Source organism: Stenotrophomonas sp. GD04024, assembly GCF_029837545.1.
Taxonomy (GTDB): domain Bacteria; phylum Pseudomonadota; class Gammaproteobacteria; order Xanthomonadales; family Xanthomonadaceae; genus Stenotrophomonas; species Stenotrophomonas forensis.
In genome coordinates, this window is the sequence record NZ_JAOEDV010000005.1 from 51,578 (window position 1) to 103,858 (window position 52,281).

A 52,281-nucleotide genomic window follows, 5' to 3' on the forward strand; every position below is an offset into this window, starting at 1 on the left:
GCTGGTGAAGCTCGGCCGCATGCCCGAGCGGGTGTCGGCGGCCAGGGTGAACTGGCTGACCAGCAACAGGCCGCCGCCGGTGTCACGCAGCGACCGGTTCATCTTCCCGGCCTCGTCGGCGAACACCCGGTAGCCCAGCAGGCGCTCGGCCATCCGCTGCAGCTGGGCCTCGGTATCGCCGGGCTCCATGCCGACCAGCGCCAGCAGGCCGGGGCCGATCTGCCCGACCGCTTCGTCGTCGACATGCACGGCGGCCTGGCTGACACGTTGGATCAGGACGAGCATCGCGGGCTTCCGAATGAACAGGGCCGGCCACGATAGCAGCGCCCTTGGCTAAACTGGCGCCGATGAATCCGCAACGCAAAGCCCGGCTGGTCTACCGCGCCACCACCCTGTTCGCCCGCCTGCCCTGGCCGCTGCTGCGGGGTGCCGCGCGCGCCCTGGCGTGGGCGTGGATCAGTCTCAACGCCCGTGAGAGCCGCGTCACCCGGCGCAACCTGGAACTGGCCTACCCCGAACTGGATGCCGCCGCGCGCGACCACCTGCACCGCGAGCTGCTGCGCTCCACCGCGCTGCAGGCCATCGAGACCCTGCGCCTGTGGAGCCAGAAGCCGGCCGACAACCTGCGCCTGCACCTGAAGCAACGCCATGGCGAAGCGCTGTACGACGCGGCGCTGGCCAGCGGCAAGGGCGTGATCGTGGCTGCGCCGCACTTCGGCAACTGGGAGCTGCTCAACCAGTGGCTGGCCTCGCGCGGGCAGATCGCCATCGTCTACAAGCCGCCGGAGGACGAGGCCAGCGACGCTTTCCTGCAGATCGTGCGCGGCGGCCAGAACGTGCAGCAGGTGCGCGCCGAGGGCCCGGCCGTGCGGCAGCTGTTCAAGGTGCTCAAGGACGGCGGTGCCACCGGCATCCTGCCCGACCAGCAGCCCAAGGCCGGCGACGGTGTGTTCGTGCCGTTCTTCGGCGTGCAGGCGCTGACCATGACCCTGGTCAACCGCCTGGCCGAGCGCACCGGTGCCACCGTGCTGTACGGCTGGTGCGAGCGCATCGGGCCGGACATGGAATTCGCCCTGCACATCGAGCCGACCGACCCGGCGGTGGCCGACCCGGACCCGCAGGTGGCCGCCACCGCGCTCAATGCCGGTATCGAACGCATCGCCCGCCGCGACCCCGCGCAGTACCAGTGGACGTACAAGCGCTATACGCTGCGACCGGCGGGCAGTGGCGAGGAAGATCCCTACGCTACCGAAGAGCATCCCCACTAGCGGCCAGCCCACTGAGTCCGACCGGTCCCTGCGACCGGCGGCCGCACCACGTTGAATACGACGCCGGCGCCCCCATAGAGACTGCGATGTCCGCCTCCCCCGGTCCTGCCATGCCTGCTTCTTCCCTGTTCGGCGATCCGGCCGCGATCCGCTGCGAACGCGCGGTGGCCGAACTGCGCGCCGGTCGCCCGGTCCTGCTGCACGATGGCCAGGGCCAACGCCTGGCAGTGATCGCGCTGGACAGTGCCACCGCCAGCAGCTTTGCCGCCTTCGCCAGCGCCGCGCGCGAGCGCCACTACCTGTTCCTGACCGCCACCCGCGCCCGCGTACTCGGCGTGGACGCTCCGGAAGGCGCACGCCTGCCACTGGCCGGCATCGCCTTCGATGCCCTGCCCTCGCTGGGCTACCTGCGCGAGCCCGGCCCGATGCCGGAGGGCTGGAGCGCCGGTGACGCCTTCGATGCCGGCGCGGTTGAACTGGCCCGCCTCGGCCTGCTGCTGCCGGCAATGGTGGCCGTGCGCCTGGACGCGGGTGACGCCACCTTCGACGGTGCCGCCGAAGTCGCCCTGTGCGACCTCGCCGAGGGCGCGGCCCATGCGGCCCACGATTACGAACTGGTGGCCCGCTCGCCGGTCCCGCTGCGCGACGTTGGCATGACCACCTTCGCGGTGTTCCGCGGCGGCGTGGCGCAGCGCGACCAGGTCGCGATCATCGTCGGCGAGCCGGACCTGTCGGCAGTGGTGCCGGTGCGCGTGCATTCCTCGTGCCTGACCGGCGACCTGTTCGGTTCACTCAAGTGCGACTGCGGCGACCAGCTGCGGCGCGGCCTGCGCAAGCTGAAGGAACTGGGTGGCGGCGTGCTGCTGTACCTGGACCAGGAAGGTCGTGGCACCGGGATCGCGGCCAAGATGCGCGCGTATGGCTACCAGCACGACGGCCTGGACACCATCGATGCCGATGCGCAGCTGGGCTTCGGCGCCGACGAACGCCGCTACGGCAGCGCAGTGGCGATGCTGCGCGGCCTGGGCATCTCGCGCGTGGCCCTGCTCAGCAACAACCCGACCAAGGCGCAGCGCCTGCGCAATGCCGGCATCGAGGTGCTGGACTGCATTCCGGTCACCGGCGAGATCACCGCCGAGAACGAGCACTACCTGCGCACCAAGGCCGACCGTGCGGGTCACATGCTGGACGTGGACGCGCTGATCCAGGCTGCCCAGTAACGCGGCCGACCTGCTACCGTCTGCGCGGTGCGGCCACGGCCGCCACCGCCCGCCCTGCTGCCTGACGGAGCCCGCGTGACCGACGCCTCGATTCCTGCACCACCCGCCTCCGACTGGCAGGTACTACCGCAACGCGCGGCCCGCCTGGCCGCACTGGAAGGCGCCTTCGGCGGCCTGTTCGTGCCGGGCCTGCCCTTGGCGGCGGCGGCGTGGTTCTTCGATCTGCCCGGCGGGCTGTGGACTGCGGCCCTTGGGCTGCTGATCGGCATCGCCTTCGGTGCGTGGCTGGGCCATCGTCGCCTGGTCCGCACGCGCTGGCGGCTGGATGCACAGGGCCTGGGCCTGCGCCGCGACCTGATGTGGCAGCTGGAAACCCGCATTCCCATTTCGCGCGTGCAGCACCTGGACCTGCGCCGGGGGCCGCTGGAGCGCCGCGCCGGCCTGGCCACGCTGATCGTGCACACTGCCGGCACGCGCATGAGCGCGGTGACCGTCAGCGGCCTGGACGAGGCCGACGCCGAACGCCTGCGCGACACCCTTTCGCACCAGCTCGACCAGGACGCCGACGCCCTGTGAGCCTGCCGCCGCCCCTGCCCGCATCGCTGCCCGACGGTGGCGAAGACCATCGCCTGCATCCGTGGTCGTGGCTGTTCGTGCTGCTGATGCAGCTGCGCCACTACTTCCTGCCGCTGATCGCGCTGCTGGTATTCGGCCAGCGCGGCGATCGCGATCCGATGTGGGCCCAGCTGATCCCGTTGTCGGCCATTGCTGTCCTGGTGCTGGTGTCGGTGCTGCAGTACCTGAGCTACCGCTACCGCATCGGCAACGATGCAATCACCGTGCGCAGCGGCCTGCTTGCGCGCAACCGCCGCGAGATCCCGTTTGCCCGCATCCACAACGTGGAAGTGCGGCAGAACCCGCTGCACCGCCTGTTCGGCGTGGCCGAGCTACGCCTGGAGTCGGCCGGTGGCGCGCGCCCGGAGGCGGAAATGCGGGTGCTGAAGCTGGACCAGGCCTTGGCCCTGGAGCGGCTGGTGCGCCAGCGCGGGCAAGCGCCGCAGGCCAGCGAAGCGGTTGCCGTGGCCGACATCGCCGACACCGGCAATGAACACGTGCTGCTGCGCCTGTCCAGCTGGGACGTGGTGCGCATGGGCCTGCTATCCAACCGGGGCTGGGCGCTGGCGATCGCCGCCGTCGGCGTGCTGTTCCAGACCGTGCCACGGCCGGTGATGGATGACGCCCTCCAGCGCGGCGGCCGCGAGGCGTTCGGCTACGCCAGTCACCTGCACCCGGGCGTGGCCGGCGCGTTCCTTCTGGCGGGCACTGCGCTCCTGCTGGGCTGGCTGGCGCTGCGCGTGCTGTCGGTGGTGCTGACCCTGCTGCGCTACCACGGCTTCACGCTCAGCGAGCAGGAGCGCCGCCTGACCGTCTCGGCCGGCCTGCTCAGCCGCACCCGCAGCAGCGTGGCGCGTCGCCGCATCCAGGCCTGGACCCTGCGCGAAAGCACCCTGCATCGCTGGTTCGGGCTGCGCCAGCTGCGCATCGACAGCGCCGCCGGCGGGCCTTCGCGCGATGAGGACCGTGCCCTGCGCGAACTGGCGCCGCTGGCATCACGCACGCGTTGCGAGCAGCTGGTGCAGCACCTGCTGCCGCAGCTGCAGTGGCCGCCGGCACACTGGCAGTCGATTCCACAGCGCGGTTGGTGGCGGCTGTGCCTGGGTGCACTGCTGCTGGCGCCGTTGCTGGCGGCCGCCGCGTACTGGCGGTGGGGATCATGGGGATTGGTGGTGCTGGCCTGGATGCCGATCGCACTGCTGATCGCGCATCGGCAGATGGCACGCATGGGCTGGTACCTGGACGATCACTTCGTGGCGGTGCGCGGCGGCTGGTGGAAGCGCTGGTGGCGCTGGGCCGAGCTGGACAAGGTGCAGGGCCTGCGCCTGCAGCGCTCGCCGCTGGACAAGCTGCTCGGCACCAGCAGCCTGCAGCTGGATACCGCTGGTGCGCATGGTGATGTGGCACTGACCCTGCATTACCTGCCACACGAACAGGCACAACGGGTGATGGAACAGCTGGCGGCGGCGCTGGCACGGCGCAAACTGCGCTGGTGAGCACTACCGCGAGCGGGGTCAGCGAGGCATCACCGCTGCGACGGGCCCCAGTAGCCCAGGTCCTTGCGGATCTGCAGGTCGCGCAGCCAGGTGCCGAACGGCTTGCGCCGCAGCGCGCCCATTTCGCCGGACAGGAAATCCTCGGTCGCGGCGATCACCCGCTCGCTGGAGCGGCCATCGCGGTACGGATGGATGGCATCGGCGTAGCGCACGATCTCCGCCTGCAGCGCGGCGTCCGGATGCAGCGCACGCTGCAGCATCGCCGGCAGCTGTGCCGGGTCGTCGAAACCGATCATGTGCGGCTTGGGCACGCGGTTGCGGAAGGTCACCACCGGCTTGTGCTGGACGATGAACTCCGAAACGATCGACGAGGTGTCCGACACCAGCACGTCGGCGGCGCGCTGCGCGGCCATCACCTGTTCCGGCTCGATGAAGCGGGCATTGGCACCGGCCAGCGCGCGGTAACGCTCGAACAGTTCCAGCGCGCACTTCGGGTGCAGCGTCAGCAGCCAGTAACGGTCGCCGGCGGCGATGTCGGCGGCGATCTGCGCGTGCAGGTGCGGGGCCGCGCTCAAGCGCTCGGTGAAGGTCGAACCGAACAGGATCACCGGGCGACCAGCGGCCGGCGCGCGCAGCGCGGCACTCTCGCCGCCATCATCGCGGAACAGTGGGTCCAGCTTCGGCCAACCGGTCTCGGCCACCGCGAAGTGGCCCTGCTGGGCGGCGATCTGCCGGAACGGGGCCGTGGTGGCCGGGCCCTGCGTGCAGTACAGGTCGAACATGCCGCGCACCCGGAAGTGGCCGCGGGCGCTGTCGCGCTTCTCCACGTTGAAGCCATGGAACAGCTGCACCTTGGCCCCGGACAGGAAGGTCGGCACCCAGTTGGCGGCGCTGAACACCGCGCGCGGGCGCATCGCCAGGGCCTGCTTCAGGCCGATGTTGGGCACCCCGGGCAGGTGGCTGCCGGCCGCGCCGCCCTCGAACCAGGCGGCCACGTCCTGCCCCGACGCGTGCAAGGCCTGCGCCAACGGGGCGAGAATAGGCAGCGCATAGCGCTCCGTCGCAAACAACAGGTACCCGGCCATCATGTCCTCCACGACCGCTCCCATCGAACGGCCTCGCATCTCGGCGTGCATTATCGCGTTCAACGAGGCCGGGCGCATCGGCGACTGCCTGGCCTCGCTGGCCTTCTGCGATGAAATCGTGGTGGTGGATTCGCAGTCCACCGATGCCACCGTGGCCCTTGCCGAGGCCGCCGGCGCCCGCGTGCTGCAGCGTCGGTTCGAGGGGTTCCGCAGCCAGAAGGCGTTCTGCGTCGAGCAGGCCAGCCATGACTGGGTGCTGTGCCTGGATGCCGACGAGCGCATCAGTCCGGAACTGCGCGCGGCCATCGAACAGGCCCGCGACGGCGGCTTCGCCGGCCACGCTGGGTACCGCTTCGCGCGCCTGTCGGAGTACTTCGGCAGGTTCCTGCGCCATGGCAACGCCTACCCGGATCGGGTGATGCGCCTGTTCGACCGCCGCCGCGGTGGCTGGCGCGGCAAGCGCGAGATCCACGAGGCGGCCAGCGTTGACGGCAGCGTCGGCACCCTGCACGGGGACCTGATCCACTACCCGTACCGCTCGCTGCAGCAGCAGCTGGCGAAGACCGAGAAGTACGCCCGGATGATGGCCGAGCACGAGTTTGCACGCGGCAAGCGCGCCACGCTCGGCAAGCTGGTGCTGGCTCCGGCCTGGCGATTCTGGCGTGGCTTCCTGTTCCGCGGTGGCTTCCGCGACGGCTGGCACGGCCTGGTCTACGCCTATGTGCGTGCCAACTACGTGCGGCAGAAGACCATCATGCTGTGGATGCTGGGCAACGGCCAGGCGGTGGCCGATCCGGCGGCGCCTGCGGAACGGTCCTGAACGGCCTGTGTCACACTGGCCGCGCGTTGCCCGAAGGTCCCCCCCCATGAAAATCCTGTACACCAACTTCCACTATGGCGACGGTGGCGGCCATACGACGTACATCGTTTCCCTTGCGCGGGCCCTGCATGGCCGGCACGCGCTCCACGTTGCAGCCCCAGCCGACAGCCGCCTGCTGCGTACCGTGGCCGATGAAGGCATTGCCAGCACGTTGCCGGTCGACTTCGGCAGCGGCCTGCCGACCCTGCCGCAACAGCTGGCCGAGCAGCGCGCGCTGCGCCGCCTGGTCCACGAACAGAACATCGACCTGGTCCACGTCAACGGCGCACGCGACCATCGCGTGGTGATGCAGGCGCTGTTCGGCCTGCGCCGCCCCCCGATCCTGCTGACCAAGCACAACAGCAAACGTACCGATACCCTTGGAAACGCGCTGCGCGCACGTTGGGCCACCGATCGCCTGATCGCGGTCTCGGCCGATACCAAGCGCCTGCTGGAACAGGGTCCGTACCGGCGCTGCCCGATCGATGTGGTGCGCAACGGCGTCGACCTGGAGCGCTACTCGCCGCTACCGGCCGGGGCCGGCCACGCACTGCGCCAGCAATGGACCCAGGACCCAGAGGCACTGGTGCTGGTCAGCAATGCCGGCACCGACGACTACAAGGGCTGGATCGATCTGGCCCGGGCCATCGCACGGCTGCCCGATGCGATCCGCCCCCGCGTTCACATGGCCGTGGCGGGCCACCTACCCAGCGCGCAGCAGCACGAACAGGTGCAGGGGCTGGGAGACGTCGCAGCGCAGGTGCACTTCACCGGCCTGCTGGCCGATACCCGCGTGCTGATCGCGGCCGGCGATATCGGCTTCGTGCTGTCCCACGACATCGAGACCATCTCCTTCGCCTGCCGCGAGATGATGGCCAGCGGCAAGCCGATGCTGGTCAGCGACTTCGCCGGCCTGCCCGAGAACATCGAACAAGGAGTCGACGGCTGGGTGGTCGCCACCCGCGACATCGACGCCATCGCCGCACAGGTGGCGGCACTGTACGCGCAACGCGATGCACTGCCCGGGCATGGCCATGCCGCCCGCCGCCACGCGCAGCGGGAGTTCGGCCTGCAGACATTCGCCGATGCCACGCTGGCCAGCTATGAGGCAGCACTGGGCGGCCGCTGAGGGCCGGCCTTCAATCCGCTACGCCGGGCCCCTGCAGCCGGCGTTCGTGCTCAAGCTCCGCTGCCGTCGGCCTGCAGGTGCCGGCCACCGCATCAGCGGGCACCAGCCACCAGCGGCGGCGATTGGAAACACCGGCCATTTCCGCGCGTGATCGATCGATGCAGGCCTGCAGGGCGTCCTCGTTCACCAGCAGCCAGCGTCGTTGCGGAAACAGCCGCTGCCAGCGTACGGCCGCCTGCAGCTGCTCGTGCCAGCGGTCTTCGAAACCGAAGGTTGCCGCAGGCCGATCGGCCATCAGCAGGTTCTGCTCCTTCCATGCCACCAGCCCCAGCTCGGCCTGCGGGCCGATGCGCGCGCCGACCTCACGCATCAGGCCACGGGCCGAACTGGAATCGTTCAGCAGCGGATAGGCGAGCACGCCATACAGCACCCAGATTCCCGCAAGTGTCGAGATCACGGCCAGATGGCGGCGACCGCGCCCGCTTGCCCACAGGCTCAGGCCGCCCCAGATCCCCATCGCCAGCGCCGTCCATGCCAGCGCGTCGGTAGCGCCAGGCGCCAGGCCGCGACCATGGGTGAGGCGTATTTCGAAACCGGGGTCGCCCAGCAGCGCCAATGCCCCGATCAGCGTCAATCCTGCGGCCAGCAACGCGGCGAAGGCGCCCAGCACGCCCTGCACGTCGCGCCGCTTCAGCAGCCCCGGCAACAACGGTGCCAGCGCCAGGCAGAACATCGGCAGGGCCGGCAGGATGTAGACATCGCGCTTGCCGTGGGGAATGGAAAAGAACAGCACGACCAGCAGCCACCAGGCCAGCGGCAACAGGTAACGCGGGTCGCGGCGGCGCAGCCGGCGGCACCACGCAGGCAACGCCCAGGGCAGCAGCAGGAAGGCGGGAATCCACATCGATGGCATGATCGCCAGGAAGTACCACCACGGCTGGTGATGGTCCCAGGACTGCATGTAGCGCCGCGCGGTCTGCCGGAACAGGATGTCGTCCATATAGGCCCGGTAGGGGTCCAGGCCGGTGGCCAGCGCGGCCATGATCATCGGTGCCAGCCACAGCGACACCGCCAGCAGAAACCACAGCGGCGCCAGCCAGAAGCGGACATCACCTGCATGCAGGCGTACGCGTGGCCAGTGCAGGGCCGCTGCCAGGGCGGCCGGTACGATCATCAGCAGGGCCAGCATGCCCACACCCTTGGTGATCACCCCGATGCCGGCAAAGAACCAGCCCAGCCACCACCAGCGCCAGGCAGGGCCCAGCAACAGGTGGCGCAGCAGGCCGTAGTTGGCCAGCGTGATGAACAGCACCAGCAGCGGGTCGATCTGTGCCTTCTTCGCCTGGAAGGTGAAGTGCAGCGCGAACAGCAGCGCCCAGCCCGCGTACAGCCCGACCCGCCGTGTCCACAGGCGCCGGCCAAGATCCACCACGCACCACAGCGTGCCCAGCGCGGCCAGCAGCGAAGGCAGCAGGAAGGCCACGCGCCAGTGGCCGACCAGGCCGTACAGCGTGGCCTGCCACCACATCAGCATCGGCGGCTTGTCCGAGTAGAGTTCCAGCCCACGGTGCGGGAACAACCAGTAGCCGCTGTCGACCATCTGCCTGGCCACCAGCGCGAAGCGTGGCTCGTCCGACGGCCATGGATCACGAAGGCCGAGACCGGCCCCCAGCACCAGCAGGGCCATCACCACCAACAGCCACGTCTGTCGCGACGCGTGGGTTTTCAGCATGGGACTCGAAACGGCAGCGGGGATCAGCCTGCTTTTATCAGACGCGCGTAGAAGAAACCGTCAGCATCGTTGTCACCAGGCAGACGCTGGCGCGCCACGCCTTCGCAATCCACGCCGAATGCGTCGCCCAGCGGCTGCGCCTCGGCATCCGGATGCCACTTGAGAAACGCGCGCACCTGGTCGATGTTCTCGGCACGCAGGATCGAGCAGGTCGCATACAGCAGCACGCCGCCCGGGCGCAGCATCGACCAGCAGGCTTCCAGTAGGCGCGCCTGCACTCCCACCAGCGCGTCGATGTCCTCGGCGCGGCGGTGGAACATGACATCCGGCTGGCGACGGATCACGCCGGTGGCCGAACACGGCGCATCCAGCAGGATCGCGTCGAACGGCACGCCATCCCACCAGGCACCGGGATCGCTGGCATCGGCGGCCAGGGTCTGCGCGTGTTCGCCCACGCCGGTACGGGCATAGGTGTCACGGGCGCGCGCCAGGCGCCGGGCGTCGATATCCAGCGCCAGCAGGCGCAGGCTCGGGTCGCGTTCCAGCAGGTGCGCCGATTTGCCACCGGGCGCTGCGCAGGCATCCAGCACGCGCGAGCCGGCAGCGGGGGCCAGTGCATCCGCCGCGCACTGCGCCGACAGGTCCTGCACCGACAGCGCGCCCTCGGCGAAGCCGGGCAGCTGATTCACCGCCACCGGGGCCGCCAGGCGCAACGCATCGGGACTGAGCGCACTGGGTTCAGCGGCAATGCCGGCTTCGGCCAGCGCTGCCAGGGCTTTGTCGCGGCCGCCGTGCTGGCGGTTGGCGCGCAGCCACAGCGGCGCAGGCTGCAGGCTTTCGTTGAACACCGCTTCGGCCTGCGCCGGCCAATCCCGTTCGATCGCCTCGGCCAGCCATTCCGGGAAGGCATCGCGCGCGGGCTGCTCCGGGAACCCTTCGCGCTGCGCGCGGCGCAGGATCGCGTTGACCAGGCCAGCCTGCCGTTCGCGGCCCAGTGCACGGGCAGCATCGACCGTGGCCGACAGTGCGGCATGCGCCGGCAGTTCCAGCACATCCAGCTGCGCAAAACCGACCATCAGCAGCGTGCGCAGGTCGGCATCACGCGCCGACAGCGGCTTCTGCATCCAGCCCTGCAATGCCGCGTCATAGGTGCTGCGGCGACGCAGCACGGCAAAGCACAGTGCCTCCAGCAGCGCGCGGTCGCGGCTGTCGGCCAGCTTCGGCAGCGCCCAGGCCAGTTCGGCCTTCAGCGAACGGCCACGGGTGAACACCTGCGCCAGCACGCGTGCGGCCAGCATGCGCGTGGCCGCGCCCGGCGCTGCCTTGGCAATGGAGAAATCGTTCTGCTTCGACACCGCTTATGCCCCCACGCGCAGGTCGCGGCGAGCATTGAGGTAGTCGGCGGCGGTGATCGCCTTGCCGCCTTCGCGCTGCAGTACGCGCAGGCGCAGCACGCCCTGGCCACAGGCGATGTCGATGCCGTCGCGGCTGGCCGCCAGCACCGTGCCCGGCGCCTGGCCGTGGGCCTCATCCAGCGCCACCGCGCCATGGATGCGCACGCGCTCGCCGGCCAGCGTCGCCTCGGCGATCGGCCACGGATTGAACGCGCGCACGGTGCGCGCCAGCGCGCCGGCATCCTGCGCCCAGTCCAGCTTCGCTTCGGCCTTGTCCAGCTTGTGCGCATAAGTCACGCCCTGCTCCGGCTGCGGCCGTGCGATCGGCTTGATGCCGGCACGCAGCAGGCCCAGGCCATCGGACAGCACCTGCGCGCCCAGTTCGGCCAGCTTGTCGTGCAGCTGCCCACCGGTATCGGTGGCGGCAATCGGCAGCTCCTGGTGCAGCAGCACCGGGCCGGTATCGAGGCCGGCCTCCATCTGCATCAGACACACGCCGGTGGTTGCGTCGCCGGCCTGGATCGCACGCTGGATCGGCGCGGCACCGCGCCAGCGCGGCAGCAGCGAGGCGTGCACGTTCCAGCAGCCATGGGTCGGAATGGCCAGCACCGCCTTGGGCAGGATCAGGCCGTAGGCCACCACCACCATCAGGTCCGGCTGCAGATCGCGCAGCTGCTGCTGGGCCGCTTCGTCCTTCAGCGATTCGGGCTGGTAGACCGGGATGCCACGGGCGACGGCTTCAAGCTTGACCGGCGACGGCGCCAGGCCACGGCCACGACCGGCCGGGCGATCAGGCTGGGTGTAGACCGCCACGACCTCATGGTGGCGCGCAGCCGCGCGCAGCGACGACACCGCAAATTCCGGCGTACCGGCAAAGACAATCCTCATGGCTACCCCACTTGCAGGATGGATTCGTGCAGGAAAGAAAACGGCGCCGTCGGCCGGCGCCGTACAGCCCGCGCGCATCGCGCAGGCAGGGGCCACCCGAAGGGTGGCCCGGATCGGCGATCACGCCACGTGCTTGCGCTGCTTGGCCAGCTTCTTGCGCACCATCTCGCGCTTGAGCGGCGACAGATAGTCGATGAACAGCTTGCCATCCAGGTGATCCATCTCGTGCTGGATGCAGGTCGCCAGCACTTCGCCGGCCTCCAGCTGCTGCTCCTGGCCGTTGCGGTCCAGGTACTTCACGGTGATGGTATCGGCGCGGGTCACGTCGGCGAAGATGCCCGGGACCGACAGGCAGCCCTCCTGGTACACCCGGCCCCCGTCCTTGGCGACGATTTCCGGGTTGATGAACACATGCGGTTCATTCTTTTCTTCGCTGACGTCGATGACCATGAAGCGCTTGTGCACGTCAACCTGGGTGGCGGCCAGGCCGATGCCCGGCGCGTCGTACATGGTCAGGAACATGTTGTCGATCAGTTCCTGGAAGGCCGGCGTGGTGACTTCGGCGGCTTCGATCAACGCAGCCTTGGTACGCAGGCGCGGATCGGGGAACTCGAGAATGGGGAGAAGGGCCATGGCTGTTTCCGGATAGGGGGCCGGCACGCCGGCATACGTCGCAGATTCTAGCTCCAACGCTTGCCTTGCGCCCCGGTTTCTGGACTATAGTGCGCGGACCTGTTGGGGAATCAGGGCTTCACACCTATGTTGCTTCGTTTTCGTACGGTCGTCGCCGCGGCGATGCTGACCGTGGCTGCCTATGCTACCGCCGTGGAAGTGAATGGCGGGCACCCGGACACCTATGTGGTCCGAAAAGGGGATACGTTGTGGGATATCGCCGCACGTTTCCTGCAGAAGCCGTGGCTGTGGCCGGAGATCTGGCAGGCCAATCCGCAGATCGCCAATCCGCACCTGATCTATCCCGGTGACGTGCTCAGCCTGGCCTATCTGGACCGGGTGACCGTGACAGCCCAGCCGGGCCCGCGCCAGGAGGCCCCGATCGACGCCATTCCGCTGGCCCAGGTCGAGCCGTTCCTGAAGCAGCTGAGCGTGGTCGACAGCATCGAGCAGCTGCCCCAGGTGGTCGGCCTGGAGGACAACCGACTGCGCGTGTCTGGTGGCGATGCCGCCTACGTGAACCTGGCCGATGCCCAGCTGGGACAGCGCTGGGCCGTGGTCCGCCCGACCGTGCGCTACGCCCAGCCCAAGCCGAGCGAAGACCTGAACGCCAACGGCGACGTCACCCCGGGCAGCGGCAACCTGTGGAAAGCCTACAACGCACCCAACGCGCGCCGCGGCGTGCTGGGCTATGAACTGGCCCAGCTCGCCACCGGCACCATCACCCGGGTTGCCGACGGCAAGGCCGGGGCCTCCACGCTGGCGCTGGACAAGAGCACGGGTGGCCGTGAAGTCCGTGTCGGCGACCGCCTGGTGCCGGTCGAGGCCCGCCCCTATGACCTGCAGTTCGTGCCGCATGTGCCGGCCGCAGGCGTGGAAGGCGTGGACGTGCGCGTGCTCGCGGTGACCGACATGTTCACCGCCGGCGGCCCGCGCGACGTGATCGCGATTTCGGCCGGCCGCGCCCAGGGCGTCGACAATGGCACCGTGTTCTCGCTGTGGCGGCAGGGCCGCCATGTGGCCAACCGCCTGAAGTACCCGACGTCGTCGCGCATGGACGATGCGCTCAGCGGCAGCGTGGGCCGGGTTGCGCTGCCGGAGGAATATGCGGCGCACGCGATGGTGTTCCGCACCTTCGACAACGTCAGCTACGCGCTGGTGATGCAGGGCGTGAAGCCGGTGCGGGTGGGCTACAACGCGCTGCACCCGGACGCGAAGTAACGGTTGCCGGGCTGCCCCGGCCACCTCAGGTAGTGCCGGCCGCTGGCCGGCAGACACCTCCGGCAAATCCTGACACGTACATGCGAAGGCGCCCGAGGGCGCCTTTGTTGCGTGCGGTCGATAGTGGGGAATGACCAAGCAAGCTGATGAGGCGCTGCTGCGCCTGGTGATGGCAGGGGGCGCACTGGCGCCGCGACGGGCATTGCTGCAGAGCGCGGGCAACGCGGCCGCAGCCATCGCGCAGGGCACTGCGAACTGGCGCGCACACGGCTGCACACCGGAGCAGTGCGCCGCACTGGAACGCCCTGATGCGCGGGCGTGGACAGCCACGCAGCGCTGGCTGGAAGACGACCATCACCACCTCCTGGCCTTCACCGACCCGGCCTTTCCTCCCCCCTTGCTGGAAGTACCCAACCCACCGCTGGCGCTGTTCGTGGCCGGTGACCCCAGCCTGGCCTGGCGCCCCTCCGTGGCCCTGGTCGGCAGCCGCTCGCCGACGCCGGGTGGTCGCGCGCTGGCGGCCCGTTTTGCCAGCGGCTTCGTCGAGGCCGGGTTGGCGGTAACCAGCGGGCTGGCTGCCGGCATCGATGCCGCCGCCCACCAGGCAACCCTGGACGCCGGCGGCTGCACCGTCGCCGTGATCGGTACCGGCCCCGACCGCGCCTACCCGGACAGCCATGCCCGGCTGCAGGCCCGCATCGCCACCGAGGGGGCCGTGCTCAGCGAGTACCTTCCAGGCACCGCGGCCCGCCCCGGGCACTTCCCGGCCCGCAACCGGCTGGTGGCCGGGCTGGCCCTGGCCACGGTGGTGGTCGAGGCCGCCCAGCGCTCGGGAGCGCTGATCACCGCGCGCCTGGCCGCCGAGGCCGGTCGCGAGGTCTGCGCCCTGCCCGGTTCGGTGCTCAATCCACGCGCGGCGGGCTGCCACCGGCTGATCCGTGAAGGCGCCGCGCTGGTCGAGCGCCCGGAGGAGGTGCTGGAGCTGCTGGCCCCTGCGCTGCGCCAACAGCTGCCGGGCTTGCAATCGCGGCTGGCCACCCCCACTGAACAGGCACCGCCGGCACCCCTGCCGGCGCGCTGGGCCGACGACCCTGACTACCAGTGCTTGTGGCGGGCCCTGGACCACAACCCAAGCAGTATGGATTCACTGATCACGCGCTGTGGATTGACGGCGCCCCAGGTGTCCTCCATGCTGCTGGCCATGGAACTGGCGGGAATCGTGGTGTGCGTACACGGCCGCTACTGTCGAACTCCCTAGTTTCTTCACCTCCACAGCGTCGCGCGACGCAGGCCGAGGGGCAATGAAAGAGAGCATCCTGGACGTACTGCTGTACCTGTTTGAACACTATTTCAGCGAAGATGCGGACCTGATCCGTGACCGCGATTCGCTTCAGAACGGCCTGATCCAGGCCGGTTTCAGCCCAACCGAGATCAACAAGGCATTCGACTGGCTCGATGCCCTGGCCGCACAGCGGCCGAGCATGTCCCAGGCCCGGGTCGATGGCCCCGTGCGCGTCTACCACGGCCCCGAGCTGGACAAGCTGGACGTGGAATGCCGCGGTTTCCTGCTGTATCTGGAACAGCACGGCATCCTTGATGCCGACCAGCGCGAGCTGGTGCTGGACCGGGCGATGGCCCTGGACCAGGACGAACTGGACCTGGACGACCTGAAGTGGGTCGTGCTGATGGTGCTGTTCAACCAGCCCGGCTCCGAAGCGGCCTATGCCTGGATGGAGACGCAGATGTTCATGGACGAGCCAGAACCCCTGCACTGACCGTACACTTGGGGGCATAGCGCATTCAGGAGCGTCCCCGTGAGCGAGTGGTTCCACGCAGAAGGCAACCGGCAGCAAGGCCCGCTGCCGGCGGAACAGTTGGTTGAGTTGTTCCGCAACAACCAGATCTCCCTGGACACCCTGGTGTGGCGCGACGGCCTGCCGCAATGGCAGCCGTTGCGTAGCGTCGTCGACGAACTCGGCCTGATCGTGCCGGCACTGGACGCTTCTGCGCCGATCGTCGACGCCGAGCCGGAGCCGGTTGCACCGCCTCCGCCGCAGCCACCGGTGCTGCCGCCCTCCACCCCGTACGCCACCAGCACACCGGCCGGCGTCGTGCCGGCGCCGAAGAAGCAGCTGTCCGGCTGCGCCCTCACTGCGATCATCGCAGGCGCTCTGCTGCTGGTGCTGGTGCCGATCGTGGCCATCCTTGCCGCCATCGCCCTGCCGGCCTACAACGATTACACCGTGCGCGCCAAGGTCGCCGCTGCGGCCGATGCCCTGCACCCGCTGCAGGACCAGGTGCAGCATTTCGCCGATGAGGAAGGTCGCTGCCCGGGCGCCAACGATGCCGGCTTCCCCGCCCCTGGCGATTTCACCCGGTCCGGCCTGTCGGCGGTGAACATCGGCCGCTTCAACAACGGCCACTGCGGTATCGAGGCAACACTGTCGATGCCGGGCAAGAGCATCGACGGCGATCTGCTGTGGCTGGAATATGACCGCGACAGCGGCCGCTGGGACTGCAGCGGCGCAAGCGACGACAAGTACCTGCCGCCGGCGTGCCGCGGCTGAGCCGCGCGCGTACCGGTACCTCCAAGGACGATCCAACAGGGAACATGCAATGACTGAGTGGTATTACGCCGAAGGACAGCAACGCCAGGGCCCGCTGCCGGTCCAGGAGATCCGCCAGCGCTTCCAGCGCGGCCAACTGAACCTGGACACGCTGGTCTGGCGCGAAGGCATGGCGCAGTGGGCGGCGCTGCGCCAGGTGGTCGACGAGCTTGAACTGCAGACGCTGGCCGATGCCACGGCGGCCGCCGGCAGCGGCGGCTTCGACCTGCGCGGCGACTATGCCGCCATCGACAACGGCACCGCGCCGCTGCCCGGTACCGGCGCCCTCGGCAGCTCGCCATACAGCGCGCCTGCCGCCGCAGGCGCCGCTGGCCATGCGCAGCCGGTCATGGGCGGCGAAGTGGTCTACGCGGGCTTCTGGAAGCGCGTGGCCGCCTACATGATCGACTACTTCGTGCTGTTCATCCCCGGCAGCATCATCGGCGCCATCCTCGGTGTGGTGCTCGGCGCCAGCATGGGCGCGGTGGGCAGTGGTGAATCGGCCATCGAGGTGGTCGCGCAGCTGTCCAGCGCACTGATCAACTTCGCCATCGGCATGGCGTACTACACCTGGTTCCATGCCTCCAAGGGCGGCGCCACGCTGGGCAAGATGGCGGTCGGCATCAAGGTCGTGCGCAGCAATGGCGAACGCCTGACCAAGGCGCGCGCGTTCGGTCGCTACTGGGCCATGCTGCTGAGCAGCTTCATCCTCGGCATCGGCTTCCTGATGGCGGCCTTCACCGAGCGCAAGCAGGGCCTGCACGACATGATCTGCGACACCCTGGTGGTCGACCGCTGGGCCTTCACCGACCAGCCGCAGCTGCAGCGCCGCGAGCTGGGCACGGTCACCGTGCTGGTGCTGGTGCTGACCGGCCTGCTGTCGCTGGTGGGCTTGGCCCTGCTGGTCTTCGCGGTCGGCTTCATCGCCAAGATGGCGTCCTGAACGGCCATCGTCACGCCTGGCTGCTTGACATGGGCTGGCCGGGCGTGATTCCTCTAATAAGGTGAAACCTGAACGCCCGGCACATTACCGGGCGTTCAGTTTATGGATTTGCGCGTGGCCGCTTCACTAATGCGGCCGTTTGCTCCACCCTAGCGGCCCCTTCCCCACGGTTCGCCCCACAGACCCTGCTGCCATGCCCAAGCACCTGCTCATCGTCGAATCGCCGGCCAAGGCCAAGACGATCAACAAATACCTCGGCAAGGACTACACGGTCCTGGCCTCGTATGGGCATGTGCGTGACCTGATTCCGAAGGAAGGCGCGGTCGACCCGGACAACGGGTTCGCCATGCACTACGACGTGATCGACAAGAACGAAAAGCACGTCGATGCGATCGCCAAGGCCGCCAAGGGCGCCGACGACATCCTGCTGGCGACCGACCCGGATCGCGAGGGTGAGGCGATCAGCTGGCACATCGCCGAGATCCTGAAGGAACGCGGGCTGGTCAAGGACAAGCCGATGCAGCGCGTGGTGTTCACCGAGATCACCCCGCGCGCGATCAAGGAGGCGATCAGCCAGCCGCGCGAGATCGCCAGTGACCTGGTCGATGCCCAGCAGGCGCGCCGCGCGCTGGACTACCTGGTCGGTTTCAACCTGTCGCCGGTGCTGTGGCGCAAGGTCCAGCGCGGCCTGTCCGCCGGCCGCGTGCAGAGCCCGGCGCTGCGCATGATCGTCGAGCGCGAGGAAGAGATCGAAGCCTTCATCGCCCGCGAATACTGGTCGATCGCCGCCGAGTGCGCGCATCCCTCGCAGCACTTCAACGCCAAGCTGATCAAGCTGGACGGGCAGAAGTTCGAGCAGTTCACCATCACCGATGGCGACACCGCCGAAGCCGCCCGCATGCGCATCCAGCAGGCGGCGCAGGGCTCGCTGCATGTCACCGACGTGGCCAGCAAGGAGCGCAAGCGCCGCCCGGCGCCGCCGTTCACCACCTCCACCCTGCAGCAGGAAGCCTCGCGCAAGCTCGGTTTCACCACCCGCAAGACCATGCAGGTCGCGCAGAAGCTGTACGAAGGCGTGGCGATCGGTGACGAAGGCACCGTCGGCCTGATCTCGTACATGCGTACCGACTCGGTGAACCTGTCGCAGGATGCGCTGGCCGAGATCCGCGACGTGATCGCCCGCGATTACGGCATCGCCTCGCTGCCGGACCAGCCGAACACCTACCAGACCAAGTCGAAGAACGCCCAGGAAGCGCACGAAGCCGTACGCCCGACCTCGGCGCTGCGTACCCCGGCCCAGGTCGCGCGGTTCCTGACCGACGACGAGCGCCGCCTGTACGAGCTGATCTGGAAGCGTGCGGTGGCCTGCCAGATGATTCCGGCCACGCTCAACACGGTCAGCGTCGATCTGTCGGCCGGCAGCGAGCACGTGTTCCGCGCCAGCGGCACCACCGTGGTCGTGCCCGGCTTCCTGGCCGTGTACGAGGAAGGCAAGGACAGCAAGAGCGCCGAGGACGAAGACGAAGGCCGCAAGCTGCCGGCGATGAAGCCCGGCGACCGCGTGCCGCTGGAGCGCATCCAGGCCGAGCAGCATTTCACCCAGCCGCCGCCGCGCTACACCGAAGCGGCGCTGGTGAAGGCGCTGGAAGAGTACGGCATCGGCCGTCCCTCGACCTACGCCTCGATCATCCAGACCCTGCTGTTCCGCAAGTACGTGGAAATGGAAGGCCGCAGCTTCCGCCCGTCCGACGTCGGCCGTGCGGTGTCCAAGTTCCTGTCCAGCCACTTCACCCGCTACGTGGACTACGACTTCACCGCCAAGCTCGAGGACGAGCTCGACGCCGTCTCGCGTGGCGAGGAAGAGTGGATCCCGCTGATGGCCCGCTTCTGGGAGCCGTTCAAGGAGCTGGTGGAGGACAAGAAGGAATCGGTCGACCGTGCCGAGGCCAGTGGCGCCCGCGAACTCGGCACCGACCCGAAGACCGGCAAGCCGGTCAGCGTGCGGCTGGGCCGCTTCGGGCCGTACGCGGCCATCGGCAGCACCGCCGAGGACGCCGAGGAAAAGCCCAAGTTCGCCTCGCTGCGGCCTGGCCAGTCGATGCACACCATCTCCCTGGAAGACGCGCTGGAACTGTTCCTGATGCCGCGTGCGCTGGGTGAGGACAACGGCGAACCGGTCAGTGTCGGCATCGGCCGTTTCGGTCCGTTCGCCAAGCGTGGCAGCACCTATGCCTCGCTGAAGAAGGAAGACGACCCGTACACCATCGACCTGGCCCGCGCCGTGTTCCTGATCGAAGAGAAGGAAGAGATCGCGCGCAACCGGATCATCAAGGAGTTCGAGGGCAGCGACATCCAGGTGCTGAACGGCCGCTTCGGCCCGTACATCAGCGACGGCAAGATGAACGGCAAGATCCCCAAGGATCGCGAGCCGGCCTCGCTGACCCTGGCCGAAGTGCAGCAGCTGATGGAAGAAACCGGCAAGCCGGTGCGCAAGGGCTTCGGTGCCAAGAAGGCCGCTGCGAAGAAGGCGCCGGCCAAGAAGGCGGCGGTGAAGAAGGAGGCGGCGCCGAAGAAGGCCGCCGCCAAGAAGGCTCCGGCCAAGAAAGCGGTGAAGAAGGCTGCCGCGAAGAAGGCGCCGGCCAAGAAGGCCGTAAAGAAGGCCGTAAAGAAGGCGGCCAAGTAGATCCACGCCATGCGTGGGTGAGGGGTGTGCGGACCCACGGTCCGCACCCACCAACGATGCCGGCCAGCGGCCGGCAGCACCGAGCGGCACCGTTCCACCCCTTCTGCACGCAGCAGGGGGATAATGAAGCCCCACGCCGGGCCGGTCGCCGCCATGAAAGAACTCACCCTGGACTCTGCTGTCGCCACGCTCCGCGCGGGCGGCGTGATCGCCTATCCGACCGAAGCGGTCTGGGGCCTGGGCTGCGATCCTTCGCACGAGGCAGCGGTGCACATGGTGCTGCGGCTGAAACAGCGCCCGATCGAGAAAGGCATGATCCTGGTCGCTGCCGATCTGGCCCAGCTGGAAGGCTGGGTGCGGCTGCAGGCACTGCCCGACGCGCGCCAGCGCGCGGTGCTGGCCAGCTGGCCCGGTGCCAACACCTGGATCCTGCCAGCCGGCCCGCGTGCGCAGCCCTGGGTCACCGGCGAGCACAGCGGCATCGCAGTGCGCATCAGCGCCCACCCGCTGGTGGCCGCACTCTGCCGTGCCTGGGGAGGCCCGCTCGTCTCCACCAGCGCCAACCTGGCCGGGGAACCACCGGCGCGCAGCCGCGAAGAGCTGGACCCACGCCTGCTGCGCCTGCTCGACGGTATCCTCGATGGACAGACCGGCGGCCTGGCCCAGCCCACCCCGATCCGCGATGCACTCAGCGGCAACGTGCTGCGCTCCTGAGCCGACGATTGCGCTGCCGCGGACAATCACGCACCCTGCCGCCATGACCCTGCTGCGCGCCGCCCTGAGCCTGAGCCTGCTGCTGCCGTGGACGGCGAGCGCCGCCGAGGCCGAGGACGTGCGCGTGTACCGCTGCGTGGCCAGCAACGGCGCCGTCGCCCTGCAGGACCGGCCGTGCAACAGCGGCCGCCAGGAAGTACGCGACCTGCAGCGTCCGCGTGACCCCGCCCCCCGCGTGGTACGCAGCGATGCCGCACCGCCGCTGCCCAGCGAGACGCCGGCCATCCGCGAGCGCGAAGTCCGCCACGTCTACATCCAGCCACCGCAGCCGATGTACGAATGCGTGAGTGACGATGGCCGGCGCTATACCAGCGATAACAACGAAGGCAATCCGCGCTGGGTCCCGCTGTGGACCAGTGTCTGGCTTCCGCGTGGGCATCACGGCCCGGTCTATCCCGGACCACGACCGGCCATCGGCACGCCGGTTGGTACGCCCATTGGCGAAGGCGCGGGGTATCGCCCGCCTGCGGTGGGGGTAGGCGCGCAGGTCCCGGCCGGCAACGTGCTGGTCCGCGACAGCTGCCACGCGCTGCCGCCGCAGGAAGTCTGCGCGCGCCTGCGCGACCGCCGCTGGGAACTGGACCGGCGCTACAACAGCGCGCTGCAGAGCGAACGTACCGCCATCAGCAACGAGCAACGCGGCATCGATGCGCGCCTGTCGCGTGATTGCCAGCGCTGAGCGCGGCGTCCCATCACAGCCTGTACGCTGTACGCATGAACAGATTGATCTGGCTGGCCCTGGCCCTGCTGCCCGGCCCTGCATTGGCTGACGAGGGCGTGATCTACCGCTGTACGTCCAGCAGCAGTGACATCCCCATCCTGCAGCGCACGCCCTGTCCGGCCGGCAGCACGCAGCAGGTCGTGCGCGTGCCGGCGCCCTCCAGCCCGCAACCCGCCGTGGTTGAACGCCCACAGGCGCTGGCTCCGGTTCCGCCACCGGTTCCCCAGGCCAGCGAACCCGCTGCAGCGCCTGCAACGCCCGCGGCGCCACGGCGCGCGGACCAGGGGCGCACGATCATGGAAGCAGGCATGGTTGAACGCGAAGGCGGCGACCAGATTCTCGACAGCGCGACGCTGCAACGCGAAGCCGAGGCCCGCGCCGCATCCGGCGACGGGCCACCGAAACCGCCGTTGCCACCGATCTTCCAGTGCACCGACAGCCAGGGCGGTGGCTACCTGCACGAGTACGAGGCCGCCCCCGGGCGCTGCGAACTGATGACCGTGCAGGGGCTGGGCGGCGCCACGCCGGTGAATGCAGCAGGCTGCGAAGTGGTGCGTGACCGCTGCGAGGCGCTGCCCGAGGCGCAACGCTGCGGCAGCTGGCAGCAACGCTTCCGCGATGCACGCGGCCGCGAGCGCTTCGCCGCACCGGAGAACCGCGATACCGCGCGCGGTGAACGCGAACGGCTGCAGGGCGTGCTGGAGGCCAGCAACTGCCCGGTGCCGGGGTGACAGCCACCGGTAGTGCCGGCCGCTGGCCGGCAACTGCAATCATCTGAAGATCCTGAGGTTGCCGGCCAGCGGCCGGCGCTACCCTCGAACGATCAGAACCCGTAGCGCAGGAAACCGCCATCCACCGCGATGCACTCGCCGGTGACATAGCTGGCTGCCGGCAGGCACAGGAAGCCCACGGCTGCGGCCACTTCATCGGGCTCGCCAATGCGGCGCATCGGCGTGCGGTTGATCACTTCCTCGTAGTAATCCGGGTCCGACAGCGGACCGGACGTGCGCCGCGTACGGATGTACCACGGCGCCACCGCATTGACCCGGATGCCATCCTCGGCCCACTCGACGGCCAGGTTGCGGGTCATCTGGTGCATCGCCGCCTTGCTCATGCCGTACACCACGCCACTGCGCACATGGGTCAGGCCGGACACGCTGCCGACATTGACGATCGACGACGACGCGTGCCGGGCCAGCAGCGGATGCGCGTAGCGCGACAGCTCGAACGCAGAGAACAGGTTGGTCTCGAAAATCTGGCGCCATTCGTCCTCGGAGTATTCCGTGGCCGCCTTGGTAACGTTGCCACCGGCATTGTTGACCAGGATATGCAGGCCATCGCTGTGATCTTCCACCCAGTCCAGGATCTGGCGGCGGTCCTCGTCATCGGAGACATCGGCAGCCAGCGCGTGCACCTGGTGCTGCGGATACACGTCCAGCAGTTCGTCGCGTGCCGTCTCCAGCATGTCGATATCGCGGCCGACGATCATCAGGTCGGCACCGAGGCCGGCCAGTTCATGCGCGATCGCCAGGCCGATACCGGCGCTGGCGCCGGTGATCAGGGCGGTCTGGCCATCCAGGCGCCACCGTTGCTGGGTCATGTGTCCTCCGGGGCCGCGCCCGCTGTGTTTCGATGCCGCAAGGATACGCGCTCACGGCGGCTGCCTGCCGGGGGTGCGACACTGCCCGCACGCCCACCGCGGAGAGCCGCCATGCGCATGTTGATCCTGTCCTCGCCCCTGCTGGCCACCGTGCTGCTGGCGGGCTGCCAGCGCCCACCGGCGCCGAACCCGGAAAAGCCACCGGTACCCCGGGCGATGTCGCGCGCAATCGACCAGCCGCTGGACCGCGCCAAGGGCGTGCAGAAAACCGTGGACGATGCCGCTGCGCGTGAACGCACGGCCGAAGCCGAGGCGACGCAGTAACCCCGCAAACGAAAACGCCCGGCCGAAGCCGGGCGTTTCCAGTAGATCCACGCCATGCGTGGCCGTACCAGTAGATCCACGCCATGCGTGGATGGGCGCTCCGATCAGAACCCGCAGAAGCAGTACGCCAGCGCCTTCACCGGCGCACCGTTGCCCTTCTCGCGGGCCGCGTTCTCGACGAAGCGCAACTGCGTGTCCACTTCCGGCATCGTGCGGGCCAGCATCATCCGCGCCATGCCCGAGTCGGACAGCATCCACGCACCGGCGCGGCTGCCGGCGAAACCGCTGACGAACTGCGCGAACGGCGTCGCCGCCTTCTCGATGTAGCGCACGCGGTAGGCATCGGCCTTGCCCAGCTTGGCGCGGCTGGCGGCGTCGGCCACGGCATCCTTCAGGCCACCGAAGGCATCGACCAGGCCACGTTCCTTGGCCTGCGCACCGCTCCACACGCGGCCACGGGCCACTTCGTCGACGGCCTCGACCGGCTTCTTGCGCGCATCGGCGACGCGGCCGGTGAAGTCGGCATAGCCCTTGTTGATCACCGTCTGCATGACCTGGCCGACGGCCGGGTCCATCGGACGGGTGACGTCGAAGGCACCGGCAAAGCGGGTGGTGCCGACGCCGTCGGTGTGCACGCCGATCTTGTCCAGCGCGCGGCTGAAGTTCGGCACCATGCCGAAGATGCCGATCGAACCGGTGATGGTCGACGGATCAGCGTAGATGCGGTCGGCATTCATGCTGATCCAGTAACCACCGGACGCCGCCAGATCGCCCATCGACACCACTACCGGCTTGCCGGCCGCCTGCAGGGCCACCACTTCGCGGCGGATCTGCTCGGAGGCGAACACTTCACCGCCCGGCGAATCGACGCGCAGCACCACGGCCTTGACGTTCTCATCGTCGCGCGCGGCGCGCAGCAGCGCGGAGGTCGACTCGCCGCCGATACGGCCGGCCGGCAGGTCGCCACCGCTGATCTCGCCTTCGGCCACTACCACCGCCACCTGCGGACGCGAGTCCACCGGGTTGCGGCGAGCGTCGAGCAGCGCCAGGTAGCGCCCGAAGTCGACGTTGCGGAAACCGCCGTCGGCATCGTCATCGGCCACGCCACGCTCGATCATCAGATCCTCGAATTCCTCGCGGGTCTTCAGCGCGGTTACCAGCTTCTGCTGCAGGGCGAACTTGGCCAGGTCGCCACCGGCGGCGGCGATGCCCTCCGGCAAGGTGTCGATGCCGGCGGCCAGCTGGGCCGGATCCAGGCGGCGGGCCTTGGCGATGTCGGCCAGGTAGCGCTGCCACACGTCGTTCATCCAGAACAGGTCGGCTTCCTTGGAGGCCGGCGAGGCGGCGTCGAGCACGTACGGCTCGGCGGCGGACTTGTACTCGCCCACCTTGAACAGATGCACGTCCACGCCCAGCTTGTCCTGCAGGCCGGTGCGGAAGTACTGGCGGTAGCGGCCCAGGCCCTCAAGCACCACCGACCCCATCGGGTCCAGGTAGACCTCGTCGGCCTGTGCGGCCAGCAGGTACTGCGACTGGCCCATGCTCTCGCTGTAGGCCACCAGCTGCTTGCCGGACGCGCGCAGGTCCTGCAGCGCCGACGCCACTTCGCGCAGCGAGGCGAAGCCCGACGGCTGCAGCTTGTCCAGCTCCAGCACCACGCGCTCGATCTTCTTATCTTCCTTGGCCGACTCGATCACCCGCAGCAGGTCGCGCAGCTGGATCTCCTCGGCACCGTTGTCGCCCACCGCCTTGGCCAGCGCGCGGCTGACCGGATCGGCGCTGAACTGCTCGACCAGGCGTCCTTCCGGCGCGATCACCAGGGTGGTGCGGTCCTGCAGCGATTTGCTGGCACCGGCGCCCATGCCGGCAGCAATGACGAACATCACCAGCAGCAGGAACAGCAGGCCGAAGAACACCAGGTTGAGGATCAACCGGCGGGTGAAATTCATGACGTCCCACAGCCCGATGAAGAAGCTGGCGACGGGATTGCGACGCGCCGGGGGCAGCGGGGGCACGGGTTGATTCATGGAACGCTCCGGATGGCTTCTTGCCGTGGTACCAGCATAGCCGGTGCCGTGTGATGCGGCATCGGACACAAGTCAGGGGATCGCCCGCCATGGGTCAGCATGGCGGGCAGGAAGGATCAGGACAGGGTGGACTGGCCGATGCGCAGGCTGCTGCGGCGCAGGCGCCAGCCCATCAGGATGGCGGCCGCGGTCAGGCCCACGATCAGGCCGATCCACATGCCCTGCGGGCCCATGCCCAGGCCCAGGCCGAGCCCGGCGCCAAGCGGCATGCCCAGGCCCCAGTACGCGAACATGGCGATGAACATCGGTACGCGGGTGTCCTTCAGCCCGCGCAGCGCGCCGGCCGACAGCACCTGGATGCCATCCGGGAACTGGAAGGTGGCCGCGTACAGCAGCAGGGTCGAAGCCAGGCCGGCCACCGCCAGATCGTTGGTGTACACCCCGACGATGGCATCGTGGCCGAACAGCAGCACCGCCGCCGACAACGTCTGCGTGCCCATGATGATCGCGTAACCGGCCCACGCCGCACGCCGCACACCGAAGCCATCACCACGGCCGACGGCATGGCCGACGCGCACGGTAGTGGCCTCGGCCACGCCCATCGGAATCATGAAGCACAGCTGCGCGACGTTGATCGCGATCTGGTGCGCGGCCGCCTCGTTGGCGCCCAGGCGGCCTATCAGCAGCGCGGTGACGATGAACAGGCCACCTTCCATCAGCACGGTGATACCGATCGGCAGGCCGGTGCGCAGCAGTTCCCAGATCGCCTTCCAGCGCGGCCCTTCGAAGTGCGAGAACAGCTGCAGGTGGGCGAAGCGCTTGGTGAACCACAGGTAGGTAGCGAAGGCGATCGCCTGCAGCCACATCATCACCGCCGAAGCGATGCCCAGGCCTTCGGCACCCATTTCCGGGAAACCGAGCTTGCCGTTGGCCAGCACATAGCCCATCGGCGCCAGCACCAGCAGGCCGCCGAAGCCAAGCAGCATGGTCGGCAGTGTCCAGTGCATGCCCTCGCTCAGGTAGCGCATGCAGAAGTACAGGGTCAGCGCCGGGCCGCCCCAGCGCACCGCATGCAGGAACGCGGTCGCGCCCGGCACGATGTCCGGTGCGATGCCGAAGGCCGGCAGCAGCGGCGGCACCACGGTGAGGAAGGTGAACATGATCAGGCCCAGGCCCAGTGCCAGCCACAGTGCCTGGCGGAACAGTGGGCCGATCTCGCGCTCGCGGCCAGCGCCGTGCAGCTGCGATACCGAGGCGGTGAGAGAGATCAGCGTGCCGATCGGGATCAGCATCGGCAGCCACAGCAGGGCGGTGCCGATGGTCACCGCGGCCAGGGTCGCGGTGGCGTGGTGGCCGGCAATCACGTTGTCGACGAAGGAGATCAGGCCGGTGGAGACATGGCCCAGCACAAGCGGCAGGGCGAGCAGACCGGTGGCGCCGACTTCCTTGCTGAAGCGCGGCGTGGAGGTTGCAGTAGACATAAGGTGCTTGACGCGAACTACGGTTGCGCGCGAAGGGCACAGGCACCGGGTTTGCGGCCGGTCATCTTACGCGCGCAGCGCGCGCATTCCCATGACACGGTGTGAATGCTGGGTTCCAGCCACAAAAAGGGGACGGAGGGGATTAAGTCGTTTCAGACCCAATTGTTCCGAATACGACTTAATCCCCTCCGTCCCTTTTTTACTGTCCGGCCTGGCGCTTGAGCCAGGTGTCACGCTCGGCGGCGGGCACCGCCAGGAAGGCGCTGCGCACCGCGTCGCGTTCCTGCGGCGGCGTGCGCTGTGCGACCAGGGTCAGCTGTGCCAGCTGGGCCGGGCTGAGCTGGCGCAGCACGGCCAGCGCGGCCTCGCGCTGTTGCGGCGGCACATAGCCGAACAGGCCATGCAGCTTGGGGAATACCAGGCCCAGCTGCGGGCCCAGTCGCCAGCCTTCGCGGAAGGCCTGGTCCTGCGCCTGGAACTGCTGGCGCAGGCGCTGCTGCTGGTCGGCCGGCAACGCGTTGAATCGCGCTGCGGCCTGGCGGATGCGCTCACGCTCGCCTTCCGGAAGTGCCCGCCACGCGGCGTAGTCGGCACGTCGCTGGCGCTGCTGTGCTGCATCCAGCTGCGCGAAGGCCGACGGCGCGGCGGCCGGGGCCGGTGCTGTCGCCTCAACGCCGGGCGCCGGCGCAGGCAGGGGCACATTCAAGGTCTGCGGTGCGGCGGACAGCGACAGCGGCAGGGCCAGCAGCGCGCTGGCGAACAGGGTCTTATTCATCGGCAGCGGTGGTTTCCAGCGTGGCACTGGCCGGCTCGGGCCGGTTCGGCCTGGATTGCGATTCGTCCACCGGCAACGGACCGCCTGCGGCGGTCCACGCATACAGATCGGCATCGGCCAGCAGCGGGTAGTCGCGGTCGGCCAGCATCGTGGCGTCGTCTGCGGCCTGGGAAGGCGTCGTATCCGGCGCGGCGTTGACCGTGCTCGGCGGCAACGCCTCCACCGTGACCGGGCCGGCCTCGCCGACCACGCCTTCCGGCAACGGTGCCGCGGCACCGAACGAACGGCCCTGCAGGTAGCGCCAGCCCAGCGCCGCCGCCAGCAGCACCACTACGGTCAGCAGCAGGATCAGCGGGCCGCGCCAGCGCGGCTTGGCAGTCGGGCGGCGGCGCTTGCCATTGGCGGCCGCACGCTCATCGCGCTGCGGTGCGCGCCAGCTGGAGGTCGGGGCATCGCTGGCGGCGGCCGGTGCGGCCGGCTGCTGCAGCTGCTGCAGGCGCTTGGCCGGCAGGTCGCGGATGCGCAGCTGCACCTGTTCGGCCAGTTGGCGCCAGGCCGACGCGTCGGGCTGGCCGTGCGCATCGCGCGGGCAGGCATTGGCCAGCAGGTGCTGGTAGCCCGCTTCGTCCTGGTCGAGCACGCGCATGGCGATGCCTTCGTCCAGGCTGCCGCCCACCCGCAGCAACAAGGCCAGGCGCGGCAGCGGGTCCATCCCGCCCAATGCGGCCAACGGCGGCGCCCACTGGCCGCCCACCGGCTCGCGCAGTGCCTGGCGCTGGCCCAGCAGGGTCCAGAAGCGGGTCGGCCACTGTGCCATCGGCAGGTCGCTGGCCACCGCGGCAAACGCGCGCATCACCGCCACCAGGGTCTGCTCGGCGCGGGCAGCATCGCCGCACTGCAGTTCAGCCACCACCAGGGCACGGCGTTCAACACCACGCAGGAACGCCGACAGCGCACCGGCCGCGGTCGAGGAAACAGGGGCGGGCACAGCCGTCATCGGTCACTCCAAAGGTCTGCCGGCATGATAGCGGCAGGCCATCGACGCCCGTAGGACTTGCGCCCGCTGGCACTTCGTGCTGCAGGTTGTGCACAGCACCACGCCCCCCTCGGGCAAAACTGGGGCATCCAGCTGAATCCACTCTGTTTCAGCAATGTTTCACACTCAACTTGTTGATTTATATCGCTTTTCTCATGTGGCGATTTTTTGACCAACCCAAGCGTGAGGCCGTCGCCATCGGCCTCCTGCGCGCCCGTCGACCGGTAACGCACAACGTTATCCACAGAACATGTGGATAAGACTGAATCTCCAATGGACACCGATATTTAGGTGACATTTATGATTCAACCGGCGGCGCTCGAGTGCCCCAGGTCCCGCCATCCGTGCGCGCATGGCCCGTTACACTGGCCCGATGCTTTCACCGATTCCGACCCTGCAGGTCGCCCTGCCCGTCCCGCTGCCGCGCCTGTTCGACTACCTGTCGCCGGAGGGCGATGCCCCTGCGGTGATGCTCGGCTGCCGCGTGAAGGTGCCCTTCGGCAACCGCGAGCTGGTCGGCGTGGTGGTCGGCCACGGCCAGGCCGACGACGGCCAGGGACTGCGCCAGGCGCTGGCCTGGTGTGACCCGCAACCGCTGCTACTGGGCGAGCTGTGGCAGAGCCTGCAGTGGTTGGCGCGTTACACCCACGCACCGCTGGGCGAGGTCCTCAGCACCGCCCTGCCCGGCCCGCTGCGCCATGGCGAGGCCCTGCCCGAGACCCATCACTGGGGTTGGCAACTGACCCACGAAGGCCGCGCCCAGCGTGAAAAACTGCGCGCCGGCAGCCGCCCCCGCCAGTTGGCCGAACTGCTGGCCGAGGCCGTGGTGGATGAAGACGTACTGGGCGAGCGCATGGACGACTGGCGCACCGCCGCACGCAGCCTGGCCAAGCGCGAGCTGGCCGAGCGCGTTGCGCTGAGCGTGGCCCCGCAGCACGCGCAGCCGCTGCCCGGCCCCACGCTCAATCCGGACCAGGCCGAGGCCGTGGCCGCGATCAACGCCGCCGACGGCTTCCAGCCGTTCCTGCTGGATGGCGTGACCGGCAGTGGCAAGACCGAGGTCTACCTGCAGGCGATCATCCATTGCCTGGCACAGGGCCGGCAGGCGCTGGTGCTGGTACCGGAAATCGGCTTGACCCCGCAGACCCTGGCGCGGTTCCGCGGCCGCCTCGGCATTGCCGTGCACGCACTGCATTCGGGTTTGAACGACAACGAACGTGCGCGCGTCTGGGCCGCCGCTTCGCGCGGCGAGGCACGGGTCATCGTCGGCACGCGTTCGGCGGTGTTCACGCCACTGCCGCAGGCCGGCCTGCTGATCGTCGACGAGGAACACGACGGCAGCTACAAGCAGCAGGACGGCATCCGCTACCATGCGCGCGATTTCGCCCTGGTGCGGGCCAAGGCACTGGGCATTCCGGTCTTGCTGGGCAGCGCCACGCCCTCGCTGGAAACGCTGCACAACGCCTATGCCGGGCGCTACACCCACCTGCGCCTGAAGCAGCGCGCCGGCGATGCGCGGCCACCGCGCGTGCGCATCCTCGATGTACGCAAGCGGCCACTACATGACGGTCTCTCCGCCGATGTGCTGGCCGGCATCGGCGAGCACCTGCAGCGTGGCCAGCAGGTGCTGGTGTTCAAGAACCGCCGCGGCTATGCGCCGGTGCTGCTGTGCCACGACTGTGGCTGGACCGCGCCGTGCAACCGCTGCGATGCACCGATGACCGTGCATGGCGGTGGCCGGCGCCTGCAGTGCCATCACTGCGGTGCAAGGCAGCCGGCACCGTTGGCATGCCCGGCCTGCGGCAGCCTGGCGCTGCAACCGCAGGGTATCGGCACCGAACGCCTGGAAGAACATCTCACTGCGGCCTTCGCCGATTTCCCGGTGATGCGCATCGACCGTGGCACCACCTCGCGCCGCGATGCGTTGGAACAGCAGCTGGCGAAGCTGGGCGACCGGCCCGGCATCCTGGTCGGCACGCAGATCCTGGCCAAGGGCCACGACCTGCCCAAGCTGACCCTGGTGGTGGTGGTGGGCATCGATGAGGGCCTGTTCTCGGCCGACTTCCGTGCCAGCGAGAAACTGGCGCAGCAGTTGATCCAGGTGGCCGGCCGCGCCGGCCGCGCACGCGACCCGGGCGAGGTCTGGCTGCAGACCCATCATCCCGGGCATCCGTTGCTGGAGACCCTGGTGAACGGTGGCTACCACCCGTTCGCGCAGGCCGAATTGAACCAGCGCCAGGCCGCCGGGTTCCCGCCCTTCGCGCACCTGGCGTTGATGCGCGCGGAAGCGCAGCAGGTCGAGCACGCCAACGCCTTCCTGCTGGCGGCGCGGCAGCTGCTGGGCGAGCAGAACGTGGTGGAGGCCTACGGGCCGATGCCGGCACCGATGCCGCGCCGTGCCGGTTACCAGCGCACGCAGCTGCTGCTGTCGGCACTGCAGCGGCCGCCACTGCACAGCGTGCTGGCGCAGCTGGTGCCGCAGCTGTATGCGCTACCGGAAGCGCGCAAGGTGCGCTGGTCGCTGGATGTGGATCCGACCGATCTGTATTGAGGTCTGGCAACCGGTACTGCGTAGCGTCGAGCTTGCTCGGCTGCCGTGCGCCAGAAGCAGTCGAGCAAGCTCGACGCTACGCCGAACGCCACCGCTTACGTCAGCGGCGACATCACGCCGCGCTGGTAGGCCGGGCGTTCGCGCAGGCGCGCATACCAGTCGGCCAGGTGCGGCAGTTCCGGGCGCTGGATCGGCAGTTCGAACCAGGCATAGATCAACGAGCCCAGCGGGATGTCGCCCATCGCGAACGTATCGCCGGACAGCCACGGCTGCCGGGCCAGGGTCGCGTCGGCCATCGCCAGGTAGTCACCGGCACGCACGATGGCCGCGTTGATCCGCGCTTCGTCACGGTCGGCCGGCGCGGTGCGCATGATGCCCCAGATCAGGTCACTGTAGATCGGCGCCATCCGCGAGGTGCTCCAGTCCATCCACTTCTCGGCCTGGGCGCGCTGCATCGGGTCTTCGGCGTACAGCGTGCCCAGCGCGTAGCGCGCGCTCAGGTAGCGCACGATCGCGTTGGATTCCCACAGCGGCAGGCCATGGTCTTCGATCACCGGCACCAGGCTGTTGGGGTTCATCGCCAGGTACTCCGGCGTCTGCGTGCCACCGTGGCTGCCGCCGACTTCGATGGATTCATACGGCAGGCCGATTTCTTCGGCACACCACAGCACCTTGCGGACGTTGCTTGAATTGCGACGGCCCCAGATCTTCAACATGCGGGTATTCCCTGCTGGCAATGCGAGCGGCAACGATACGCCTGATTGGTGTGGGTGTGTGCATGCCGGATGCGGGATCTGGCTTCTGGGCGCTGCCGGCCAGCGGCCGGCACTACCGGTTCTTTTTGGGCAGTGCGCGTACGTAGGAGGATTTGCCGTCCTTCTTCAGTTCGAACAGGCCGATCGCCGCCAACAGATCGCTCAGCTTTCCGTAGCCATAGTTGCGCGGATCGAACGAGGCCTGGTTGCCGATCTGGCTGCCGACCGGGCCAAGATGCGACCAGCCATCCTCGCCCTCGGCCGCCGACACCGCACGGCGCAGCATCTTCACCAGCCGGGTATCACTGCGCATTTCCGCACCGCTCTTGCGCGGCCGTGCATCGTCGTTGGTCGCCGGTTCGTTCGAGGCCTGTTCGCTGGAGGCCTGCTCGGCATCCGGAACGCTGGCATGGGTCTGGCCCAGCGCCTCCAGATAAGTGAATTTCGAGCACGCGTTGACGAACGGTTCGGGCGTCTTCTTCTCGCCGAAGCCATACACCTTCACGCCATCGGTCAGCAGCCGCATCACCATCGGGGTGAAATCGGCATCGCTGGAGACGATGGCGAATCCATCGAGGTTGCGCGCGTACAGCAGGTCCATGGCATCGATCACCATCGCCATGTCCGACGCGTTCTTGCCCTTGCTGTAGGCGAACTGCTGGATCGGGCGGATCGCATATTCGTGCAGCACCGCTTCCCAGCCCTTCAACCGCGGGCTCTTCCAGTTGCCGTAGGCGCGGCGCACGTTGGCCACGCCGTAGCGGGCCACTTCGGCCAGCACCTCGTCGATCTTCGAGGCCGGCGCGTTGTCGGCGTCGATCAACAGGGCGATGCGCTTTTCCGGTTCGCTCATGGGCTCCTCACGGGCGGTTGCCTGAACCCGAGTATCGCCGATCCACGCGGGCGCTGACGTGACAGGCGGCCGCCGTGCGAAGATGCCAGGCGCTTCCCCCAATGCCCCCACTGGAGTGAGTCGATGAGTCGCGAGCGCGTTCCCCACCTGGTCGTTGTCGGCGGTGGTTTTGCCGGTCTCTGGGCGACCCGCGCCCTGGCCCGCGAGCGCATACGCATCACCCTGGTCGACCGCCGCAACCATCACCTGTTCCAGCCGCTGCTGTACCAGGTGGCCACCGCCGGCCTGTCCGCGCCGGACATCGCGGCACCGCTGCGCCATATCCTCGGCCACCAGCGCAATGTGGAAGTCCGCCTCGGCGAAGTGGTGGCCATCGACAAGCAGGCCCGGCAGATCCGCATGGCCGATGGCAGCATGCTGGACTACGACAGCCTGCTGCTGGCCACCGGCGCCACCCACGCCTACTTCGGCAACGACCAATGGGCCGATGATGCGCCCGGCCTGAAAACCCTGGACGATGCCATCGCCCTGCGCCGCAAACTGCTGTTGGCGTTCGAGCGTGCCGAGGCCGAACCGGACTCGGCAAAAAAGGCCGCCTGGCTGAGTTTCGCCATCGTCGGCGGTGGCCCCACAGGCGTCGAACTGGCCGGCACGCTGGCCGAGATTGCTCGGCATACGCTGCGCAACGAATTCCGCCATATCGACCCAGCCAGCGCCAAGGTGCGGTTGGTCGAGGCCGGCCCACGCGTGCTGTCCTCGTTCCCCGAAGTACTTTCGCTGAAGGCGCGCCGGCAGCTGGAAAAGCTGGGCGTGGAAGTACTGACCGGCACCCCGGTGAGCGACATCGACAGCCAGGGCTTCAAGCTGGGCGAGCAGTTCGTGCCAGCCCGCACCGTGGTATGGGCTGCGGGCGTGGCCGCCTCGCCGCTGGCGCGCACGCTGGACGTGCCGCTGGACCGCGCCGGGCGCGTGCAGGTGCAGCCGGACCTGACCCTGCCCGATCATCCGGAACTGTTCGTGGCCGGTGACCTGGCCGCACTGAACCAGGCCAATGGCAAGCCGGTGCCCGGCGTGGCCCCTGCGGCCAAGCAGATGGGCAAGTACGTGGCCGAGGTGATCCGCGCGCGCTTGCACGGCAAGCCCGCGCCCGGCCCGTTCAAGTACGCCGACTACGGCAACCTCGCCACCATCGGCCGCATGGCAGCGATCGTGCATCTGGGCCGCCTGCAGCTGTCGGGCATCCTGGCCTGGTGGTTCTGGCTGGCTGCGCACGTGTTCTTCCTGATCGGCTTCCGCAACCGCGTCGTGGTGCTGCTGAACTGGGCGGTGGCGTACTGGAGCTACCAGCGCAGCGCACGCATCATCTTCGGTGATGACCAGGAAGACCGACGGCCAAGGCGGTAGGGCCGCGTGCATGTTCCTGTAGAGCCGAGCCATGCTCGGCTGCGCTTCGCGCGGATTGCAGAAGCCGAGCGTAGGCTCGGCTCTACTGCGCCTTCGGCTTCGGGTACCACAACGCGTTGACGATGACCCAGCGCTGGTCGAAGCGCCCCATGTGGAAGTAATCGACGAACCACGGGGTTTCCAGTCGCACCGAGGCCACGTTGCCGGTCACGTCCAGCACCGTGCAGCGGCGGTCCCATTGGTCCTTCGGGGTCTTCAGCGCGCCCTGCTTCGTCAGCGAGACCAGCTCTTCCTTCGACATGCGGCGCAGGCCCAGGCGTTCGTCGGGGGTATCGCCGAGCACCGCGCGCTTGGCCAGGTCCGGATGCAGGGAACGGGCGACGCGCTGTGGATCGGCTTCCAACTGGCCGTCGACGTAGTCGTGGCAGGTGGCTTCGATGGCCGCGATCGTGGCCGGGTCGGCGGCGGGACTCGTTGATGCGGAAAGAGCGAACAGCAGGGCAATCGCGGACATCCGGGTCTCCAGCTCTGGGCGCGGGGCGATCATCGCATGGGCCGGGCAGCCCATCCACGCATGGCGTGGATCTACCGGGGCCGGCGAGCCGGCAGGCCGGAGCCGAGCGTGGGCGTGGATCTACAGCAGCGTTCCGGCGGGTGCCTGCAGCCAGGCCAGCTTGCGTTCGCGCGGCTGCTGCTTGAGCTGCCATTCGGCGCGCGAAGCGGCGGCCCGGTCCGGGTACTCGCGCACGGCCAGCACGCGCAGCGGCGGGCGGGCCCGGGTGTAGCGGGCGCCCTTGCCGGCCTGGTGGGCGGCGAAACGTGCCTCCACGTCGGTGCTGATGCCGGCGTAATAGCTGCCATCGCGGCATTCGAGCAGGTAGAGGAACCACGGGCGGAGGGACGGGGCCATGGCCGGATTATGCCGTGCTGCACTGCAGCGGATATACTGGCGCCCGAATGCAGGAGAGAGGCGCCGCGCTGGCGCCCGCCGAAGGCGCAGGCTCCCATGATCGCTCAGGCCGGTGGGCTGGAATCCCACCAACCATGCATTCGACTCGCCGAGCTGGAGAGAGGTCACCGGGCACGCCCGGGACGATCCGCCGAAGGGGCACGCGGCCAACGCCGCTGAACTCTCAGGCAAAAGGACAGCGGGAGCGGCACCGGTCATCGTCATCCCGTCATTGCGCAGGCAGTGGCGGTGGTCGTGCATGGCCGGCCCCACCGCGCCCGGAGCCCGCCCCATGCTGCTGTCCATCATCTACCTGATCGCCATTTCCGCCGAAGCCATGACCGGCGCGCTGTCCGCCGGCCGCCGCCGCATGGACCTGTTCGGCGTGGTCATGATCGCCTGCGTCACCGCCCTCGGCGGTGGTTCACTGCGCGACATCCTGCTCGGCCACTATCCGCTGGGCTGGGTGAAGCATCCCGAGTACCTTGCTTTCACCGTGTGCGCGGCGCTGATCGCCACCTGGGTGGCGCGCTGGATGCATCACTTCCGCCGCACCTTCCTGGTGCTCGACGGGCTGGGCCTGATCGCCTTCACCCTGATCGGCTGTTCGATCGCGCGCGAGGCCGGCCATGCCACGCCCATCGTGCTGATCGCGGGCATGCTGACCGGTGCCTTCGGCGGTGTGCTGCGCGACATCCTCTGCAACGAGGTGCCGCTGATCTTCCAGAAGGAGCTGTACGCGATCATTTCGCTGCTGACCGGTGCGGTGTACCTGTTGCTGCTGCACTGGGGCGTGGCCGACGCGACCGCGATCCTGTGCTGCCTCGGCGGCGGCTTCGCGCTGCGCCTGCTGGCGATCCACTACCGCTGGGAAATGCCGAAGTTCGTGTACCACGACGAGGTGCATTGAATGCTGTGTGCCAGGCGTGGGCCCTCGTGGTTCAACCCTGCAGGTTGCCACTCATCGGGCTCTCCCCTGCCAGGATGCGCCGCCGGTAGGCCTCAGACGGATAGACATTCCATGGGATCCCACCGTTGCTGCAATCGACTTCGATCTCTTCAAGCAGCCCAGGATGAACCCATCCAGATAGATAGTCAGGATCGGATCTCCTATTGAAGCCCGGGCAATACACCCGCCCTTCAACAACGATGTCGTTCTGTACGGTGGAAAGGAACGAGGCCCGAAGATCTCCCCAGACCTGCGTATACGTGCCTGTCTCGAGAAACGTCTGCGCGGTCAGATTGCCGCCCACAGCCAGAATCCCATCATTGAGTGAGCATGCGTGTAGATGCTCGCATTCCAGTTCATCCCGCACGAAGACCCAGCCACCGCAGTCAAGATTCCGGACACTGACACTGCCCAGAACAATCATGCACAGTGTCTCGCTTAGGTCATTCAGTGCCAGCGTGCCCTCTACGCTCAGATCACCGTCGACGATCACGCAGTCGGTCTCGCAATCCGACTTCCAGTCGCCAACGAGGTTTGCTCCAGGCACGACCTTGAACGATGGTACGTACTCATCCTGATCGGGTGCTTCGTTCGCAGAAGCGGCAATCAGAGCCCGAGCTTTCAGCGTACTACACAGAAGTGCTTCCTCTCCTCTGTTGCGATAGATCTCGATTCGTTCGTCAAGCTCTTCCAGCAGGCCCACTGTCTTCGAAGACGACGATGGTTCAAACCAGTCTTCGATCACAGAAATCGCATCATCGGCAATCCGACCGCCCTTCAAGCGTAGAAGTGCCTTGGCAACGTCACTCGACATCGACTGACACGCTGAATACAGAGAGCTGTCATCAGGGAATACATGCATTGGCGGCGGTCCACTCAGCGAGGGAGGCCCCCATCTTTGGCCGAAGCCACGCGAGAACTCCATGCAACTCGTCCGAAATCCCATCGTCTGGCTATCTGCATCTAAGCGTGACGCGGAATTGCCAGAGCGCCCGCGCTTCGCGCGATGGTCGAGCATGGCTCGACGCTGCAAAGGGCGATATCCACGCAGAGCGTGGATCTACGGCATCAAGCGCATCGCGAATGGACCCACACCACCCCGGCGATGTACCTGGCGCTGTCGCTCATGCGCAGCGCCAGGCGCATCGCCGGTGCAGATGGGCCGGTCTCCAACTCCGACCGGCCCTGATCGCGGCCGCACCCCCGCAGGCGCTGGCCGCCATCCACACACGTGCCGCACTCAGGCGGCTTCCATCAGGCGGCTTCGGACACCTTCACTTCACGACGGGCGCGCACGGCCGCAGCCAGTCGCCCCAGCACCGTCACAGTGGTGTCCCAGTCGATGCAGCCATCGGTGATGCTCTGCCCGTAGACCAGCGGCTGGCCCTCCACCAGTTCCTGGCGGCCACCGACCAGATGGCTCTCGATCATCACACCGACGATGCGCTGTTCGCCGTCTTCCAACTGAACGGCGATGTCCTCGATCACCTTCGGCTGGTTGTCCGGGTTCTTCAGGCTGTTGGCGTGGCTGGCATCGATCATCAGGCGGGTCGGCAGCTTGGCCTTGGCCAGCGCTTGGCAGGCCTCGGCAACGCTGCCTGCGTCGTAGTTCGGCTGCTTGCCGCCGCGCAGGATCACATGGCAGTCCGGATTGCCGGTGGTCGAGACGATGGCGGTGCCGCCCTGCTTGGTGACCGACAGGAAATGATGCGGATTGGAGGCAGCCCCCACCGCGTCAGCAGCGATCTTGACGTTGCCATCGGTGCCGTTCTTGAAGCCGACCGGGCACGACAGCCCCGAGGCCAGTTCGCGGTGCACCTGGCTTTCGGTGGTGCGCGCACCAATCGCGCCCCAGGCCACCAGGTCGGCGATGTACTGCGGCGAGATCACATCGAGGAATTCGACACCGGCCGGCAGGCCAAGCTTGTTGATGTCGCGCAGCAGGCCACGGGCGATGCGCAGGCCCTTGTCGATCCTGAAGCTGCCGTCCAGGTCGGGGTCGTTGATCAGGCCCTTCCAGCCCACCGTGGTGCGCGGCTTCTCGAAGTACACGCGCATGACGATTTCCAGTTCGCCGGCCAGCGCATCGCGCAGTGGCTTCAGGCGCTGGGCGTACTCGATGGCCGCATGCGGATCGTGGATCGAGCACGGGCCCACCACCACCGCCAGGCGGTCATCACGGCCGTGCAGGATCTGGTGCAGGGCCGCGCGCGAGGCGCTGACGGTGTCGGAGGCTTCATCGTCACACGGCAGCATCGCCAGCAGCTGGGCAGGCGGTGTCAGCGGTTCGATGGTGCGGATACGCAGGTCGTCGGTGTGCGGGGGCATTGCGGGGGTTCTCCGGAACGTTGGGGGTCCCCAGCGTGGCGGCATGAAAAAAGCCGCCAGGTTCGCTGGCGGCTTTCGGGAATGCGTCTGAAGCTTTCTTCAGGGTGAGCGCAGTCCTTCCTCCGCCAGAGGCTTCGGAAAGTAATACCAGTAAAAGCGGGTGGCGGCTGCGTTCATGGGATGTATTGATAGCACAGCTTCTGCGCAGTGCAAAATGTTTCATCCGCAACTGGGGACGCGGTTCAGCGAGGTGCGCGCCGGCGCGGCCCATGCGGCGGCAACCACGCGAAGTCGCTCATCTGCCATGCACTTCCACATCCAGCAGCAGGCCTTCATGGATGTCGGCCCAGCGCTCCAGCACGCGGCCCAGCTCCTGCCGGGCCTCGTCCAGCTGCTCGGGGTTGAGCAACGAGCGCGCGGTGTAGAGATCGGAGACCAGCCGCCGCAGGACCGCTTCGGGAATGGCCACCGACGGCCCCTCCTGTTCCGGCAACTGCAACGCCGGGGTTTCACCCAGAGGGCCGAACAGCGTGACCTGGAGCGTGCTCTGCATGATCAACTTCCCTGCGGACGGACATGGGCAATGCACTGTTTACCGTGTCTGGGTGACAGGCGCATGTGCCATGCACGCTTGAATGGTCCGGGGTTGCCGGCCGGCGGCCGGCGGCCGGCATTACCGCAACGAACGCAGTGCGCGCTTGCGGATGTAGGCGTTGGCGGCACCGGGGTGCTCGTGCTGCCAGCGCGCGCACAGGTCACGCAGCCACTGCGGCTGCGTCTTGCCGGCATCGTTGAGCCAGTTGCCGAGCGAGTCCTGCACATAGCGTTCGGGGTCATCGGCCAGCGCTTCAAGCAGCGGCAATGCGTGTTCTGGATGCTGCTTGAACGGCGCGATGTGCGTGGCCCACACGCCGCGTGGACGCAGTGCTTCGCAGGCGAACCGGCGCAGGTAGGGCGATGCCTCCTGCGTCCAAGGGCGCAGGTGCTCAAGCGCCTGCAACGGCGCAGCAACGATGTCCGCGCGCAGCGCCAGCCACGCCCATTCGCGCACGCCGAAGTGCGGGTCATCGGCCAGCGTGCGCATCTGCTGCAGCTTCTCTGCCAGGGTTGCGCGGGCATCACTGCCGATCAGGTAGCAGGCCCAGCCGCGCACGGTATCGGAGTTGTGATGCTGCCAGAGCGCAGGCGCGCCCTGCCCCGCTTCACGCAGCAGTTGCGCGGCCAGGGCCATGCGCAGCGTGATGCCCTTGCCTGAGGCGTCCCGCATTCGTTGCAGCAACTCCGGTGCAAGCACAGGCGCCACCACCTGCAGCAGCGCAACGAAATCCACTGCCAGGCATTCGGCCAGATGGGTGGCGGGGACACGGCCGGTGTTCAGTGCATGCAGGCGTTGCGCCGGAATCGCCGGGCTCATGTTGCAGGCTCCCGTCCAGCATCGGTGCACTGCCAGACCTTGTGCAACAACCGCGACAGCTGCTGCTGTTCATCGGTGTCCAGACCATTGAACAGGCCACCGATCCACTGCGTGTGCTGGTCGAACAACGTCTCGGCCAAGCGCTTTCCCGGTGCGGTCAAGACGATCTGCAGGCGACGGCCATCTTCCGCATCACCGCGACGCTGCAGCAGGCCTTCGCGCTGCAGGCCATCGAGCAGGCCGCTGATGGTGGCGCGGGTGACGCCCGCGCGCTCGGCCAACGCATGCGGCGGCAGCGTGCCACCGGCACCGTGCAGCAGGAACAGCACGATGAAGCGGCCTTCGCTGAGCCCATGTGGCGCCAGCCGGCTGGCGCAGTCGTGATCGATCGCCGAGGACAGCGACAGCAACTGGAAGCACAGCCGCAGCAGGGCGACATTGCTGTGGCCACGTCGCTGCGCTTCCTCCAGCAGGGCATGGTGCTTGGCTTCGATCATCGGCCGCATATTGTGATTAGGCAGCTAATCATAATATGGAAATAACGTCAGGGTCGATCAAGTGTTGATGTCAGGAGTGCTTTGCCAGCAGCAGCCGCGCGATCAGTCCGCCGCCTTCGCGGGGCAGCAGCAGCAGCTCGCCACCATGCCGTCGCGCGACGTTGGCAGCGACCGCCAGGCCCAGCCCGGTCCCACCGGTAGTGCGGCTGCGAGAGCTCTCGCTGCGCTGGAAGGGCTGCAGGAGGCGTGCGCGGTCAGCCTGGTCGATGCCGGGGCCGCGATCCATCACGTCCAGCTGCACCACGTTGCCGGACAGCGCGGCCTGCAGCTGTACCGCGCCCGCGTAGCGATCGGCGTTGTCGATGAGATTGTCGATCGCCCGCCGCAGCAACAGCGCGTCCCCCTGCCACGGCAGCGCGTCCGGTCCGTCGAAGGAGATATCGACGCCGCGCAGCAGCGCGCTCTGCACGCATTCCTCCAGCAGCGCGGCCAGGTCGAGTGGGCGCATCTGCAATGGCTGCAGCTCGCCACGCGCATAGTCGAGGACCTGCTCGATCATCGTGTCCATGCGCTCGATGTCGGCCACCATCCGCGCCGCCTGTTGCGGCGGCGCGAACTCCGCACGCAGGCGCAGGCCGGTCAACGGTGTGCGCAGATCGTGCGCGACGGCGGCGAGCATGCGGGTCATCTCCTGCGCCTGTTCGTGCAACCGCTCGCGCCCGGCGCTGATCGCGCGGGCCAGTACCTGCACCTCGCGCGGGCCGTCGTCCGGAAGCGGTGTGCTGGCCTGCAGGTCCACGTTGGCGCTGGCCTCGGCCAGCCGCCGCAGGGGCCGGCCAAGGCGGATCGCGGCCCATGCAGCCAGCGGTGCCAGCAGCACGGTCCCCGCCACCAGCGCCAGCACGACCTGCCGGCGCCACGCTGCCAGATCGCTGTGGTCGCTGCCCACCACCTGCCATCGACCATCAGCCCGGCGCACGGCCAGTTCGAACGGCGTCCACTGCATTGCGGTCAGCACCGCGACCTGCGCCCGCAATGCGTCCGCACGCGCTTTGGCGTCGAGCACGGCGCCGCCTTCGATGACCTGCACCTCCGGGGCCTTGCCGCGGCTGCTCCAGACCAGCTTTACGTGCTCCAGCGGCTGGCCCAGCTGCGCGGCCACCAGGTGGGTGAGCCAGTCGTTGCTGAGGCCCTTGGGTGGAGTCGCGCGGGTTTCCAGGTGCAGGCCCAACACCGCGGCGGAGCGTTCACCCTGCAGTACCTGCATGGCCTGGTCCAGCCGCATCGGCGGCGGCGGCGGTCGCGGCATCCAGCCCACCACCGCCACGCTGACCAGGGTGGCCAGCAGCAGGCTGGCCAGGGCCAGCGTCGCGACCCAGCGCGCGGTGGACCAGCGCGCCGTCACAGCACCTCCACTTCGGCGTCGAAGCGATAGCCTTCGCCGCGCAGCGTCTGCACCAGTGCCTCGGCGCCGGGTGCCGCCTGGCCCAGCCTGCGGCGCAGGCGGCTGATCGCCAGGTCGACAGCACGGTCGACGCTCTCGCTGTCCTCGCCCCGGGTCAACGACAGCAGCTGCTCGCGTCCCAGCACCCGCCCTGCGCGCTCGGCGAGCGCCAGCAACAGGGCAAATTCGCCGCGGCTGAGCGCCAGCTCGTTGCCATCGGGTGCAAGCAGGCGGCGTTGTTCGGGAAACAATCGCCAGCCGCAGAAACGCAGCTCGCTGGCCACCTGGGTGCGCAGCTTGTCCTGCCGGCGCAGCAGTGCCCGCACCCGCGCCAGCAGTTCGCGCGGATCGAAGGGTTTGGCCAGATAGTCATCGGCCCCCATTTCCAGACCGATCACGCGATCCGGTGCGGTGCCCATCGCCGACAGCATCAGGATCGGGATGGCGCGTGCCTGCAGCCGGCGGCACACCGACAGGCCATCCTCGCCCGGCATCATCCAGTCCAGGATGATCGCGTCCGGCCGCTCGCTCTGCAGCAGCACATCCAACGCCGCGGCGTCGGCGGCCACACGCACCTGGTAGCCGTGCAGCATCAGGCAGTCGGCAATGGCATCACGGATGCTGGCATCGTCATCGACAACGATGACCCGGGCGGGAGTGTTCATGCGGCCAGTATCGTGCAGGTGTGTATCAGCACGGTATCAACGCCGATGTTCAGCCGATACGCCGATGCGCGCCAATGGGCCTCCCCGTTCAACTCCGGAGACTTCCCGTGCGCCTCACCCTGTTGCCCCTGCTTGCCGCCGCCTTCCCCACGCTGGCCGCCGACACCCCCGAACATGTGCTGCCGATGTGGATGCAGGGCGGGCACCCGACGGTGGCGCTTTCGCTGGACAGCCGGGCCGAACCGCTGCGCTTCGTGGTCGACAGTGCGGCCGGCGCCACGCTGGTCGATGGGCGTGTGGTACGCCGTTACGGCCTGGTCGATGGCAAGGCCGAGGTTTCGATCGCCCAGGGTGCCAGTACCTCGGGCGCGCAGCTGCGGCGCACGCGCACCACCACCTGGCAGCTCGGCAGCTGGCAGCTGCAGGCCAGCGCATTGCAGGCCGATCTGGCGTCGCTGACCACGGGCGACGACCCCGCCATCGACGGCTTGGTCGGCAATGACCTGACCGCACGCTGGGACACCCGTTGGGACTTCGTTCGAGGTGAGCTGTCGCTGTCGAGAGCCGGCACCCTCCACTTCGACGATGACAGCTGCCAGGCCAATGCACTGCCGGACCGCGCCGAGGGCCTGCGCGATTTCGGATTCATCACCCTCACCTTCGGCGGAACGAACATCGCTGCCGTTGCCGTGGTCGATACCGGCGCTGCGCAGACCGTACTCAACGATGCCGCCGCGCGCGCCCTGGGATTGCGCACCGATGGCAGCGATCCGCGCGTGCGCGTACGCAGCAAGGGCACCGAAGGCCTGGGCGGAAAGCCGCACCCGACCTGGCTGTATACCCTGCCCGGCCTGCGCAGCGCCGGTTGGCAGCACCCGGCCATGGAGGTCAGGATCAGCGAGCTGCCGGTGTTCAAGGCCATCGGATTGGACAAGCGCCCCACGCTGATCCTGGGCGCCGATGCCATGCGCGGTGGCCAGGTCGACATCAGCACCGAAGCGGCGCGGATCTGCCTGCACCGCCCGACCGCCAGCTGAGGCCAGGCCATGACGCCGGCGGCGGGCTGGCGTAGCATCGCGCCACGTCCTGCCAGGAGGTCCACGCATGCGCCGTGCTGCCCTGTTGTTGCTGACGCTGTTCCCGCTGGCCGTGCTGGCCGCACCACCCCCGGTACCTTCGCCGGCCCGCATCGATGCCGAAGCGCAGCGGCTGATGCGGGCTGCACAGGCGCGTGGCATGGCGCTGGCGGTGATCGATGGCGGCAAGGTGGTGCACGTGGCCGCCTATGGCGAACGCAATGCCGCAGGCGAGCCGCTGCGCACCGACACCGTGATGTACGCCGCCTCGCTGACCAAGATGGCGTTCGGTCATCTGGTCGCACAGCTGGCACAGGATGCGCGGATCGGGCTGGATGCCAGCATTGCCAACTCACTGGACAAGCCCCTGCCGGACTACCCGCCCGAGCCAAAGAAGTACGCCGACTACAGCGTGCTGGCCGATGATCCGCGTTGGCGCCAGCTCACCCCGCGCCTGCTGCTCAACCACGCCAGTGGCTTTGCCAACTTCGGGTTCCTCGAACCGGACGGCCGGCTGAAGTTCCACTTCGATCCGGGCAGCCGCTATGGCTATTCCGGCGAAGGGTTGATCCTGCTGCAGTTCGTGATCGAACGCGGGCGGCTGGGCGAGGATGTGGGCGCGTTGATGCAGCAGCGGGTGTTCGACCGCTTCGGCATGACCCGCACCAGCATGATGTGGCGCGAGGATTTCGCCGGCAATCTGGCCGATGGCTGGACCGCGCAGGGCGCCGCCGAGCCGCACGATGAGCGCAGCCGCGTGCGCGCGGCCGGCTCGATGGATACCACCATCGGCGACATGGCCCGCTTCGCCGCCGGCTATGTGCGTGGCGACGGGCTGTCTGCATCGATGCACAGGGAGCTGGTACGGCCGCAGCTGCCGATCGCCACTGCCAGCCAGTTCCCCACCCTGCAGCCGGAGCTGCCGCCTGCACAACGGCACCGGGACCTGGCGGCAGGGCTGGGCGTAGTGACCTTCCAGGGCCCGCAGGGTGCCGGCTTCTACAAGGGCGGCCATGATGATGCGGTGGGCAATACGCTGGTGTGCATCGAACAGGGCCAGCGCTGCGTGGTGATCCTGGGCAACGATGTACGTGCCGAGGCGGCGTTCCCGGCGTTGGTGCGCTTCGTGCTGGGGGAAACCGGCGTGCCCTGGGAATGGGAATACGGGGCGAAGAAGCCGTTCGTGCGTTGACCGCATCGCCCGCCACGCCCACAAAAAAACCCCGCCTTGCGGCGGGGTTCTTCAGTGCTTCGGGAATGCGTGGACTTAGAAGTCCATGCCGCCCATGCCACCCATGCCGCCCATGCCACCGGCGCCACCCATGGCCGGCTCGTCCTTCTTCGGAGCTTCGGCAACCATGGCTTCGGTGGTGATCATCAGGCCAGCGATCGAGGCAGCGTTCTGCAGCGCCGAACGGGTCACCTTGGTCGGGTCCAGGATGCCGAACTGCAGCATGTCGCCGAACTCGCCGGTGGCGGCGTTGTAGCCGAAGCTGCCGGTGCCTTCCTTGACCTTGTTGATGATGACCGACGGTTCTTCACCGGCGTTGGCGACGATTTCGCGCAGCGGGGCTTCCATCGCACGCAGGGCGATCTGGATGCCGTGGTTCTGGTCTTCGTTGGCGCCCTTCAGGCCAGCCAGCGAGGTGACCGCACGGACCAGGGCAACGCCGCCGCCCGGGACCACGCCTTCTTCAACGGCTGCACGGGTAGCGTGCAGGGCGTCGTCGACGCGATCCTTCTTTTCCTTCATTTCGATTTCGGTCGAGGCACCGACCTTGATCACGGCAACGCCGCCGGCCAGCTTGGCCACGCGTTCCTGCAGCTTCTCGCGATCGTAATCGGAGGAGGTGTCCTGGATCTGGGTCTTGATCTGGCCGACGCGTGCGTCGACGGCAGCCTTGTCACCCACGCCATCGATGATGGTGGTGTTTTCCTTGGAGACCTGCACCTTCTTGGCGCGGCCGAGGTCCTTGATGGTGGCCTTTTCCAGCGACAGGCCCACTTCTTCGGAGATCACGGTACCGCCGGTCAGCACGGCCATGTCTTCCAGCATCGCCTTGCGACGGTCGCCGAAGCCCGGTGCCTTGACGGCCACGACCTTGACAATGCCACGGATGGTGTTGACCACCAGGGTCGCCAGCGCTTCGCCTTCGACTTCTTCGGCAACGATCAGCAGCGGCTTGCCGGCCTTGGCGACGCCTTCCAGCACCGGCAGCAGGTCACGGACGTTGGAGATCTTCTTGTCGTGCAGCAGGATGAACGGGTCATCCAGGTCAGCGGTCTGCGACTGCTGGTTGTTGATGAAGTACGGGGACAGGTAGCCGCGGTCGAACTGCATGCCCTTGACCACGTCCAGCTCGTTGTCCAGGCCCGAGCCTTCTTCAACGGTGATCACGCCTTCCTTGCCGACTTCCTTCATCGCGTCAGCGATGATCTGGCCGATCGACTCGTCCGAGTTGGCCGAGATGGTACCGACCTGGGCGATCGCCTTGTCGTCGGCGGTCGGCTTGGAGATGTTCTTCAGCTCGGCAACGGCGGCCACGACGGCCTTGTCGATACCACGCTTGAGGTCCATCGGGTTCATGCCGGCGGCAACAGCCTTGGCACCTTCGCGGATCAGGGCCTGGGCCAGCACGGTGGCGGTGGTGGTGCCGTCGCCGGCGTCGTCGTTGGTGCGCGAAGCAACTTCCTTCACCATCTGCGCGCCCATGTTCTCGAACTTGTCAGCCAGTTCGATTTCCTTGGCGACGGAGACGCCGTCCTTGGTGATGGTCGGAGCGCCGAAGCTCTTTTCCAGCACGACGTTGCGGCCCTTCGGGCCCAGGGTGGCCTTGACGGCATTGGCGAGAACGTTGACGCCGCGCACCATGCGCGAACGGGCGTCTTCACCGAAACGAATATCCTTGGCAGCCATTGCGATTACCTCGATGTTTGCGCCGGGCCGGGCCCGGCGACGAAAGGGGATGTCTTACAGGAAAGCAGGTCGCGCCGAGGCTCAGCCGATGACGGCGAGCACGTCGTCTTCGCGCAGGACCTTGTACTCGACGCCTTCGCTCTTGTACGAGCTGCCGGCGTACTGGCCGTAGATGACCTTGTCGCCAACCTTCAGCGACGGCGCGCGCACGCTGCCGTTGTCCAGCGGCTTGCCCGGGCCGACGGCCACGACTTCACCCTTGGTGGACTTTTCCTTGGCCGAATCCGGAATGACGATGCCACCGGCGGAGATTTCGTCGGCTTCGATCGGCTTGACCACAACGCGGTCGTGCAGCGGCTTGATGCTCATGAGAGACCTCTTAAGTTATTGATTGGTCTGAAAAAGTCTGGCGATGTTAGCACTCACCCCAGGTGACTGCCAGCATTGCTCGCGAAAAAGCCCGACGAATCGGGAGCAGGACAGAGATGGAGCTGCCCCAGGGCCTTTCAAGGCCGCCGCCGGAAAAAAATTTCATCGTGCCGGAGCCGGACACCCACGTCCGCGTGAAGACTGCGCGTCGCGTGCGCTGCGGCATCCCCACAGGGGAATCCTCGACATTTGGTGATCCGCGTCGCACTGTCAGATATCTGACGTTCATTTACGACAAAGTGTCACTGGATCGGCCTTAGGCTCGGCCGCGCATTCCCAATCACAAGGAGTAGTCGATGCGATTGCTGTCCCCGCTTGCCGCCGCCTGCCTGCTGGCGCTGGCCGCCGCGCCGGCCCAGGCCGAGGTCTTCATCAACGAACTGCACTACGACGACAGCACCCCGGCCGGTGACGTCGGCGAAGCGATCGAGGTCGTAGCCACCGCCGGCGAGGACCTGTCCGGCTACCGCCTGTACCTGTACAACGGCGCCAACGCCTCGGCCGCGGTGGTCTACGCCAACAACCCGGTGCCGGCCGGCACCGCCGCCGGCTGCGGCAGCGCCACCATCGCGGTGGTCAACTACCCGACCAACGGCCTCCAGAACGGCCCGAACGACGGCATCGCCCTGGTCGATGCCAGCGGCAAGGTGGTCCAGTTCCTCAGCTACGAGGGCGCCATCACCGCTTCCGGTGGCCCCGCTGCCGGGATGACCAGCCAGAACATCCCGGTGGCCGAGACCAACAGCACGGCGCCGGGCACCTCGCTGCAGCTGACCGGCAGCGGCAGCCAGTACGCGCACTTCACCTGGGCCGAGTCGGCCAGACAGACATTCGGCAGCTGCAACAACGGCCAGACCTTCAGCGGCGGTGGCACGCCGGGCCCGAACACGCCGCCGTCGGTGTCCACCACCACGCCGGCGCAGGGCAGCACCACCTTCCCGGCCGCCGCCGATCTGGAAGTGGTGTTCAGCGAGACGGTGAACCTGGCCAGCGGCGCCTTCGCGCTGAGCTGTGGCACCTCCGGCAGCGTGCCGCTGACCTTCCCGGCCAGCGGACGCAGCGTGAAGCTGTCCACCAACACCGCGCTGGTAGCCGGCGAGGCCTGCCGCTTCGACATCCGCGCCGCGCGCATCACCGACCTGCAGGGCGCGCACCCGGCCGCCGACAGCCGCATCGCCTTCACCGTGGCCAGCACCGGCGGCAATCCCGACCCGGGCAACCCGGGCGTGCCGGCCGGCTACTACTCGAAGGTGAACACCTCCAGCCCCAGCCAGCTGCGCTGCTCGCTGCATGCCACCATCAAGGGCCATACCGCATACCCGTACAGCGGCTCGGGTACCAGCACCTGGACCATCCTGGAGATCGCCGACGAGGATCCGAACAACAGCGGCAGGATCCTGGATGCGTACCGCAACCGCAGCTACGCAAAGGTGACCGATCGCGCCGGCAGCGGCAGTGGCCTGAAGTACAACCGCGAGCACACCTGGCCGAACTCGCTGGGCTTTGCCAGCACGACCGGTGACAAGGGCCTGCCGTATGCGCCCTACACCGACACCCACATGCTGTACCTGACCGATGCGCAGTGGAACGCCGACCGAGGCAACAAGCCGTTTGCCAAGTGCGACGCCAACTGCGGCGAGCGCGCCACCGAAGCCAACAACGGCCAGGGCGGCGGCAGCGGCGGCTACCCGGGCAATTCCAACTGGGTGCGCACGCCGGACGGCAACGCCGGCACCTTCGAGGTGTGGGGCAAGCGCAAGGGCGACATGGCGCGTGCGGTGATGTACATGGCGATCCGCTACGAGGGCGGCAAGGATGCGGCCACCGGCCAGTCCGAGCCGGACCTGGAACTGACCGACGACCGCAGCAAGATCGTCAAGACCAGCAGCTCGCCGGCCTACATGGGCCTGCTGTCGACGCTGATCGATTGGCACCTGTCCGACCCGCCGGATGATGCCGAGCGCTCGCGCAATGACGTGATCTACTCGTTCCAGGGCAACCGCAACCCGTTCATCGACCACCCCGAGTGGGCCACCCCGGCCCTGTTCACCTCGGCCAAGCCGGCCACCTGCCAGCTGGCCAACTGACCGCGCAACGCAGCGGTGCACTGCCGCCGCCGGGCCCTGGCCCGGCTGCGGCCCTATACTCGACGGCCATGTCGACCGTCGATCCCGTCCTGTTGCTGTTGACCACCTGCCCGGACCGGGCCAGTGCCGAGCGCATCGCGCACGCGCTGGTCGGCGAGCGCCTGGCTGCGTGCGTGACCCGCCTCGATGGCGCGCAGTCGACCTACCGCTGGCAGGGCGAGGTGACCACCGACAGCGAGCTGCAGCTGCTGGTGAAAACCACCGCGAGCCGCGTCGATGACGCGATTGCCCGGATCGTCGAACTGCATCCGTATGAACTCCCGGAGTGCATCGCGGTCGAAACCCGGGCCGGCCTGCCGGCGTATCTGGACTGGATCCGGGCACAGACCCGGGAGGACACTGATTGAAGACTCTGTTTGCGCGTGGCGCCGCCTTGTGCGCCCTGTTGTGGCTCTCGTTGCCGGCCTTCGCGCTGGATGAGAAGGACCTGCTGCCGGTGGACCAGGCGTTCGCGCTGACCGCCATCGCCCCCGAACGTGGCCAGGTGCAGCTGCAGTTCAAGATCGCACCGGGCTATTACCTGTATCGCCACCGCACCAGCGTCAAGGCGGACCCCGCATTCAACGCCGGCACGCTGCAGATGCCCAAGGGCGACAGGCACCACGACGATTTCTTCGGCGAGGTTGAAACCTATCGCGAGCGCCTGCAGGCCACCCTGCCCGGCACACCCACCGATGCGGCCGGCACCATCAGCGTGGAAGTGCGCTACCAGGGTTGCGCCGATGCCGGTGTCTGCTACCCGCCGCAGAAGCGCGTGGTGCAGGTCACCCTGCCGGGCGGCGGTGCGCCGGCTGCGGCACCCGCGGCGCGTACCAGTGCCGGCAACCCGTTCAATAATCCGCTGGCCGGTGCCGGCAGCACGGGCGGCCTGCGCCTGCCGGGCGCGGCCAGCAACAGCCAGGCGCTGCCGCTGCCGTCGGAACAGGCCTTCGGCTTCGATGCCATCGCCAGCGACGGCAACACCCTGCTGCTGCGCTTCAGCCCGGCCCCGGGCTACTACCTGTATCGCGACCGCACTTCGCTGAAGCTGGAAGGCAGCGCCGGCGTGCTGGCCGACAAGCCGCGTTGGCCGGCCGCGCAGTCGCATCGCGATGAACATTTCGGCGATGTCTCGGTGTACTTCAACCAGGTGGAAGTGCCGCTGCCGCTGCGCCGCACTGTCAGCGAGGCGGTCGACAGCACCCTGGTGGTGACCTTCCAGGGCTGCCAGACCGATGGCATCTGCTACCCGCCGATGACGCGCCGGGTGAAGCTGTCGATTCCGGCCGGCAAGGCCAACGCCAGCGCCGGCCAGGCACCGCCGCGCAACGAGGTGATCAGCCCGCTGGCCGCTGGCAACGGCGCCCCGCGCGAAGCGGCCAACGGCGCACCGCTGCGCCTGCTGCCGACCGTGCCCAACGACGGAGCTGCCCGCCCGGCCGCCGCAGGCGCTGAGGGCGCAGGCAATGAATTCGCCACCGACGCGCAGGGTGACAACGCGCTGCGCACGCGCCCGCCGGCGACCACCCCGAACCCGGACCGTTCATTCGTCTGGGTACTGTTGCTGGCGCTGGCCGGTGGCCTGGTGCTGAACCTGATGCCGTGCGTGCTACCGATCCTGTCGCTGAAGGTGCTGAGCCTGGCGCAGAGTGGCGAAAGCCCGCAGCGCGCGCGCAGCCATGCGCTCTGGTACACGCTGGGCGTGCTGGTCGCGTTCGCGGTGATCGGCGCGCTGATGGTGGGCCTGCGCGCGATCGGCAACGCGGTCGGCATCGGCTTCCAGCTGCAGCATCCGGGCGTGGTGGCGGCGCTGGCCTACATCATGTTCGCGGTGGGCCTGAGCCTGTCCGGTGTATTCACCCTGGGTGGCGGCATCGGCAACCTCGGCCAGTCGCTGGCCAGCCGCAGCGGTCCGGCCGGTGATTTCTTCACCGGTGCGCTGGCCTGCGTGGTCGGCAGCGCCTGCGTCGGCCCGTTCATGGGCGGTGCCATTGCCTACGCCTTCATTGCCCCGCCCTTGAAGGCGATGACCGTGTTCCTGTTCCTCGGCCTGGGCCTGGCCCTGCCGTTCCTGCTGATCGGCTTCGTGCCGGCACTGGCGCGCCGCCTGCCCAAGCCGGGCCCGTGGATGGAAACGCTCAAGCACGTGCTGGCCTTCCCGATGTATGCCACCGCGCTGTGGTTGCTGTGGGTGCTGGGCAAGCAGCGTGGCGTGGACGGCATGGCGCTGGTGCTGGGTGGCCTGCTGCTGCTCGCCTTCGGCCTGTGGCTGTTCGAGCGCAACCGCTGGACCGGCTCGCGCGCGGTGACGCTGCTGGGCGTGCTGCTGGCCATCGGCGCACTGGTGCCTGCCTGGGGCGTGACCCAGCTGGCAGCGCCGACGCGTGCCGCACAGGCGGCCAGCGAGAACGTGGTCGAGTATTCGCCGCAGCTGCTGGACCGCCTGCGCGCCGACAACCGCGTGGTGTTCGTCAACATGACCGCCGACTGGTGCGTGAGCTGCAAGGCCAATGAGCGCGCGGTGCTGTCGCGACCGGAGTTCAAGGACCTGCTCAAGCGCACCAACGCGGTGTACATGCGCGGCGACTACACCAACGTGGACCCGCAGATCACTTCGTTCCTGGAAGAGCACAAGGCGGTGGGCGTGCCGCTGTATGTGGTGTACGGCCCCGGCGCACCACCGACCGTGCTGCCGACCCTGCTGACCCAGGCGGTGGTCGAGGAAGCGCTGCTGCGCACCGCACGATGAAGTGGCAACGGCCAGCGCTGCTGTGGACAGCGGTGCTGGCCGCCGGCCTGGGCCTGTGGGCCGGGCATCGACTGACGCCGGCGCCGGTGGCATCGGCTACATCACCGGCCGCTCCCGCCAAGCTTTCGCTGCAGGCGGGCGATCCGATGCCCGCGCTGTCGCTGCCCGACCTTGAAGGACGCGCACTGGATCTGCGCCGGCACTTCGCCGGCCGCCCGCTGCTGATCAACGTGTGGGCCAGCTGGTGCGCGCCCTGCGTGGAAGAAATGCCCGAACTGGCTCGTTTCGCCCACCTCCAGAGCAGCGACGGCGTGCAGGTGCTGGGCCTGGCGCTGGACACCCCGGACGACGTGCGTGGTTTCCTGCAGCGGGTTCCGGTGGACTACCCGATCGTGGTCGAGACCCCGGGCCCGCGCGATGCCAGCGTACAGCTGGGCAATGCGCAGGGCCTGCTGCCCTACAGCGTGCTGTTCGATGCGCAGGGGCGGATGGTCAAGGCGAAGCTGGGGCCGTTCGCCCACGGCGAGATCGACGGCTGGGTGAAGTGAGGGTTCGGCAGGGTTGCACCCTGCACCCGCGGTAGTGCCGGCCGCTGGCCGGCAACCTCAACAGCAAAAGCGGGCTTT

At 68.2% G+C, this 52,281-nt stretch carries 49 protein-coding genes and 2 riboswitches (1 of these 51 running past the window's edge); of the genes, 25 read left to right on the forward strand and 24 right to left on the reverse strand.

Annotated features, from left to right (window positions below; all coding sequences use genetic code 11):
- A protein-coding gene (gene dtd, locus N7590_RS02870; RefSeq protein ID WP_006472318.1) for a D-aminoacyl-tRNA deacylase crosses the window boundary here: on the reverse strand, positions 1-285 show its 5' portion. The gene continues 156 nt to the left of window position 1, outside the view; 285 of the gene's 441 nt are visible here — the first part of the coding sequence; its start codon is at positions 283-285; the stop codon falls past the left edge of the window.
- Positions 286-347: 62 nt separating this feature from the next.
- On the opposite strand from dtd, the gene N7590_RS02875 reads away from it, so the two are divergent.
- The 4 genes from N7590_RS02875 to N7590_RS02890 all read left to right on the forward strand — a co-directional run bounded on the left by N7590_RS02875 (position 348) and on the right by N7590_RS02890 (position 4,599).
- Positions 348-1,268 (forward strand): lauroyl acyltransferase, encoded by a 921-nt coding sequence (locus N7590_RS02875; protein ID WP_053510182.1) that lies wholly within the window; start codon positions 348-350, stop codon positions 1,266-1,268.
- A gap of 86 nt (positions 1,269-1,354) precedes the next feature.
- The gene (gene ribA / locus N7590_RS02880) at positions 1,355-2,488 is read left to right on the forward strand and encodes a GTP cyclohydrolase II RibA (RefSeq protein ID WP_164241505.1); all 1,134 of its coding nucleotides are present in this window, start codon (positions 1,355-1,357) and stop codon (positions 2,486-2,488) included.
- 75 nt (positions 2,489-2,563) lie between these two features.
- Positions 2,564-3,064, forward strand: a complete 501-nt coding sequence (locus N7590_RS02885) for a PH domain-containing protein (RefSeq protein ID WP_049457916.1) — start codon at positions 2,564-2,566, stop codon at positions 3,062-3,064.
- The gene (locus tag N7590_RS02890) at positions 3,061-4,599 is read left to right on the forward strand and encodes a PH domain-containing protein (RefSeq protein WP_164241504.1); all 1,539 of its coding nucleotides are present in this window, start codon (positions 3,061-3,063) and stop codon (positions 4,597-4,599) included. The genes N7590_RS02885 and N7590_RS02890 overlap by 4 nt, the downstream gene beginning before the upstream one ends.
- Positions 4,600-4,628: 29 nt before the next feature.
- Here the strand turns inward: N7590_RS02890 and N7590_RS02895 are convergent, their stop codons facing one another.
- Positions 4,629-5,687 carry a CDP-glycerol glycerophosphotransferase family protein gene (locus N7590_RS02895; protein ID WP_164241503.1) on the reverse strand — a complete coding sequence of 353 codons (1,059 nt, stop codon included), beginning with the start codon at positions 5,685-5,687 and terminating at the stop codon, positions 4,629-4,631.
- Between N7590_RS02895 and N7590_RS02900 the strand changes: the two genes are divergently transcribed.
- Entirely contained in the window at positions 5,686-6,504 is an 819-nt protein-coding gene (locus N7590_RS02900; protein WP_053510192.1) for a glycosyltransferase family 2 protein, read from the forward strand. The genes N7590_RS02895 and N7590_RS02900 overlap by 2 nt on opposite strands.
- Before the next feature lie 46 nt (positions 6,505-6,550).
- The gene (locus tag N7590_RS02905) at positions 6,551-7,672 is read left to right on the forward strand and encodes a glycosyltransferase family 4 protein (RefSeq protein WP_279935133.1); all 1,122 of its coding nucleotides are present in this window, start codon (positions 6,551-6,553) and stop codon (positions 7,670-7,672) included.
- A gap of 10 nt (positions 7,673-7,682) precedes the next feature.
- Here N7590_RS02905 and N7590_RS02910 read toward each other — a convergent pair whose 3' ends face one another.
- The 4 genes from N7590_RS02910 to def form a co-directional block, all read right to left on the reverse strand.
- The gene (locus N7590_RS02910) at positions 7,683-9,404 is read right to left on the reverse strand and encodes a glycosyltransferase family 39 protein (protein WP_164241502.1); all 1,722 of its coding nucleotides are present in this window, start codon (positions 9,402-9,404) and stop codon (positions 7,683-7,685) included.
- A 23-nt stretch (positions 9,405-9,427) separates the two neighbouring features.
- Positions 9,428-10,759, reverse strand: a complete 1,332-nt coding sequence (gene rsmB / locus N7590_RS02915) for a 16S rRNA (cytosine(967)-C(5))-methyltransferase RsmB (RefSeq protein ID WP_164241501.1) — start codon at positions 10,757-10,759, stop codon at positions 9,428-9,430.
- Between the two features lie 3 nt (positions 10,760-10,762).
- On the reverse strand, positions 10,763-11,686 hold the full coding sequence (gene fmt / locus N7590_RS02920) for a methionyl-tRNA formyltransferase (protein ID WP_053510201.1): 924 nt from the start codon (positions 11,684-11,686) through the stop codon (positions 10,763-10,765).
- A 120-nt stretch (positions 11,687-11,806) separates the two neighbouring features.
- A complete protein-coding gene (gene def, locus N7590_RS02925) occupies positions 11,807-12,319 on the reverse strand; it encodes a peptide deformylase (RefSeq protein ID WP_008267110.1) in 513 nt (170 codons plus the stop codon).
- 126 nt (positions 12,320-12,445) lie between these two features.
- On the opposite strand from def, the gene N7590_RS02930 reads away from it, so the two are divergent.
- The 9 genes from N7590_RS02930 (at position 12,446) to N7590_RS02970 (ending at position 22,037) form a co-directional block, all read left to right on the forward strand.
- Positions 12,446-13,579 (forward strand): LysM peptidoglycan-binding domain-containing protein, encoded by a 1,134-nt coding sequence (locus N7590_RS02930; protein WP_164241500.1) that lies wholly within the window; start codon positions 12,446-12,448, stop codon positions 13,577-13,579.
- Positions 13,580-13,709: 130 nt separating this feature from the next.
- Positions 13,710-14,837 (forward strand): DNA-processing protein DprA, encoded by a 1,128-nt coding sequence (gene dprA, locus N7590_RS02935; protein WP_279935135.1) that lies wholly within the window; start codon positions 13,710-13,712, stop codon positions 14,835-14,837.
- A 43-nt stretch (positions 14,838-14,880) separates the two neighbouring features.
- Positions 14,881-15,354, forward strand: a complete 474-nt coding sequence (locus tag N7590_RS02940) for a DUF494 family protein (protein ID WP_006472770.1) — start codon at positions 14,881-14,883, stop codon at positions 15,352-15,354.
- Positions 15,355-15,393: 39 nt separating this feature from the next.
- The gene (locus N7590_RS02945; RefSeq protein ID WP_164241498.1) at positions 15,394-16,146 is read left to right on the forward strand and encodes a pilin; all 753 of its coding nucleotides are present in this window, start codon (positions 15,394-15,396) and stop codon (positions 16,144-16,146) included.
- A gap of 49 nt (positions 16,147-16,195) precedes the next feature.
- On the forward strand, positions 16,196-17,128 hold the full coding sequence (locus N7590_RS02950; protein ID WP_164241497.1) for an RDD family protein: 933 nt from the start codon (positions 16,196-16,198) through the stop codon (positions 17,126-17,128).
- 193 nt (positions 17,129-17,321) lie between these two features.
- On the forward strand, positions 17,322-19,811 hold the full coding sequence (locus N7590_RS02955) for a DNA topoisomerase I (RefSeq protein WP_279935136.1): 2,490 nt from the start codon (positions 17,322-17,324) through the stop codon (positions 19,809-19,811).
- Between the two features lie 123 nt (positions 19,812-19,934).
- On the forward strand, positions 19,935-20,525 hold the full coding sequence (locus N7590_RS02960) for a Sua5/YciO/YrdC/YwlC family protein (protein WP_164241495.1): 591 nt from the start codon (positions 19,935-19,937) through the stop codon (positions 20,523-20,525).
- A gap of 43 nt (positions 20,526-20,568) precedes the next feature.
- Complete coding sequence (locus tag N7590_RS02965; protein WP_164241494.1) at positions 20,569-21,264, forward strand: DUF4124 domain-containing protein; 696 nt, start codon at positions 20,569-20,571, stop codon at positions 21,262-21,264.
- Positions 21,265-21,299: 35 nt separating this feature from the next.
- Positions 21,300-22,037, forward strand: a complete 738-nt coding sequence (locus tag N7590_RS02970; protein WP_164241493.1) for a hypothetical protein — start codon at positions 21,300-21,302, stop codon at positions 22,035-22,037.
- A 92-nt stretch (positions 22,038-22,129) separates the two neighbouring features.
- Here the strand turns inward: N7590_RS02970 and N7590_RS02975 are convergent, their stop codons facing one another.
- Entirely contained in the window at positions 22,130-22,906 is a 777-nt protein-coding gene (locus N7590_RS02975) for an SDR family oxidoreductase (RefSeq protein ID WP_049456856.1), read from the reverse strand.
- Between the two features lie 111 nt (positions 22,907-23,017).
- Here N7590_RS02975 and N7590_RS02980 point away from each other — a divergent pair, with 111 nt between their 5' ends.
- The gene (locus tag N7590_RS02980; protein WP_164241492.1) at positions 23,018-23,230 is read left to right on the forward strand and encodes a hypothetical protein; all 213 of its coding nucleotides are present in this window, start codon (positions 23,018-23,020) and stop codon (positions 23,228-23,230) included.
- A 104-nt stretch (positions 23,231-23,334) separates the two neighbouring features.
- On the opposite strand, the gene sppA is transcribed toward N7590_RS02980, so the two are convergent.
- From sppA to N7590_RS03000, 4 genes are all read right to left on the reverse strand, one after another.
- Positions 23,335-25,257 (reverse strand): signal peptide peptidase SppA, encoded by a 1,923-nt coding sequence (gene sppA / locus N7590_RS02985; protein WP_164241491.1) that lies wholly within the window; start codon positions 25,255-25,257, stop codon positions 23,335-23,337.
- A 116-nt stretch (positions 25,258-25,373) separates the two neighbouring features.
- Positions 25,374-26,738, reverse strand: a complete 1,365-nt coding sequence (locus N7590_RS02990; protein WP_049456854.1) for an MATE family efflux transporter — start codon at positions 26,736-26,738, stop codon at positions 25,374-25,376.
- A 199-nt stretch (positions 26,739-26,937) separates the two neighbouring features.
- Positions 26,938-27,513, reverse strand: coding sequence for a DUF3106 domain-containing protein (locus N7590_RS02995; RefSeq protein WP_164241490.1), 576 nt, complete (start codon positions 27,511-27,513; stop codon positions 26,938-26,940).
- Positions 27,506-28,510: a hypothetical protein gene (locus N7590_RS03000; RefSeq protein WP_164241489.1), complete on the reverse strand. Its 1,005-nt coding sequence runs from the start codon at positions 28,508-28,510 to the stop codon at positions 27,506-27,508. Before N7590_RS03000 ends, N7590_RS02995 begins: the two co-directional genes overlap by 8 nt.
- A 412-nt stretch (positions 28,511-28,922) precedes the next feature.
- Here N7590_RS03000 and N7590_RS03005 point away from each other — a divergent pair, with 412 nt between their 5' ends.
- The gene (locus tag N7590_RS03005) at positions 28,923-31,100 is read left to right on the forward strand and encodes a primosomal protein N' (protein WP_279935143.1); all 2,178 of its coding nucleotides are present in this window, start codon (positions 28,923-28,925) and stop codon (positions 31,098-31,100) included.
- 95 nt (positions 31,101-31,195) lie between these two features.
- Here N7590_RS03005 and N7590_RS03010 read toward each other — a convergent pair whose 3' ends face one another.
- Together N7590_RS03010 and N7590_RS03015 are read right to left on the reverse strand one after the other, a co-directional pair.
- Positions 31,196-31,816, reverse strand: coding sequence for a glutathione S-transferase (locus tag N7590_RS03010; RefSeq protein ID WP_053450915.1), 621 nt, complete (start codon positions 31,814-31,816; stop codon positions 31,196-31,198).
- 112 nt (positions 31,817-31,928) lie between these two features.
- The gene (locus N7590_RS03015) at positions 31,929-32,708 is read right to left on the reverse strand and encodes an NYN domain-containing protein (protein WP_053450916.1); all 780 of its coding nucleotides are present in this window, start codon (positions 32,706-32,708) and stop codon (positions 31,929-31,931) included.
- A gap of 123 nt (positions 32,709-32,831) precedes the next feature.
- Here N7590_RS03015 and N7590_RS03020 point away from each other — a divergent pair, with 123 nt between their 5' ends.
- Positions 32,832-34,112, forward strand: a complete 1,281-nt coding sequence (locus tag N7590_RS03020) for an NAD(P)/FAD-dependent oxidoreductase (RefSeq protein WP_164241488.1) — start codon at positions 32,832-32,834, stop codon at positions 34,110-34,112.
- An 82-nt stretch (positions 34,113-34,194) separates the two neighbouring features.
- On the opposite strand, the gene N7590_RS03025 is transcribed toward N7590_RS03020, so the two are convergent.
- Complete coding sequence (locus N7590_RS03025) at positions 34,195-34,626, reverse strand: nuclear transport factor 2 family protein (RefSeq protein WP_164241487.1); 432 nt, start codon at positions 34,624-34,626, stop codon at positions 34,195-34,197.
- Positions 34,627-34,746: 120 nt separating this feature from the next.
- Positions 34,747-35,022, reverse strand: coding sequence for a GIY-YIG nuclease family protein (locus N7590_RS03030; protein WP_049456845.1), 276 nt, complete (start codon positions 35,020-35,022; stop codon positions 34,747-34,749).
- Positions 35,023-35,062: 40 nt separating this feature from the next.
- Positions 35,063-35,152: riboswitch (glycine riboswitch) on the forward strand.
- A gap of 13 nt (positions 35,153-35,165) precedes the next feature.
- Positions 35,166-35,269, forward strand: a riboswitch (glycine riboswitch).
- 84 nt (positions 35,270-35,353) lie between these two features.
- Here N7590_RS03030 and N7590_RS03035 point away from each other — a divergent pair.
- Positions 35,354-35,971, forward strand: coding sequence for a trimeric intracellular cation channel family protein (locus N7590_RS03035; protein ID WP_006472906.1), 618 nt, complete (start codon positions 35,354-35,356; stop codon positions 35,969-35,971).
- A gap of 31 nt (positions 35,972-36,002) precedes the next feature.
- On the opposite strand, the gene N7590_RS03040 is transcribed toward N7590_RS03035, so the two are convergent.
- The 7 genes from N7590_RS03040 to N7590_RS03070 all read right to left on the reverse strand — a co-directional run bounded on the left by N7590_RS03040 (position 36,003) and on the right by N7590_RS03070 (position 42,358).
- Positions 36,003-36,824, reverse strand: coding sequence for a hypothetical protein (locus N7590_RS03040; protein ID WP_164241486.1), 822 nt, complete (start codon positions 36,822-36,824; stop codon positions 36,003-36,005).
- Positions 36,825-37,264: 440 nt separating this feature from the next.
- A complete protein-coding gene (locus N7590_RS03045) occupies positions 37,265-38,338 on the reverse strand; it encodes a 3-deoxy-7-phosphoheptulonate synthase (protein WP_164241485.1) in 1,074 nt (357 codons plus the stop codon).
- 295 nt (positions 38,339-38,633) lie between these two features.
- Positions 38,634-38,891 (reverse strand): hypothetical protein, encoded by a 258-nt coding sequence (locus N7590_RS03050; RefSeq protein WP_053450920.1) that lies wholly within the window; start codon positions 38,889-38,891, stop codon positions 38,634-38,636.
- A gap of 120 nt (positions 38,892-39,011) precedes the next feature.
- On the reverse strand, positions 39,012-39,752 hold the full coding sequence (locus N7590_RS03055) for a DNA alkylation repair protein (protein WP_164241484.1): 741 nt from the start codon (positions 39,750-39,752) through the stop codon (positions 39,012-39,014).
- Entirely contained in the window at positions 39,749-40,249 is a 501-nt protein-coding gene (locus N7590_RS03060) for a MarR family transcriptional regulator (protein WP_164241483.1), read from the reverse strand. Before N7590_RS03060 ends, N7590_RS03055 begins: the two co-directional genes overlap by 4 nt.
- Positions 40,250-40,319: 70 nt before the next feature.
- On the reverse strand, positions 40,320-41,558 hold the full coding sequence (locus N7590_RS03065; RefSeq protein WP_164241511.1) for an ATP-binding protein: 1,239 nt from the start codon (positions 41,556-41,558) through the stop codon (positions 40,320-40,322).
- A 92-nt stretch (positions 41,559-41,650) separates the two neighbouring features.
- A complete protein-coding gene (locus tag N7590_RS03070; RefSeq protein WP_053509959.1) occupies positions 41,651-42,358 on the reverse strand; it encodes a response regulator transcription factor in 708 nt (235 codons plus the stop codon).
- A 107-nt stretch (positions 42,359-42,465) separates the two neighbouring features.
- Between N7590_RS03070 and N7590_RS03075 the strand changes: the two genes are divergently transcribed.
- Both N7590_RS03075 and N7590_RS03080 read left to right on the forward strand, forming a co-directional pair.
- Complete coding sequence (locus N7590_RS03075) at positions 42,466-43,395, forward strand: pepsin/retropepsin-like aspartic protease family protein (RefSeq protein ID WP_239544284.1); 930 nt, start codon at positions 42,466-42,468, stop codon at positions 43,393-43,395.
- Positions 43,396-43,462: 67 nt separating this feature from the next.
- Positions 43,463-44,626 carry a serine hydrolase domain-containing protein gene (locus N7590_RS03080; RefSeq protein ID WP_164241482.1) on the forward strand — a complete coding sequence of 388 codons (1,164 nt, stop codon included), beginning with the start codon at positions 43,463-43,465 and terminating at the stop codon, positions 44,624-44,626.
- 75 nt (positions 44,627-44,701) lie between these two features.
- Here N7590_RS03080 and groL read toward each other — a convergent pair whose 3' ends face one another.
- Entirely contained in the window at positions 44,702-46,351 is a 1,650-nt protein-coding gene (gene groL / locus N7590_RS03085) for a chaperonin GroEL (protein ID WP_006473018.1), read from the reverse strand.
- An 81-nt stretch (positions 46,352-46,432) separates the two neighbouring features.
- Complete coding sequence (locus N7590_RS03090; protein ID WP_006396661.1) at positions 46,433-46,720, reverse strand: co-chaperone GroES; 288 nt, start codon at positions 46,718-46,720, stop codon at positions 46,433-46,435.
- Between the two features lie 356 nt (positions 46,721-47,076).
- Between N7590_RS03090 and N7590_RS03095 the strand changes: the two genes are divergently transcribed.
- The 4 genes from N7590_RS03095 to N7590_RS03110 all read left to right on the forward strand — a co-directional run bounded on the left by N7590_RS03095 (position 47,077) and on the right by N7590_RS03110 (position 52,203).
- Positions 47,077-48,867, forward strand: coding sequence for an endonuclease (locus tag N7590_RS03095; protein WP_053509953.1), 1,791 nt, complete (start codon positions 47,077-47,079; stop codon positions 48,865-48,867).
- Between the two features lie 68 nt (positions 48,868-48,935).
- Positions 48,936-49,274: a divalent-cation tolerance protein CutA gene (gene cutA, locus N7590_RS03100; protein WP_049456835.1), complete on the forward strand. Its 339-nt coding sequence runs from the start codon at positions 48,936-48,938 to the stop codon at positions 49,272-49,274.
- A complete protein-coding gene (locus N7590_RS03105; RefSeq protein ID WP_164241481.1) occupies positions 49,271-51,655 on the forward strand; it encodes a protein-disulfide reductase DsbD in 2,385 nt (794 codons plus the stop codon). The genes cutA and N7590_RS03105 overlap by 4 nt, the downstream gene beginning before the upstream one ends.
- Positions 51,652-52,203, forward strand: coding sequence for a TlpA disulfide reductase family protein (locus tag N7590_RS03110; RefSeq protein WP_164241480.1), 552 nt, complete (start codon positions 51,652-51,654; stop codon positions 52,201-52,203). The genes N7590_RS03105 and N7590_RS03110 overlap by 4 nt, the downstream gene beginning before the upstream one ends.
- Positions 52,204-52,281: the final 78 nt, after the last annotated feature.

Bases quoted from the DNA above. Each gene is read 5' to 3' on its own strand.
- N7590_RS02875 (WP_053510182.1), top strand. From the start codon at position 348: ATGAATCCGCAACGCAAAGCCCGGCTGGTCTACCGCGCCACCACCCTG.
- ribA (WP_164241505.1), top strand. From the start codon at position 1,355: ATGTCCGCCTCCCCCGGTCCTGCCATGCCTGCTTCTTCCCTGTTCGGC.
- N7590_RS02900 (WP_053510192.1), top strand. From the start codon at position 5,686: ATGTCCTCCACGACCGCTCCCATCGAACGGCCTCGCATCTCGGCGTGC.
- N7590_RS02895 (WP_164241503.1), bottom strand. From the start codon at position 5,687: ATGATGGCCGGGTACCTGTTGTTTGCGACGGAGCGCTATGCGCTGCCT.
- N7590_RS02905 (WP_279935133.1), top strand. From the start codon at position 6,551: ATGAAAATCCTGTACACCAACTTCCACTATGGCGACGGTGGCGGCCAT.
- N7590_RS02910 (WP_164241502.1), bottom strand. From the start codon at position 9,404: ATGCTGAAAACCCACGCGTCGCGACAGACGTGGCTGTTGGTGGTGATG.
- fmt (WP_053510201.1), bottom strand. From the start codon at position 11,686: ATGAGGATTGTCTTTGCCGGTACGCCGGAATTTGCGGTGTCGTCGCTG.
- def (WP_008267110.1), bottom strand. From the start codon at position 12,319: ATGGCCCTTCTCCCCATTCTCGAGTTCCCCGATCCGCGCCTGCGTACC.
- N7590_RS02930 (WP_164241500.1), top strand. From the start codon at position 12,446: ATGTTGCTTCGTTTTCGTACGGTCGTCGCCGCGGCGATGCTGACCGTG.
- dprA (WP_279935135.1), top strand. From the start codon at position 13,710: ATGACCAAGCAAGCTGATGAGGCGCTGCTGCGCCTGGTGATGGCAGGG.
- N7590_RS02940 (WP_006472770.1), top strand. From the start codon at position 14,881: ATGAAAGAGAGCATCCTGGACGTACTGCTGTACCTGTTTGAACACTAT.
- N7590_RS02950 (WP_164241497.1), top strand. From the start codon at position 16,196: ATGACTGAGTGGTATTACGCCGAAGGACAGCAACGCCAGGGCCCGCTG.
- N7590_RS02955 (WP_279935136.1), top strand. From the start codon at position 17,322: ATGCCCAAGCACCTGCTCATCGTCGAATCGCCGGCCAAGGCCAAGACG.
- N7590_RS02960 (WP_164241495.1), top strand. From the start codon at position 19,935: ATGAAGCCCCACGCCGGGCCGGTCGCCGCCATGAAAGAACTCACCCTG.
- N7590_RS02965 (WP_164241494.1), top strand. From the start codon at position 20,569: ATGACCCTGCTGCGCGCCGCCCTGAGCCTGAGCCTGCTGCTGCCGTGG.
- N7590_RS02970 (WP_164241493.1), top strand. From the start codon at position 21,300: ATGAACAGATTGATCTGGCTGGCCCTGGCCCTGCTGCCCGGCCCTGCA.
- N7590_RS02975 (WP_049456856.1), bottom strand. From the start codon at position 22,906: ATGACCCAGCAACGGTGGCGCCTGGATGGCCAGACCGCCCTGATCACC.
- N7590_RS02980 (WP_164241492.1), top strand. From the start codon at position 23,018: ATGCGCATGTTGATCCTGTCCTCGCCCCTGCTGGCCACCGTGCTGCTG.
- sppA (WP_164241491.1), bottom strand. From the start codon at position 25,257: ATGAATCAACCCGTGCCCCCGCTGCCCCCGGCGCGTCGCAATCCCGTC.
- N7590_RS02990 (WP_049456854.1), bottom strand. From the start codon at position 26,738: ATGTCTACTGCAACCTCCACGCCGCGCTTCAGCAAGGAAGTCGGCGCC.
- N7590_RS02995 (WP_164241490.1), bottom strand. From the start codon at position 27,513: ATGAATAAGACCCTGTTCGCCAGCGCGCTGCTGGCCCTGCCGCTGTCG.
- N7590_RS03000 (WP_164241489.1), bottom strand. From the start codon at position 28,510: ATGACGGCTGTGCCCGCCCCTGTTTCCTCGACCGCGGCCGGTGCGCTG.
- N7590_RS03005 (WP_279935143.1), top strand. From the start codon at position 28,923: ATGCTTTCACCGATTCCGACCCTGCAGGTCGCCCTGCCCGTCCCGCTG.
- N7590_RS03010 (WP_053450915.1), bottom strand. From the start codon at position 31,816: ATGTTGAAGATCTGGGGCCGTCGCAATTCAAGCAACGTCCGCAAGGTG.
- N7590_RS03015 (WP_053450916.1), bottom strand. From the start codon at position 32,708: ATGAGCGAACCGGAAAAGCGCATCGCCCTGTTGATCGACGCCGACAAC.
- N7590_RS03020 (WP_164241488.1), top strand. From the start codon at position 32,832: ATGAGTCGCGAGCGCGTTCCCCACCTGGTCGTTGTCGGCGGTGGTTTT.
- N7590_RS03025 (WP_164241487.1), bottom strand. From the start codon at position 34,626: ATGTCCGCGATTGCCCTGCTGTTCGCTCTTTCCGCATCAACGAGTCCC.
- N7590_RS03030 (WP_049456845.1), bottom strand. From the start codon at position 35,022: ATGGCCCCGTCCCTCCGCCCGTGGTTCCTCTACCTGCTCGAATGCCGC.
- N7590_RS03035 (WP_006472906.1), top strand. From the start codon at position 35,354: ATGCTGCTGTCCATCATCTACCTGATCGCCATTTCCGCCGAAGCCATG.
- N7590_RS03040 (WP_164241486.1), bottom strand. From the start codon at position 36,824: ATGTCGAGTGACGTTGCCAAGGCACTTCTACGCTTGAAGGGCGGTCGG.
- N7590_RS03045 (WP_164241485.1), bottom strand. From the start codon at position 38,338: ATGCCCCCGCACACCGACGACCTGCGTATCCGCACCATCGAACCGCTG.
- N7590_RS03050 (WP_053450920.1), bottom strand. From the start codon at position 38,891: ATGCAGAGCACGCTCCAGGTCACGCTGTTCGGCCCTCTGGGTGAAACC.
- N7590_RS03055 (WP_164241484.1), bottom strand. From the start codon at position 39,752: ATGAGCCCGGCGATTCCGGCGCAACGCCTGCATGCACTGAACACCGGC.
- N7590_RS03060 (WP_164241483.1), bottom strand. From the start codon at position 40,249: ATGATCGAAGCCAAGCACCATGCCCTGCTGGAGGAAGCGCAGCGACGT.
- N7590_RS03065 (WP_164241511.1), bottom strand. From the start codon at position 41,558: ATGCCGCGACCGCCGCCGCCGCCGATGCGGCTGGACCAGGCCATGCAG.
- N7590_RS03070 (WP_053509959.1), bottom strand. From the start codon at position 42,358: ATGAACACTCCCGCCCGGGTCATCGTTGTCGATGACGATGCCAGCATC.
- N7590_RS03080 (WP_164241482.1), top strand. From the start codon at position 43,463: ATGCGCCGTGCTGCCCTGTTGTTGCTGACGCTGTTCCCGCTGGCCGTG.
- groL (WP_006473018.1), bottom strand. From the start codon at position 46,351: ATGGCTGCCAAGGATATTCGTTTCGGTGAAGACGCCCGTTCGCGCATG.
- N7590_RS03090 (WP_006396661.1), bottom strand. From the start codon at position 46,720: ATGAGCATCAAGCCGCTGCACGACCGCGTTGTGGTCAAGCCGATCGAA.
- N7590_RS03095 (WP_053509953.1), top strand. From the start codon at position 47,077: ATGCGATTGCTGTCCCCGCTTGCCGCCGCCTGCCTGCTGGCGCTGGCC.
- cutA (WP_049456835.1), top strand. From the start codon at position 48,936: ATGTCGACCGTCGATCCCGTCCTGTTGCTGTTGACCACCTGCCCGGAC.
- N7590_RS03110 (WP_164241480.1), top strand. From the start codon at position 51,652: ATGAAGTGGCAACGGCCAGCGCTGCTGTGGACAGCGGTGCTGGCCGCC.